Genomic DNA, 55,762 nt, shown 5'->3' with positions numbered 1-55,762 from the left:
CTCGCCGCCGACGGTGTCCAGCACGACGTCCACACCGCCGGGCGCCGCCTCGGCGAGCTGACGCGCGAACGGCCCGGAGCCGCGCAACACGACCGCGTCGTAGCCGAGTTCGGAGCGCAGCCGGTCGGCCTTCCACGGCGAGCCCGTACTGCCGATCACCCGGGCCGCGCCCAGCAGCCTGGCGATCTGCCCGGCCAGTGTGCCGACCGCCCCCGCCGCGCCCGTGACGAAGACGGTGTCGCCCGCCCGCACCTGGGCCAGCCGGGTGAGCGCGCCGTACGCGGAGGAACCCTGGGCGAGATACGCCACCGGGTCGGGCAGCGTGTCGTCCAGCACGGCGCACTGGGCGGCGGGCACCAGCGCGTACTCGCGCCAGCCGAGCAGGTGCAGCACCGTGTCACCGGGACGCGGCCCGTCGCCGTCGGGCGCGGCGACCACCTCGCCGACGGCGGGCCCGAAGAGCGTGTCGCCGTGGCGCAGCGGCGGCAGCGGGACGCCGTCGGTCTCACCGCCGAGCAGGGTGCGCAGGCCGGGGAAGACGAGGAAGTGCCGGTTGCGGACGAGGACTTGGCCGGGGTCCGGCTCCGGGAGCGGCGTCTGCACGACGGCGAAGTCCCCGGGCGAGGGCAGTCCTCGGGGGACGGCGACGATCCGCACTTCGCGGCTGGTGCGGGGCAGGACAGAGGGGCTTGCCTGAGGGGTTACCGGTGGCGTTGCGGACATGGACGGGTCTCCTGAGGACGCGCGGATTCGGGGCGGCGGTGTGGTGCGGTGCCGTCGGCCGGGGCGCGGTGACGTTAATCCCTGACCCGCGCGTCAGGGTCAAGCGGTGTGCCCTTTTAGGGGAGTTACTAATGAATTACAGGGTCTTACACCAGTTTCCTGGCTTTTCGGCGACCTGATCACCGATCTCCACCGCCTGCCGGGCGGCGACCTTCTACACTCCATGACCACCGCCGGTGAGCCACGGCGCACGGGCCGCGAGCCCGGATGAGAAGATCGCAGCGGTACGGATCGGGCGCCGGCAGCGGCGCGGCACAGGTGCCCGCGGAAGTCAGTTGAAGTCGTCTGACGCCCGCGGGAGTCGAGGAACGGCGAGGGTGAGCGTGCGGGTCGGAGCGGTCGCGTGAGATTTCTGCACACCTCGGACTGGCACCTGGGACGCTCCTTCCACCGCGTCAGCCTGCTCGACGCCCAGCGCGCCTTCCTCGACCACCTCGTGGACACCGTCCGCGCCGAACGCGTGGACGCCGTCCTCGTCGCCGGGGACGTCTACGACCGCGCGGTCCCGCCGCTGTCCGCCGTCGAACTCTTCGACGACGTACTGCACCGGCTCGCCGACCTGGACGTGCCCACCGTCATGATCTCCGGCAACCACGACTCGGCCCGGCGGCTCGGCGTCGGCGCCCGCGTCATGGGCCGCTCCGGCATCCACCTGCGCACCGACCCGGCGAGCTGCCACCGGCCCGTCGTGCTCACCGACGAACACGGCGACGTCGCCGTCTACGGGCTGCCGTACCTCGAACCGGCCCTGGCCCGCGAGGAGTTCGCCGCCGACAGGGCCGACCACACGGCGGTGCTCGGCGCCGCCATGGACCGGATCCGCGCCGACCTCGCCGAGCGCCCCGCGGGCACGCGCAGCGTCGTGCTCGCGCACGCCTTCGTCACCGGCGCCGCGCCCTGCGCCAGCGAGCGCGACATCACCGCGGGCGGCGTCGAGGCCGTACCCGCCGAGGTCTTCGACGGCGTCGACTACGTGGCACTCGGCCACCTGCACGGCTGCCAGACCCTCACCGAGCGCGACGCGACGGGCGAGCCCCTGGCCGAAGGCCAGGGGAGGATCCGCTACTCCGGCTCGCCGCTCGCGTACTCCTTCTCCGAGGAGCACCACCGCAAGAGCATGTGGCTGGTCGGCCTCGGCCCCGAAGGCGCCATCGACGCCGAACGGGTCGACACGCCCGTGCCGCGCGCGCTCGCCCGGATCCGCGGACGTCTCGACGACCTGATCGCCGACCCGGCGCTCGACCGGCACGAGGACGCCTGGGTGGAGGCCACCCTCACCGACCCCTTCCGCCCGCACGAGCCGATGGCCGCGCTCGCGAAACGCTTCCCGCACGTCCTCAGCCTCGCCTTCGAGCCCGAGACCGGTGACGACGACCCGCTCGCCTCGTACGCCAGGCGGCTGCGCGGGCGCAGCGACCAGCAGATCGCCGAGGACTTCGTCGCCCACGTCCGCGGCTCCGCGCCCGCCGCGCACGAGAGCGCCACGCTGAGCGCGGCCTTCGACGCGGTACGGGCGGACACCGTACGGACGGAACGCGCCTGATGCGACTGCACCGCCTCGAACTCACCGCCTTCGGCCCCTTCGCGGCCACCCAGCGCGTCGACTTCGACGAACTCTCCGCCGCCGGGCTCTTCCTCCTGCACGGCCCCACCGGCTCCGGCAAGACCTCCGTCCTGGACGGCGTCTGTTACGCCCTCTACGGCCAGGTGCCCGGCGCCCGGCCGGTGACGCGGCTGCGCAGCGACCACGCGGCGGCGGGCACCGCCACCGAGGTCGTCCTCGAACTGACCGTCGGGACACGGCGGTTGGAGATCACCCGGCGGCCCGAGCAGCCGCGGGCGAAGAAGCGCGGCACCGGCACCACCATGGACAAGGCCGTCACGCTGCTGCGCGAGCACAAGGACGGCGGATGGCAGGCGCTGTCCAAGTCGCACCAGGAGATCGGCGAGGAGATCAAGCAGCTCGTCGGCATGAGCTGCGAGCAGTTCTGCCAGGTCGTGCTGCTGCCGCAGGGCGAATTCGCCACCTTCCTGCGCGCGAGCGCCACCGAAAGGACCGCACTGCTCGGACGGCTCTTCGACACGCGCCGTTTCAAGGCCGTCGAGCACTGGCTGCGCGACCGCAAGCAGGACGCGGCCGGGCGGCTCGCCGCCGGTGACAAGGGGCTGGTCCACCTCGCCGAGCGGATGCGCCAGGCCGCGGGCGGCCTGGCGGCCGGGGCCGTTGCTGACGGAGCGCCGGACGAAGGCCCCTTGCCCGAAGGGCTGTTGGAGTGGGCCGCGGTCCTGCGCTGCGACGCCCGCGAGGCCGCCACGATCGCCGCGCAGGCCCTGCGGCACGCCGAGGCCGCCCACCACGCCGCCGCCACCGGCTTCGACGCCGCCCGCGACCTCGCCGCCCTCCAGTCCCGGCACGCCGAGGCCCGCCGCCGCGCCGCCGCCCTCGACGGTGAGCGCGCCCACCGCGCCGCCGCCCGCGACCGCCTGGCCCGCGCCCACCGCGCCGCGACCGTCGAACCCGCCCTCGCCCTGCGTGACAAGGCCGCCCTCCAACACCGTGAAGCCGTCGCCCTCGAAGGCCGCGTCCTCACGGAACTGACGGCCGCGGGCGAACAGCCCCCGACGCCCGCCGTACCGCACCACCGATCCCCGGTGGAGGCGCCCGCCCGGCAGGCGGCCGGTCCACTGGCGGCCGACGCGCCGGGCCTCCGACCGGCTTCCGGCCCGGCCGAGCCCGGCCGGTCCTCGGACGGCCAAGACGCGGGGCCCGGTGGCCAGTTGCCGCTCGGCGGGCCCGGCGAGCAGCGGTCGGCCGGTGGGCCCGCCGATCGGGCGTCGATCGGGTACGGCGAAGAGCGGACCGTCAGCCCGACCGAGGTCAGGTCCGTGGACCGTCAGGACGTCAGGCTCGGCGAGCAACGGAAGGCCAGCCGGGACGAGAGGGCACCCGAATCCGCCTCTGTGTCGCTCAACAGTCCGGCGGAGCACGGGTCTTGGCGCGCCGAGGCGCTGGCGGGACGCGCGGGGGAGCTGCGGGAGGAGCTGGGCGGCCTCGCCCGCGCCGGAGAGGCCGAGCAGCGCGTGCGGGAGATCGCCGAGCGGCGCGCGGCGCTCGACCGGGAGGAGCGCGCGGACGAGGGAGCCGTACGCGAGGCCGACGGATGGCTGGAGGAGTGGCCGACGCTGCGCACCGCCTTGCAGACCAGGGCGGACGGCGCGGCCGAGGCCGCGACCAGGGCTGCGGGCCTGGCGGCAGAGCTGGAGACCGCACGCCGCCGCAGGGACGCGGCCGACCAACGCGACCGGCTGGCGCAGGAGTTGACGCGGGCTCAGGATCGGGCGCGGGACGCGCGGGACACGGCGGCACGGGCCAGGGAGACGTGGCAGGACCTGCGGGAGGCCAGGATCGACGGCATCGCCGCCGAATTGGCCGAGCAGTTGGCGGACGGCGAGCCCTGCCGGGTGTGCGGCTCGCCGGAACACCCCGCCCCCGCGCGGCCCGCCGCGCAGCAGGTCACCCGCGCCGACGAGGACGCGGCGGGCGCGGCCTACGAACGCGCCGCGGCCGGGCACGAGTCGGCGCGTACCGAAGCCGACCGGATCGGGGCCGCGTGGGAGGCCGCCGCCGCCACGGCGGGGGACGAGCCGCTGGCCCGGCTGACCGCCGCCTGCGCCGTACTGGAGGCCGAACACTCCACCGCCGCAGGCGCGGCGGCCGACGTGTCCGAGGCGCGCCGGGCGCTGGAGCGCGCGGAACAGGAGCGCGACCGCCGCACGGCGCAGCGGCACGAGGCACAGAGCAGGACCGACGTACGCACCTCGCGGCGGGAGGAACTGGACGCGCAGCAGCGCCGGTTGAGCGCCGAGTTGGACCAGGCGCGGGCCGGGTACGCGAGCGTCGCGGACCGGCGGGCCCGGCTGTCGGCGCGGATCGCGCTGCTCGACCGGGCGGCGCACGCCGTACGCGACCGGAGCGACAGCCGGCAGCGGCTCGCGGAGGCTGACACGGCGCTTGCGGAGGCCGCGACGCGCGCCGGTTTCGCGGCGCCCGCCGACGCCGAGGCCGCGCTGCTCGACCCGGAACGGCTGTGGCGCGCCGAGCGCGAGGCCGAGGCGTGGGCCAAGGAGGAGGCCGCCGTCGAAGCGGACCTCGCCGCGCCCGAACCCGCCGCGGCGGCCCAACTGCCGCCCGCGGACCCGGCAGCCGCGCAGGCCGCACTCGCCGCCGCGACCGACCGGCTGCGCGCCGCATCGGCCGCCGAGTCCGCCGCCGCGACCCGCCGCGCCGAACTCGACCGGCTGTCCGCGCAGGCCGCCACCCGTACCAGGGAACTCGCCCCGGCCCGCGCGGAGTTCGACGCCATCGCCCGGCTCTCCGACCTCGCCTCCGCCACCACCGCGGAGAACCGCTACCGGATGGAGCTGGAGACGTACGTGCTGGCGGCGCGGCTGGAACAGGTCGCCGCCGCGGCGGCCGTACGCCTCCAGCGCATGTCCTCGGGCCGCTACACCCTCGTGCACACCGACGCGCGCGGCGGCGGCCGGGCCAAGTCGGGGCTCGGCCTGATGGTGGTCGACGCCTGGACCGGCACCGAACGCGACACCGCGACGCTCTCCGGCGGCGAGACCTTCTTCGCGTCACTGGCCCTCGCGCTCGGCCTCGCCGATGTCGTGACCGACGAGGCGGGCGGCGCCCGCCTCGACACCCTCTTCATCGACGAGGGCTTCGGCAGCCTCGACGACCAGACCCTCGACGAAGTGCTCGACGTCCTCGACGGCCTGCGGGAACGCGACCGCGCGGTGGGCATCGTCAGCCACGTCGCCGACCTGCGGCACCGCATTCCGGCCCAACTGCGGGTCGTCAAGGGCAGGGACGGATCGAGCGTGCGGATGCGGACCGGGGCACCGGCCGCCGCCGGAGGCGGGCCGGTCAGAGCGTGAGGGGGCGCCGCTCCAGCGGTGAGGAGTAGACGATGCTGGTCGTGACCGCGCCGAGCCCGGCGATCCGCCCGGTGGTCTCCTCCAGATGCCGCATGGACCGCGCCGCGACCTTCATCACGAAGCAGTCGTCCCCCGTCACGTGATGCGCCTCGAGCACCTCGGGGGTGGTCGCCAGCATGTCGTGGAACGGCCGGTAATTGCCGGTCGGATAGCGCAGCCGGACCATCGCGAGGATCGGCAGCCCGATCCGGTCGTGGTCGATCACCGCCGAATATCCGGTGATCACCCCGGCCTCCTCCAGGCGCCGGACCCGCTCCGTGACGGCGCTCGGCGACATCGAGACGGTACGGGCCAGCTCGGCGTAACTGGCCCGGCCGTCGCGTTGCAGGGCCTCCAGCAGCCGCCAGTCGGTCGGGTCGAGGGAATAAGCGGTCATGCACGAGGGATAGCAGGGGAAAGCCCGGCCGATCAAGGCATTTGCGGGGGAAGCGCACTTCCGGCAAGCCGGGCGCGACCGTAGATTCTGCGCCATGACACAGCGGACATCCCAGCTCAGCGCCACCCCTGCCACCGCCGTCGGCCCGGTCCTGCGGGTGCCGCCGGCAGCCCCCGCTGACGCCGCCGCGTACTTCGCGGCCTCCCTGGCCTTCCACACCGACGTCTCCGATGTCGCCGCGGCACTGGAGGCGGCCCGCGCCACGGGCGGCGACCCCGGCTTCGTCGTGCTCGACTCCCGCTCCACCGAGTCCTGGGACCAGGGCCACATCCCCGGCGCCGTCCACCTGCCGACCGCGCGCGTCCCCGAACTCGCCGCCGTATTCCTCGACCGCGACGTCCCGGTCGTCGTCCACTGCTGGGGCCCCGCCTGCAACGGCGCCACCCGCGCCGCCCTCGCCCTGGCCGGCCTCGGCTACCGGGTCAAGGAAATGCTCGGCGGCATGGAGTACTGGATCCGCGAGGGCTTCGCGTACGAGACGGCCGACGGCCCCGCCCGGCGCACGGCCGACCCCCTGACCGCGCCGGTCGGCGCCGACGACTGCGGCTGCTGACCCCGACGTCCGCCTGTTCGGCCGGTCAGTCCGGCAGCGACGTCAGCTCGTACGCCCACAGCTCGCCGCGGTCCGCGACCCGCACGAAGCCGACGCGCTCCAGAACGGCCTGCGACGGGCGGTTCGCCGGTTCCGTGGTGGCGAGCACCACCAGCACACCCGGCTGCGCGAGCGCCCACTGGCACAGCACCCGCGCCGCGTCCGTGGCCCAGCCCGCGCCCCGCCCCGACTCCGACAGGTCGTACCCGATCTCCACCGCGCCGCCGTCCGGCGGCCCGTGGAACCCGGCGCCGCCCAGCGCCACCAGGTCGTCACTGCGCTGTATCGCGAAGACGCCCCAGCCCGGCCGGTAGACGCCCGCCGCGGCGGCGGCCACCGTCATCGAGGCCGCGCCCACCGTGCCGTCCCCCGGCACGCCGTCGACCCACACCAACCCGGCGGGCTTGCCGTCCGCCAACAGCGCCGCGTCCTCCGGAAGCTGCTCACGCAGGGTCAACCGGCCCTGCGTCAGCACCAGCCGTCCACCGTCATGGGAAGCGTGCAACGTCATCGAGCCGTACCGCCTTCTGCGAGCTGTCGTCCCGGCGTCGAACCGGAAGGCAGCAGCGTAACCGCCCCGCGCGGCGACTCCGTGCCGAGGGCCGCGCCCGGCTTTTCCGCGGGCGGGGGGAACCGCGCGACCGGCCCACACGGGGCCGCGGGCACAGGGTCGCCCCGGTGGGGCAGACGCTGTTTCGCGACCACCGGACCGGTGGGGGCCGAGCGCGCGGTTCCCCCCGGCGCGCCTTCGGGGCACAGGTCTCCCCGGGCGGCGAGGCGGGGCTCGCGTCACCGGGAAATGCCCCGACCGGAGGTCAGAGCGCCGAGATCTCCGCCACCAGGTCGTCGAGTCCCAGCGACCCGAGCGACAGGGCCGCCATGTGCCACGCCTTGGCGTCGAAGGCGTCGCCGTGCGCCGCGCGAGCGGTCTCGCGGCCGGTGAGCCAGGCACGCTCGCCGAGCTTGTAGCCGATGGCCTGGCCGGGCATGCCGAGGTAGCGGATGAGCTCGCTGTCGACGAAGTCGGCGGGCCGGCCGCTGTGGAGGCCGAAGAACTCGCGGGCCAGCTCGGGCGTCCAGCGCTCGCCCGGGTGGAAGGGCGAGTCGGCGGGGATGTCCAGTTCGAGGTGCATGCCGATGTCGACGATGACGCGGTTGGCCCGCATCATCTGGGCGTCCAGGTACCCCAGGCGCCGCTCGGGGTCGGTGAGGAAGCCCAGCTCGTCCATGAGGCGCTCGGCGTACAGCGCCCAGCCCTCCGCGTTGGCGCTGACCATGCCGACGGTGGCCTGGTAGCGGGACAGGCTCTCGGCGACGTGCACCCACTGCGCGATCTGGAGGTGATGGCCCGGCACACCCTCGTGGTACCAGGTGGAGACCAGGTCGAAGATCGGGAAACGGGTCTTGCCCATCGTCGGCAGCCATGTACGGCCGGGACGGCTGAAGTCCTCCGAAGGACCGGTGTAGTACGGGGCCGCCGCGCCGCCGGGGGGCGCGATCCGGGACTCGACGCGCTTGACCCGGTCGGCCAGCTCGAAGTGCGTACCGTCCAGCGCCTGGATCGCCTCGTCCATCAGGCCCTGGAGCCAGTCGCGTACCTCGTCCACGCCCTCGATGGCGGTGCCGTGCTGGTCCAGGTGGGCCAGCACCTCCCAGGGGGACTTGTCGGGCAGGATCTTCGCGGCCTCGGCGACCATCTCGGCGTGGATGCGGTGGTATTCGGACCAGCCGTACGCGTACGCCTCGTCCAGGTCGAGGTCCGTACCGTTCCACAGCCGGCACCAGCGGGCGTAGCGCTCGCGGCCCACGGTGTCGGACGTGCCCTCGGCGGCGGGGGCGTACGTGTCGCGCAGCCAGTCGCGCAGGGCCGCGTAGGCGGCGGTGGTCTCGGCGGCGGCGGCGTCCAGCTCGGCGCGCAGCTCCTGCGGCCCCTCGGCGACGAGCGCGGTGAACCAGCTCTCCCCGCCGTCGTCGCCGATCCACTCACCGATCTGGCCGATGACCGTCGACACCTGGCGCGGGCCCGCGTACAGCTTGCGGGACATGCCCTCGGCGAGCGCGGCGCGGTAACTGTCGAGCGCGGCCGGGACGGCGCGCAGCCGGGCGGCGAGATCGGCGTAGTCCGCCGCGGAGTCGGTCGGCATGAGGGTGAACGCGTCCCGGACGCTGTGCGCGGGGGAGCTGAGGTTGCTCACCGCGCGCAGGTGCTCGTCGGCCGCGTGCACGGCGAGTTCCGCGCTCAGCCGCTCGCGCAGCAGCCGCGCGCACCGCCGCTCGGCGTCGCTCTCGCCACCGGGCCGCGCCTCCGCCTCGGTCAACCGGTCCAGCGTGGCACGGGCCAGCGCGGCCAGCGCGTCGGCGCCGGCCGGTGAGAAGTCCGGCAGGCGGCGGGCGCTGCCGGGGGCGCCGAGGTAGGTGCCGAGGACCGGGTCGAGAGCGAGGAGATCGTCGACGTAGGTGTCGGCGACCTGGCGGGGCAGAGGGCTGCTGGTGATATTGGACATGGCGCCATCCTGGTACGAGACCGGCCCTCGCGTCACCACCATTGTGTGCGTGGTGCCTTACGCCTGGGGCGTACGCCGCAGCTGGGGGCGTGTTCCCCGGCCCTCGCGCCCCGCGGAACAGCCCCGCCGGGCCCGTACGGATCGGACCGTCCGGGTCACGGCGTGGGCGGCAGCAGCGGGCCGCACGCCCACTGCTGGAAGATCAGCCGCGTCTCGACCCGCGCGACCTCCCGCCGTGAGGTGAACTCGTCGATCACCAGCCGCTGGAGATCGGTGGCACCGGTCACCGCGACATGCACCAGATAGTCGTCGGGCCCGGTGAGGTGGAACAGGGCGCGGGACTCCGGCAGCGCGCGGACGCGGTCCACGAACGGTGTGATCAACTCCCTGCGGTGCGGCCGTACCTGCACCAGAAGAAGCGCCTCCAGACCGCGGCCCAGCTTCGCCGGGTCCAGCCGCAGCTCGTGCCCGAGGATCACGCCGCCGCGCCGCAGCCGGGCCACCCGGTCGAGGCAGGTCGACGGCGCCACACCGACGGCCGCCGCGAGGTCGCGGTACGTGGTCCGGGCATCGTTCTGCAGCAGCCGGAGAATCTCCAGATCCACCGGATCCAGCGCGACGGAATCAGACATCGGGCGAACGTAGCACGGGCGTTCTCCCACGACGCCCGGCGAGCGTTCAGCCTGGAGCACATGGAGACGACAGCAGCAACGACACCGTCCCGGCCCCGCCTGACCCTGGCCACCGAGGCCGTGCACGCCGGGCGCGAAGACCTCGCGGCCCTCGGCGTGCACGCCGTGCCGCTCGACCTGTCCACCACCTACCCGTCGTACGACAGCCGCGCCGAGGCCCGGCGGATCGACACCTTCGCCGCCACCGGTGAACAGCTCGAAGGCCCGCCCGTCTACGCCCGGCTGGACAATCCCACCACCGCCCGCTTCGAGACCGCGCTGGCCCGGCTGGAGGGCACCGAGGCCGCGGTGGCCTTCGCCAGCGGGATGGCCGCGCTGACCGCCTGCCTGCTGGCGCGCGCCGCCGACGGGCTGCGCCATGTCGTCGCCGTCCGGCCGCTGTACGGATGCAGCGACCACCTGCTGACGGCCGGACTTCTCGGTACCGAGGTGACCTGGACCGACCCGGCGGGCATCGCGGACGCGATGCGGCCCGACACCGGTCTCGTCATCGTCGAGACGCCCGCCAACCCGACGCTCGCGGAGGTCGATCTGCGGGCCGTCGCCCACTCCTGCGGCACCGTGCCGCTGCTGGTCGACAACACCTTCGCCACGCCCGTACTCCAGCGGCCCGCCGAATCCGGCGCCCGGATCGTGCTGCACAGCGCGACCAAGTACCTGGGCGGCCACGGCGACGTGCTCGGCGGCGCCGTGGCCTGCGACGAGGACTTCGCGCGGCGGCTGCGCAAGGTGCGGTTCGCCACCGGAGGCGTCCTGCACCCGCTTGCCGGCTACCTCCTGCTGCGCGGGCTCTCCACGCTTCCGGTACGCATGCGGGCGGCCTCCGCGACCGCCGCGGAACTGGCCCGGCGCCTCACCGCCGATTCCCGCGTGGGCGCCGTCCACTACCCGCGGATCGGCGGCGCCATGATCGCCTTCGAAGTCCTCGGCGACCCCCACGCCGTCATCGGCGCCGTCCGCCTCATCACCCCGGCCGTCAGCCTCGGCAGCGTCGACACCCTCATCCAGCACCCCGCCTCCATCAGCCACCGCATCGTCCCCGAGGCCGATCGCTCCCGCTCCGGCGTCAGCGAACGGCTCCTCCGCCTTTCGGTCGGCCTCGAAGACGTCGACGACCTCTGGTCCGACCTGACGCTCGCGCTCGCGTCCTCCACCACCTCGGCCGCACCCGGCGTACGTCGCATCGACGTCTGACCGCGGTCTCCGCTGACGCAGGAGGGTAGGCCGTGTTTTTAGGGGCGCGGGGAACTGCGCGCTCAGCCACGATACTGGCGGGCCTTGAAAGACCGGCCCCGGAGGGGCAGTTGCTGTCGTTCTCGGGCTGACAGCCCGGTGGGGGCGGGCCGCGCAGTTCCCCGCGCCCCTGGAGAGCAGGCCCTGCGCGACGGCAGTGCACCCTTCCCGCGCCCCTTCGGGGCGTGACCCGAGGCGTCAGGTGCGGTCCTGGGTGGTGCGGGGGAGGGGGGAAGGGGCGTCGGCAGACGCCAGGGTGGCGGTGATGACGAGGGTGCCGTCCTCGACCTGGTAGTCGAGCGGCAGCGCAAGCTCGCGCATGGCGGCGACCATGCCGGTGTTGGTCGACTGCGTGACAGCGTAAACGCTGTCACGCCCGGCCTCGGCGGCCATGGCGACCAGCTTGCGCAGCATGGCCGCACCGATGCCGCGCCGCTGCCAGCCGTCCTCGACGAGGAGGGCGACCTCGTTCTCGTCGCCGTCCCAGAGAAGGTGGCCGAGGGCGACCAGGCGGCCGGAGGCGGTCTCGACGGCGAGGGACTGGCCGAAGCGGGGGCTGAGCAGGTGGGCGAGGTAGCGGTCGGCGTCGCCCACGGGGCCGTGGTAGCGCAGGGCGAGAGTGCCGGGGGAGCAGCGCTCGTGCATCGCCAGGGCGGCTTCGCGGTCCTCGGGCCCGGCGCGGCGGATCGTGATCTCGTTGCCCTCGGGGAGCGTCAGGACGTCCTTGGTGTCGGGCGTCCTGGCCCCGAGGCGCGCGCCGAGCCGCGCGTCGAGTTCCAGCAGGGCCCGCGCCCTGGCGAACTCGGTGGGCGTGAAGGGGAGATGGTCGCGCTGGACGGTGATCGTGCCGCCCGACGGGTCGCGCAGCCGCATCACGGTTCCGTCGAGCGCGTCCTCGGCGTGAGCGGTGGCGTCGGCGGGCGCGGGCGTCGAGCGGATGGTGCAGCGGCCGAACAACTGCCGCAGCGCGAGCGGCAGTTCCGCCGCGTCGAGCGCCGTACGGGTGGCCAGGGTGAGCATGCGGGTCGGGGTGTCCACCAGGTCGTGGGCGTCCGCCCGCTCCGTCCATGTGTCGGTGCCGCCCGCGGCGGTGACGGTCCGGGCGAGCGCCGTGGCGGGCAGCGCCGCAGGGGCCCGTAGCAGGAACTCGTCCACCGTGCCGTCGGCCAGCGGGTGCGTCTGAAGGGTGACGATGTCGACGCGGCTGCCCGCGAGCGCCGTGCACACCGCGCCCAGGCTGCCGGGGGCGTCGCGCACGGTCGTCCGCAGCCGCCACAGCGTCGTCTCGCCGTCGGTACGGTCGCCCGCGCGCTCGGCGCCTGCCTCGTCGGCGGATGCGTCGGCGCGTCCGTCCTCGCCCGACCGCGGCGCGGCGGCCGGTGGCGCGTGGCCGCGCCCGCGTGCCCACCAGGTGTGGAAGCCCGCGACCGCGAGCAGCGCCGCCGCCGACATGACCAGCAGCACCCGGCCGTCGGGTCCGTGCCCCACCGTCTCGGCGATCAGGTCGGCGGTGGCCATCGCCGTGAACAGCGCGGCCACTTCGACGAATTCGCGGCGCCAGTGATGCTGACGGGATCCGGGATGGGCAGGAGTCGACTGAGACATACGTCTACCATGCCTAAGGTGTGTTGCGTGATCACGAACGTTCCGTGACCGGCCGGTAAAGGACGGATCTTTTCGGTTAACTTACGTTTTCAACGTTTTTGCCGAATGCGCCCCTCTCGCGCCGGAGTGCGGCATCCATGGCCCCATGGTCAACGAGCCCCCGCGCCGCCTACGATGGCCCGACTTCACCCCGCCGCGGACCACCCGAGCCGCCCTACCCGCGCCGAAGCAGCTACCCCCACCGGCGCAGCGACGATGACTGCAGAACAGACACCGCACACCTTCCAGGTCGATCTGCGTGGCCTGGTGGATCTCCTCTCCCACCACCTCTACTCCAGCCCGAAGGTCTACCTGCGGGAACTTCTGCAGAACGGCGTCGACGCGATCACCGCCCGCCGCGCGCAGGACCAGGACGCGCCCGCCCGCGTCCTGCTGCACACCGAACCCGGCGCGCTGCGCGTCGAGGACAGCGGAATCGGCCTCACCGAGGCCGACGTGCACAATCTGCTGGCCACTATCGGACGCAGCTCCAAGCGCGACGCGCTGGAGAACGGCATCGCCTCCGCCCGCACCGAATTCCTCGGCCAGTTCGGCATCGGCCTGCTGGCCTGCTTCGTCGTCGCCGACACCATCCGCGTGGTCAGCCGCTCCGCCCGGACCCCGGACGCGCCGCCGGTCGAATGGTCCGCGCGCGACGACGGCTCGTACACCGTACGCACGCTGCCGGATGACGCCAGGACCGAACCCGGCACCACCGTGCACCTCACCGCGCGGCCCGGCGCCGCCGACTGGTTCACACCCGAGCGGGTCACCGCCGTCACCCGCGACTTCGGCTCGCTGCTGCCGTACGACATCCGGGTGGACGACACGCCCGTCACCGACCGGCCGCCGGTCTGGGAGCGCCGGCACGCCAGCGCCGGGGCCCGCCGGGTGGAGTTGGCCAGGCACTGCCAGGAGCAGTTCGGCTTCCTGCCGCTGGACGCCATCGACCTCGACGTGCCGGTCGCCGGAGTGCGCGGCATCGCGTACGTCCTGCCCTCGGCCGTCAGCCCGGCCCAGCGCGCGGGCCACCGCGTGCACCTCAAGGGCATGCTGCTCACCGACCGCGCCGACGAACTCCTCCCGGACTGGGCCTTCTTCGTCCGCTGCGTCATCGACACCGACAGCCTGCGGCCGACCGCGTCCCGCGAACACCTCTACGCCGACGAGACGCTCGCCGCCGTCCGCGACGCGCTGGGCGAGCGGATCAAGGAGTGGCTGACGACGCTGGCCGCGGGCGAGCCGGAACGCCTCGGACACTTCCTGTCCGTGCACCACCTCGGCGTGAAGACGCTCGCCCGGCACGACCCCGACCTGCTGCGGGTGATGCTGCCCTGGCTGCCGTTCGAGACCACTGACGGGCAGCAGTCGCTCGACGAATTCGCCCGCCGCCACCCGACCGTGCACTTCACCCGTACCGTCGAGGAATTCCGCCAGGTCGCCGCCATCGCCGCCGCCCAGGGCATGGGCGTGGTCAACGGCGGTTACACGTACGACGCCGACCTGGTCGGGATGCTCCCGCGGGTACGGCCGGGCACCCCGGTCGTGGAACTGGACGCCGACACCGTCACCGCCCACCTCGACACGGTCGACCCGGCCGAGGAACTGGCCCTGTCGGGCTTCCTCACCGTCGCCCGCGCCGCACTCGACCCGCTGGGGTGCGACGTCGTCCTGCGCACGTTCCACCCGCTGACCGTCCCCGCGCTGCACCTCGATGACCGGTCGGCCCGGCACGAGCGCGCCCGCGAGGAGGAAGAGGAACAGGCCGACGACCTGTGGGCGGGCATCCTCGGATCGCTGCGCGGCACCGCGCCCAGGGCCCGGCTGGTCCTCAACCACCTCAACCCGCTGGTGCGCAGGATCGGCGCGCTCGGCGCCCGCGACCTGGTGGCCAGCTCCGTCGAAGCGCTGTACGGGCAGGCGCTGTTGATGGCGCAGCGGCCGTTGCGGCCCGCCGACACCGCGCTGCTCAACCGGGCCTTCCTCGACCTGCTCCAGTGGGCCACCGACCACCCGGCCGGGCAGGAGGAGGGCCGATGAGGACGACGTGTCCGACCGGGCCACGGCGCGGCGTCCCGGGGAGCCCACGATGACCGGCGAGCCCACGACCGCGGCGGATCTGCGCCGGGCCATCCAGGAGAACGCGGCGGAGCCGGAGGGCGCGGCCCGCAACGCCCGCGCCGAGCGCATCGCCGAGGAGGCCGACCGCACCGGTGACCGGCCGCTGATCATCGAGGCGCTGTTCAATCTGCTCACCGCGTACAACTACAGCTCCGAGTCCGACAAGAGATTCGTGCCCTTCGCGAAGGCGCTGCGGATGTGGGACGAACAGCCGGGCGACTTCGACGAGTTCAGCGCCAAGAGCCTGCACTGGTACTTCAAGTGGGTCTCCAGCGGCATGCTCGATCAGCCGCACATCCCGCTGGCCGCCATCGAGAAGTGGCAGGCCGAGATGGAACACCGCTACCGGCTCGCCGGATACTCCGAACGCGCCGTACGGCAGGGCCAGTTCAGGATCGCCCGGCACATCGGCGACCTGCCGCGCGCCGAGGCCGCCTTCGCCGCGTGGCTGGCCGCCGACCGCGACGTGATGAGCGACTGCCACGCCTGCGAACTGCACGCCCAGGGCGGCTGGCGGGTGCGCCTCGGCGACGACCGGCGGGCGCTGGAGAGCTGGCAGCCGGTACTGGCGGGCGAGTTGACGTGTGCGCACGAGCCGCACGGGGTGCTGGCCTCCTCGTTGCTGCCGCTGCTCAGGACCGGCAGCGCCGACCTGGCCCGCGCCAACCACCTGCGCGGCTACCGGATGGTCCGGTCGATGGAGAGCATGCGGTCCGCCGTCGCCCAGCACATCGAATTCTGCGCGCTCACCGGCAACGAGGCGCGCGGCCTGGAGATCCTGGCCGCACACCCCGCGCACTTCACCGCCGCGGGCGACCCCGACAGCCTCATGGACCACCACGCCGTCACCGCGCTGCTCACCGCCCGGCTCACCGCGCTCGGCCACGCCGACCGCCCGGTGCCGGGACCGGCGGGACGCGACTGGACCGCCGCCGACCTGCACACCCATGCCCGCACCCGCGCCCTGGAGTTGGCGCACAGCTTCGACGCCCGCAACGGCACACGGGCCGTCTCCGAGGCCGTACGGGAGCGGATGGCGCGCCAACCCCTGCTGGAGCGGCTGCCGTTGGGAATTCGGGCGGCGCGGCTCGGCGAGGCGGCTGGCACGGAGGCGGGACCGGCCCTTCCCCCGCCGCGGGCCGACTCCGTACCGGCAGAACCCGGCGCCGACGACCTGCCGGACATGGTCGCCGAGGCGCGGCGGCTCAGCGGCGGCGGCGACCCGCGGGCCCACCAGGCGTGGGCGGACGTGGCCGCCGCCGTGGAACGGACCGGCGCCGAAGTGGACGCCGCGGCGCGCGCGGAGATCACCGACAACGCCGCGATGGCCGCGATCGGCGAACCCGTACGGTCCCGCGAGCTGTTCCTGCGCGCCGCTCGGCAGTTCGAGGACGCGCGGGAGCCGGGGGAGGCCGCGGCGAGCCGGGCCCGCGCCGCCTACGCGCTCGCGCTCACCGGCGAGGCGGACGAGGCGCTGCGGGCGGTCGAGGAGCAGTGCGCGGTGCTGCGCGACCTGCACGGTGGGGAGCGGGCCACCGCCCGCCAGGTCAGCGGCGCGGGGCTGCTGCGCTGCCGCGTCCTGCTGGCCGCCGCGGCGGGCGGCGACGACGAGGCCCGGCAGGCCGCGCTCGCGGAGGCCGCCCAACAGGCCGCCGACGTGGCCGAGTTCAGCGACGAGCACCAGGCCGAGCCGGGGATGACCGGACGCCTCGCGGACGCCACCGTCATGCTCGGACGGCTCGCCGCGGGCCGCGGCGACGGCGAGCGGGCCGTCCGACTCCTCACCCGAGGAGCCGAGTTGCACCACGCGGCGGAACAGCCCTGGTACGCCGCCGAGCCCGAGGCGGCCCTCGCCGACCTGACACTGCGCGGCGGCGACCCCGAGACCGCGGCCGACTGCGCGCGCGCCGCGCTCGACCACGGCGCCGACGTACTCGAACCGCCGCACCGCGCCCATCTGCACCTGCTCATCGCCCAGGCGCGCGCCGCGCTCGGCGACGACGAACAGGCCGCGGCCGAGGCGCTGGAGGCCGCGACCTGGGCCGACGAGGCCGGCCACGGCGACGACATGGGCGCCACCGCCCGGCTGCTGTTCGGCGGCGCGCTGCGGCGGCTCGGCCGGGCCGAGGAGGGCGCCTGCGTCCTGGAGTCCGTGCTTCCCGACCTGGAACGCGGCGGCAACGAGGCCCAGATCGTCCAGGCCCGCTGGTGGCTCGCCGAGTGCCAACTCGACCTCGGCGAGGCCCGCGAGGCCGCCGAGCAGTTCCTGCGCGCCGCCCGGGTCGCCGAGGGCTGGGACGACCCCTGCGACCACGCCATGCTCGCCAATCTCGCCGCCGACGCGCTCAACCGCGCCGGTCTGCACGACGAGGCCGTACGCGCCTACGCCCGCGCCGAGGACCTCTGGCGCGCCGTGGGCGACCCGCACGCCCTCATCCGCACCCTGCGCGCCCGCGCCTGGATCGAAGTCGGTGAAGGCCGCGGCGGCATCACCGTGGCCCGCTCCCTCATGACCGCCGCCGCCGACACCGTGCGTCAGGCACTCGAAGCCGCCGACCCCGACGACGGGACGGCCACCGGCCACCTGCGCGTGGACCTCGCCGACACCTACCGCCAGACCGCCGAGATCGTCCTACGCGCGGCGGGCGGGACCGACGGCTCCGACGACGGTCCGGGCGACACGGACGCCGTCCACGAGGAGGCCCTGGCACTGGCCGACCTCGCCATCGCCACCCTCACCCCGCTGGGCGCCACCGCCCGCGACGACCGCACCGCCGCCACCCTCATGGCCGCCTGGCTGGAAGCCGACCTCGCCCGCCCAACCGCCGCCGCCACCCGCGCCCGTACCGTCACCGCCGAATACGCCGACGCCCAGGGCCCCACGGCCGACGCCCGCCGCGCCGAGGCCGCCTCGATCCTGGACTACACCAGCGCCGACCGGGCGGACGACGAGAGCTGAGGCCGGGCTCAGGACCGCTCGTCTCAGCGCGGTGCGGCCGACTCCGCCCTGGCCAGCAGCTCGACCGCGCGAGTGATCGACTCCGGGGACAGGTGCGCGTACCCGATGACCAACCGGACGCCGGGCACCCGCGTCGGCGCGTGCTCGTAGTCGGACAGAGGGCGGAGGGTGATTCCGGCGGAGGTCGCGGCGGCCAGCAGACGGGACGGGGGTCCGCAGCGCGGTGGGAGGGTGACGATGGCGTGCAGACCGGCGGCGATGCCGCTGGTCGTGGCGCCGGGGAAGTGCGCGGCGAGCGCGGTGGTGAGGGTGTCGCGGCGGCGGCGGTAGAGGCGCTGGCAGCGGCGGAGGTGGCGGTCGTACTGCCCGGAGGTGAGGAAGTCGGCCAGGACGGCCTGCTCGGTGACCGGGTTGCCGAGGTCCATCGTGCGCTTGCGCGCGGCGGCGTCGGCGATGATGTCCGGCGGCGCGACGAGCCAGCCGAGCCGCAGCCCCGGGGCGAGGGTCTTGCTCACCGAGCCGGTATAGGCGACATGGCCGGGCGCCAGGCCCTGGAGGGCGCCGACCGGCGCGCGGTCGTAGCGGAAGTCGCCGTCGTAGTCGTCCTCGATGACGAGACCGTCGACCGTACGGGCCCAGTCGGTGAGTTGGGCGCGCCGCCGCGCCGAGTACGCGACCCCGGTCGGGAACTGGTGGCAGGGCGTGACGATGGCGGACCGTACTCCGGCGGCGGCCAGCGCCGTCACCGACAGGCCCTCCTCGTCGACGGGCACCGGCACCGCCGTCAGCCCCGTCGCGCCGAGCAGCCCGCTCTGCTCGGGGCTGCCCGGGTCCTCGACGGCCGTCGCGCGCTCGCCGCGCCCGCGCAGGACGAAGCCGAGCAGGGTGTGTGCCTGGGCCACGCCGGAGCAGACCATCACCTGGTCGGGGTCCGCGGCCACCCCGCGCCGCCTGGCCAGCAACTCCGCGAGCGCCTCGCGCAGTTCGGGCAGGCCGCGCGGATCCGGGTAGCCGAAAGCGCGGTGCGGGAGCCGGGCGATCACCCGCCGGTGGGCCGCCGACCACGCGGCCCTCGGGAACAGGGAGAGGTCCGGCAGACCCGGCCTGAGGTCCGCGGGACCGCCCCGGTCGTCCACGGCGGGCATGGCCGTCGCGGCCGGTACGGGTTCGGCGCCCGCGCCCGTCACCCACGTGCCGGAGCCCTGCCGCCCGCTGAGATACCCCTCGGCCGTGAGCTGCGCGTACGCGTCGGTGACCAGGCCCCTCGACACGCCGAGGTCGGCGGCCAGTTCGCGGCTGGCGGGCAGTTGCGTGCCGGGCGCGAGCCGTCCCGAGCGCACGGCGTCCCGCAGCGCCGCCTGGAGCGCCCGCCCCCGACCCCGCGGCGACGCCCCCGCGGAGGGCAGCAACAGCTCCCACGCGGCGGTCCATCCCTCGGGCTGAGCGCCGTGCCGCCCGTCGGCCGGCGGGCCCGCCGGGACCGCCGTCCGGAGTACGTCCGACCCGGCCGCCGAGGTCGGCGCGCCGCCCGCCCCCTCCGGGACCGCACCGGCACCATCCGAATTGGTCCTCTTAACTCCCATGAGAATGGACCTTAAACCGGACCGCTTGTCTCCATACCGTCGTCGTATGAACTCATCCCCACGCGCCGGCTTCCTCTTCGCCACTGTCGCCTGTGTCCTGGTCGGCGCGTCCTTCACCGCGGGCGGCGCGCTCGTGGACTATCCGCACGCGGGCGGCCAGGCGCTGCGTTACGGCTCGGCCTGTCTGCTGCTCCTGTGGCCCGCGCGCAAAGGCGCCGTGCGGAGACTGCGGGCGCTGACCGTACGCCAGTGGGCGCTGGCGGCGGGCGTGGCGGCGATCGGCATGGTCGGCTTCAACCTCGCGATCCTCGCGGCGGAGCGCACCGCGGAACCGGCGGTGCCGGGCGTGCTGGTCGGGTGCGCCCCGGTCGTGGTCGCGGTGCTCGTACCGCTCGGGGCGGGGCGGCGGCCGACGCGGACGGTCGCCGCGGGGGCCGTGCTCGTGGCGTCCGGCGCCTTCGTGGTGCAGGGCTGGGGCGGCACGGACGGCGTGGGGCTGTTCTGGTCGGTGATGGCGCTGGTGGGGGAGTGCGGATTCGCTCTGCTCGCGGCGCCGTTGGTGAAGCCGCTGGGGCCGCCGCTGCTGTCGGCGTGCGTGTGCGCGCTGGCCGCCGTGGAGGCGGGGACGCTGGGGCTGGTGACCGAGGGCCGGGCGGCGGTGCGCGTACCCACCGGATCCGAGGCGCTGGCGCTCGGCTGGCAGTCGCTGGTGGCCACCGTGATCGGATTCCTGTGCTGGTACGCGGGCGTGCAGCGGATCGGCACCGAGCGCGCCACCCTCTTCTCCGGGCTGATCCCGGTGTCCGCCGCGGTGACCGCGCCCTTGGTTGCGGTCGGCACCTTCGGGGCGGGTCAACTCGCGGGCAGCGTCCTGGTCGCGGTCGGCGTCGCCGTCGGCTCGGGAGCGCTGCGGTCGCGCCGACGGCCGCTCGCGAAGGTACCTTCCGCGAACCGCCCTCTCGCGAACCGGCCTCCCGCGAAGCCGCTTCCCACGAAGCCGCTTCCCGAGCACCGGCCTCCCGAGCACGTACCCGACCGCGATCGGCGGACCGTTCCGGCGGCGGCGGACGCCCCATAGCCGGATGGCAAAATTCCGCGCGGCCGGGAACTCCCGCTGGGGTGGGCGAGTTGTGACAGTACGGGCCGGTGCGCGACACCGGTCCGGCCAGCAGCCCCGACCGGGCGCCCCCGTCCCGGTCGGGGCGTCGTCCGCCCGGTGCCGCCGCGCGCGGCGGCACCCGCACGGTCCCTCGGCGCCGCCGAGGGACCGTGCGGCGCGTCATCAGAGCTCCGTGAGTGCTTACTTGGCGCCGAGCACCTGCTGGAGCGGATCGATCGCGAAGTACGCCAGGAAGCACACCGACACACCCCACACCAGCGGATGCACCTCCCGCGCCTTGCCCAGCACGATCTTGATCACGACGAAGGACAGGAAGCCCGCGCCGATCCCGTTGGTGATGCTGTACGTGAAGGGCATCACGGCGATGGTGAGGAAGGCCGGGATGCCGATGTCGTACTGCGTCCAGTCGATGGTGCGGACCTGCGCCATGAGCAGGAAGCCGACCGCGACCAGGGCGGGGGCGGCGGCCTGGGACGGGACGACGCCGGCGAGCGGGGTCAGGAAGAGCGCCACCACGAAGAGCGCGCCGGTGACGACGCTGGCCAGACCCGTACGGGCGCCCTCGCCGACACCCGCGGCGGATTCCACATAGGCGGTGTTGGAGGAGGCGGAGGCCGCGCCGCCCGCGACGGCGGCGGCGCCGTCGATGAACAGCACGCGGCCGATGTTCGGCACCCGGCCCTGCTCGTCCAGCAGACCGGCCTCGTTGGAGATGCCGACGATCGTGCCCATCGCGTCGAAGAAGTCCGACAACACGAGGGTGAAGACGAAGAGCGCGGCCGTGACGATGCCCGCCTCGCGGAAGCCGCCGAAGAGGCTGAAGTGACCGATCAGCCCGAAGTCGGGCGTGGACGTCACATGGTGCGGCACCTTGGGTACGGTCAGGCCCCACGCCGAGTCCGGCAGGTCGGCGATCTTGTTGACGACGATCGCCACGATCGTCATGACCACGATGCTGATCAGGATCGCGCCCTTGATCCGCCGCGCGACCAGCGCGACCGTCAGCAGCACACCGAGGCAGAAGACCAGCACCGGCCAGCCGGTGAGCGTCCCGGTCGCGCCGAGCTGCACCGGGACCGTCGTCTTCGCCGCGTCGGGGATGCGGCTGGCGAATCCGGCGTCCACGAAGCCGATGAAGGCGATGAACAGGCCGATGCCCACGCTGATCGCCTGTTTGATCGGCTGCGGGATCGCGTTCATGGTCGCCTCGCGCAGGCCGGTCGCGACGAGCACGCAGATCAGCAGGCCCTCCAGGACGACCAGGCCCATCGCGTCGGGCCAGCTCATCTTGGGCGCGAGCTGGAAGGCCACCACGGCGTTCAGGCCGAGACCGGCCGCGATCGCCAGCGGGAGGTTGCCGCCGACGCCCATGATCGCGGTCATCACGGCCGCCACCAGCGCGGTGGCGGTGGTGAGTTGGGCGACCGAGAGGTGGTGCCCGAACTTGTCCGTGGCGCTGCCCAGGATGATCGGGTTGAGCACGAGGATGTACGCCATCGTGAAGAAGGTGGCGAGACCGCCGCGTATCTCCCGGCCGGGCGTGGATCCGCGCTCCGATATCCGGAAGTAGCGGTCCAGCGGACTGGCCGCGGGTGGTGGTCCGGACGACGGCTTCTCCGCGTCCACGACGGGTCCTGACATGGTGCTCCTCTGGATTCAACAAACGGTGGAACGAGGGCGGGGCACACGGATTGTGCTCCCCGGTCGGCCGCGGCGGGTTTCCGTGGCGTTACCCCGTATCACCGTCGGGTTTCAGTCATGCCCAGGTCAACACCCGCGTCGTTTCCCACGGACATCACGAACGGCGTCTCAGCACACCGTCAACAACTCATGAACGTCTCGCGCGCCCGCCCCATAGCAGGCCGTCGCGTTCGAGGATTGGTCTTGACCAAGTTCACGAGGCGGCTCTATCTTCGAGACGTAGTAGTGCAAGGACCTTTAATAAATAGTGGTTCGGAAACAAGGCTGAACAAGCCGAGGGCGTGGCCGACAAGCCAGAGCCCGTCGCGGACCCGGTGATTGCGAGGACAGGGTGGGGACCACGCAGCTCGAATCGGTGCAGGAGCCGAAGTACTGGCACCTGAAGACCGTGCTGAACGACGCCCTCGACTCGGAGTTCGAGGTCGGTGAGATCCTGCCGAACGAGCGGGACCTGGCCGCCCGCTTCGGTGTCGCGCGCGCGACGCTCCGGCAGGCGCTCGAACAGTTGGAACTCGAAGGGCGCCTCCAGCGGCGCCGGGGGGTCGGCACCACCGTGGCACCGCCGCGGATGGGCGTGTCCGTGGGACCGGTCGCCGAGGCGTGGCCCGGCTCCGGCCGTGACTCCTGGAACACGGTGGGCTGCGTCGAGGCCGCCGCGCCCGGCCCGATCGCCGCGCTCCTCGGCACCGGCGGCGACGAGGCGGTGCACACCATCCGCCGCGAGCGCGTGATGCGCGGCCAGCACGTCGCGACCGAGCTGCTGTACGTGCCCCCGGCCTCGGTGCCCGAGCTGTCGACGATGCTCACGCCCGCCAACCACGGCCCCGCCGTCCTGCGCGAGCTGCACACGCTGGAGCTGGAGGGCGAGGACCGCTCCGTCGAGCTGGGCTCGGCCAGCGCCCAGGACGCCAAGCAGCTCGACCGGCTGCCCGGCGCGCCCGTCCTGGTCGTCACCACCCGCTACTTCTCCGAGGGCCGGGTCGCCGCCGCGTCGGTGGCCACGTACCGCGCCGACACCTGCCGGCTGACCTTCGGCGACTCGGGTGCTCTTGAGGTCACCCACCACCAGGACGACAGCCGCCAGGCTTCCTGAACCGGGCCGGCTGCCCCGGCGGCGAGCGCCCACCGGTCGAGACGACCGGAGGCGCCGAGCCCGGCGGCCGTACGCCGACCCGACGTCACCATGGCGCGGTACTGATACGTCAGTGCCGCGCCAGTGACGTCTGCTCCACCGCGAAGAGCTGCTCCTCGACATGGTCCAGGGCCAGCCGCAGGGCGCCGGTCGCGATGGCCTCCTGTCCGAGCGCGGACAGCGTCACCTTCGGGGGCCGCAGACAGTAGCGCGCCAGCTCGGAACGGAGCGGCTCCAGGACCCCGTCGAGGCCCGCCGCCCAGCCGCCGACGACCACCAGCTCCGGGTCGATCGCCAGCACCAGCGCGGCGACGTCGTGCACCAGGCGGCGAAGGAAGCGTTCGACGGCGTCCTTGGCCTGTACGTCGCCCTTCTTCGCCAGCGCGAAGACCCGCGCGACCGCCGGTTCGTCGAGCGGGTGCAGCGGGGTGCCGGTGGTCGACAGCAGGTGCTCGGGCGTGACCTCGCGGCCCAGCAGGTGCAGGGCGCCGATCTCGCCCGCCGCGCCGCCGAAGCCGCGGTGCAGCCGCCCGCCGATCAGCGAACCCGCGCCGGGGCTCAGCCCGGCCAGGACGAAGACCACGTCGTCGGTGTCGACCGCGACACCCTTCCAGTGCTCGGCGACCGCCGCGACATTCGCGTCGTTCTCCACCAGCACCGGACAGCGGAAGGAGCGCTGCAACCGCTCGCCCAGCGGCAGCCCCGTCCAGCCGGGCAGCGCCGTGCTCAGCCGGACCTCGCCGTGCGCCTCCACGATGCCGGGGCTGCCCACGCCGACCGCCCACAGGGTGCTGCGGGCCACCCCGGCCTTGCGCAGCAGCTCGGCGACCGTGCCGCGGACCCGCTCCAGCCGGTCGTCGGCGGACGCGGCCTCGTCGACCTCGCGGCCGTGCGAGCCCAGCACCTGGCCGCTGAGGTCCGACAGCACCACCCGTACCTGGTGCGCGCCGATCTCGATGCCCAGCAGATGCCCGGCCTCGGCGTGGAAACGGAACCTGCGGGCGGGACGGCCCTGTTTGCGCGCGTCGGCGCCCTCGGGGGCCACCTCGACCACCAGGTCCGACTCGGCCAGGCCCTCGATGACGCCCTCGACGGTGGGCCGCGACAGTCCCGTGCTGTGCACCAGCTCGGTCAGCGTCGGGGCCTGCGCCCCGCGCAGCGCATGGAGGACGACCGCGGAATTGATCCGCCGGAGCAGGGATGGGTCCCCGCCGGTGAGCCGCCCCAACGTATGTCCTCCCAGCCTGTACCTGTGTGTGGCGGATCGTACCGGGCGCGGGCCGTCGCGGCGAGTGGTCGCCCGTACCCGCCAAGACGCGTGGCGTCCCGTAAGCGCTGACGGGACGCCAAATGTCCTACCGGGACGGTGCGCGGGACGGGTGGAGTGCCGGTGCCGCGCGTGGCCGTCCCGCCGGCCCAGGCGGAACGGCAGGGCGGGGGGCTACGGCTTCGGCTCGTGACCCGCGGCGATGCGCAGCCGGGCGAACTCCTCCGCGAGAGCGGCCGGCGACCAGTGCGCGTTGAGGCCGCTGGGGCTCGGCAGCGCCCAGATCCGGGTCGCGCCGATCGTCCGCTCCTGCGGGCCGACCTGGGCGTGCTTGTCCGCGAAGGCCACCCGGTAGGCGGTGACGCCCAGCACGGCGAGCCAGCCGGGCCGGTACTCCTCGACCTTCGCGGTCAGCAGCTTCCCGCCCTCGACCAGCTCCCGCGCCGTCAGCTCGTCGGCCCGCGCGGTCGCCCGCCCGGCCACGTTGGTGATCCCGAGGCCGAGCGCGAGCATGTCCTCCTGCTCGGCCGGGGCGAACCGGCGCGGGGTGAAACCGGAGGCGTGCAGCGCGGGCCAGAAGCGGTTGCCCGGCCGGGCGAAGTGCTGCCCGAGATGCGCGGACATCAGCCCCGGATTGATCCCGCAGAACAGCACCCGCAGACCGCCCCCGATGACATCGTCCAGGGTGCGGTCGCGGGCCGCCGTGAGCTGTTCCGGAGTCATACGGGCTGCCGCCTGCTCGTCCTGCTCGTACCGGTGGTCAGAGGATCGCGCCGGGGCGGTACGCGGCGGCCCGCGGGTGCGCCTTGGTGACGTCCTCGATCCGCCGGACGACCTCGGCGACCTGTCCGGCCGCCGCGCCCGTGAACGACAGCCGGTCGGCCATCAGCGCGTCGAGACCCGCCCGGTCCAGCGGGATCCGCGCGTCGGCGGCGAGCCGGTCGAGCAGTTCGTTGCGCTCGGTGCCCTGCTCGCGCATGGCCAGCGCGGACGCCACCGCGTTCTCCTTGATCGCCTCGTGCGCGACCTCGCGGCCGACGCCCGCGCGCACCGCGCCCATCAGCACCTTCGTGGTGGCCAGGAACGGCAGGTAGCGGTCCAGTTCGCGGGCGACGACGGCCGGGAAGGCGCCGAATTCGTCCAGCACCGTCAGGAACGTCTCCAGCAGCCCGTCGAAGGCGAAGAAGGCGTCGGGCAGCGCGACCCGGCGCACCACCGAGCACGACACATCGCCCTCGTTCCACTGGTCGCCCGCCAGCTCACCGGTCATCGACGCGTAACCGCGCAGGATCACCATCAGGCCGTTGACGCGTTCGCAGGAACGGGTGTTCATCTTGTGCGGCATCGCCGACGAGCCGACCTGGCCCGGCTTGAAGCCCTCGGTGACCAGCTCGTGCCCGGCCATCAGCCGGATCGTCTTGGCCAGCGACGAGGGACCGGCGGCGAGCTGCACCAGCGCCGTCACCGCGTCGTAGTCCAGCGACCGCGGGTACACCTGGCCGACCGAGGTGAAGGCCCGCGAGAAGCCGAGGTGGTCGGCGATCCGCTGCTCCAGATCCGCCAGCTTCGCGCTGTCGCCGCCCAGCAGGTCCAGCATGTCCTGCGCGGTGCCGACCGGACCCTTGATGCCGCGCAGCGGATAGCGGCCGATCAGGTCCTCGACCCGCTCGAAGGCCACCAGCAGTTCGTCCGCGGTCGTCGCGAAGCGCTTGCCCAACGTCGTCGCCTGCGCCGCCACATTGTGCGAGCGGCCCGCCATCACCAGCTCCGCGTACTCACCCGCGAGCTGCCCCAGCCGCGCGAGCACCGCGACCGTACGGTCCCTGACGTGCTCCAGCGACAGCCGGATCTGAAGCTGCTCCACATTCTCCGTCAGGTCCCGTGACGTCATGCCCTTGTGGACCTGCTCGTGCCCGGCCAGCGCGTTGAACTCCTCGATGCGCGCCTTCACATCGTGCCGGGTGACCTTCTCGCGCTCCGCGATCGAGCCGAGGTCGACCTGCTCGACCACCCGCTCGTAATCCGCGATGGCCTGCTCCGGCACCTCGATCCCCAGGTCCTTCTGCGCCCGCAGCACGGCCAGCCACAGCCTGCGCTCCAGCACCACCTTCTGCTCGGGAGACCACAAGGTGGCCAGCTCCGCCGAGGCGTAGCGGCCTGCGAGGACATTGGGGATGCGCGGCTTAGCAGTCACGTGCGGAGAGTTTACCGGGTATCCGGGCGGCCGGATTCCGCCGGTCACACGCGCCGGAGCCCTGGTCAGCGGTCCGGGGACGGGGCCGTGACCGCCGCGCGCCGCAGGTGCCCCCGGCGCCGTACCACTGCCGAGTCGACCCGGGTCTGTCGTAGGTCTGCGCCGGGCGTACGCGGCCGCCCGGACGCTTCCGCGCGTCGGTTCGCGCCCTGTCCCCGGTGATCGGCGAGGTCCCACGATCGAGGTGTGGCGATTCGCACGATTTCTGCCACATGTTCTGCTACCCGGTCACCCGGCTGTCCGGGACCGAGACGGAAGGAACACGCTCATGAGCACGTCATCAGGGGACGGACCTCCGCAGGACGAGGTCCGCGCGGTCACCACCGCCCAACTGACCCAGGTCGCCGACAACGGCATCTGGGGCACGGGCGCGAGCGTCAATCCCGACGCGGCCAACCTGGGCGAGGCGCTGGTCGCCGCGTTGCAGGGCAACACCACCCAGAACCTGCTGCCGCGCGACCTGCGCCGGCTCACCGACGACGTGCTGCGGGTCGCCACCGTCGGCTTCCCGTGGATCCGGGCCCAGGACGGGACCCGGCTGGCGGCGCACACCATCAGGCTCAACTCCGCGGAGCCGCGCCCGCTGGTCATCCTCCCCGCGGGCTGGACCCCGGTCGGCTGGCCGCTGTTCGAGTACGCGCACCTGACGCTGGCCCTCAAGGGCTACCACGTGCTGGCGTACACCCCGCGCGGGATCGGCCTGACCGTGAACATCCCCGGCCACGGGTACGTGGACGGCCCGTTCACCTCGGGCGGCTTCATCGACGTCGGCGGACCCAACGACTGGGCCGACGGGTCCTCGGTGATCGACTACGCGCAGGAGCACTTCGCGCCGAGCAGGATCGGATTCCTGGGCGAGTCCTACGGGTCCGGGATCAGCCAGCTCGTCGCGGCGAACGACGACCGGGTGGACGCGGTCGTGGCGCTGAGCACCTGGGGCAATCTGGCCACCAGCCTCTACCACCACGACACCCGGCACCTCCAGGCCGTGGCCGTCCTGCTCGCCCTGACCGGCGGACCCGTGGAGCGCAAATTCGACGAGGCCACCCAGCAGATCCTGGCGGACTTCCACGCGAATCAGAACATGGACAGGGTCGTGGCGTGGGGCACGGAGCGCGCGCCGGAGGCGTACACCGACGCCACCAACGACCGCGGTGTGCCGACCTTCATCTCCAACACCTGGCACGAGGGCCTGTTCCCGGTCAACCAGGTGCTGGCCACCTTCAACCGCCTCACCGTCCCCAAGCGGCTGAACATGTGGATCGGTGACCACGCGGTGCCGGAGGGTCCCGGACTCACCGGACCGCTGGCCGGGCCGACCGGCCCCAACCTCGCGATGGCCGAGGCGTACGCCTGGCTCGACCACCACCTGCGGGGCGAGGCGAACGACGTGCCCGACTGGCCCCAGGTCAACAACCAGATCATGTTCACCTACGAGACCCGGCCGGGCTCCGGCACCGGAGACGACACCGTCGTCACCCCGGCGCGGCGCGAACCCCGGCAGACCTGGGGCGACGTCACCGTCTCCACCGAACGCTGGTATCTGGCCAACACCGGGGCCGGGCGCCGGGACGGGTCACTGACCGAGGAGCCCGCGCCCGGCTGGTCGCGCGGGTTCATCGCCGGGCACCTGACCGAGGCCACGGCGGTGGACGGGATCGTGGCGACCGGCAAGGCCGAGTGGAACGGCAATCCGAAGACCTACGAGACGGAGAAGTTCGACCGGCAGCACCTGGCGCTGTGGGCCACCGATCCGCTCCCCGCGGGCGCGGACCCGCACGTGGCGCGCCGGATTCGCGGCATCCCCGAGGTCCGGCTGACCGTGCGCAGCTCCGCCGCGTCCACGACCCTGGTCGCGTACCTCTTCGACATCGCCGAGGACCGGACGGCGCGGATCGTCACGCACGAGCCGTACACCCTGTCCGACCTCGTGCCCGGCCAGGACACCACCGTCACCTGGCAGCTCCAGGCCGCCGCCTACGACGTGCCCGTCGGCCACCGGCTGGCCCTGGTCGTCAACAGCAAGGACAAGCTCTACTCCGACGCCGACGTCGAGGGCAGCACGACCACCGTCAGCTCCCCGCCGGGAGAGGAGTCCCACCTGGACCTGCCGCTGGGCTGACGGGCGACCCCGTCGTACGGCGGATCAGTCGTCGTACGACGGACCGGCCGCCCACGGCAGCAGGTCGGGGCGCTTGGCGGGGCGGCCGTCGCCGGAGGAGCGGCCGGTGAGGCGGCGGCCGATCCACGGGACGAGGTGTCGGCGGGTGAAGCGCAGGTCGGCCGTGCGGCGGGCGGTCCAGCCGGGGCGGACCGCCGCGGGGAGACCGACCGTCCAGTCGGACTCCGCGGGATGGCCGAGGGTCTGCCAGACGGCCTCGGCGACGCGCCGGTGGCCGTCCGCCGTGAGGTGGAGCCGGTCGTCGGCCCACATGCGCTGGTCGCCCAGGACCTCGGCGCCGTACAGGTCGACGACCAGGGCGCCGTGGCGGGCCGCGAGGTCGTCGAGGAAGGCGAAGAGCTGTTCCATCCGGGGCAGGAAGCGGGCGGCGACCGGCCCGCGCCGGGCGGGGCTGCGCATCAGGACGAGCTGGCCGCAGGCCGGCGCGAGCCGTTCGACACAGCTCTCCAGGACCGCGCAGACCTCCTCCACGTCGCACTTGGGCCGCAGCACGTCGTTGAGGCCGCCGACCAGGGTGATCAGGTCGGCGCCCATCGCGGCGGCCACGTCGACCTGGTCCTCGGAGATCTGCCGGATCAGCTTGCCGCGCACTGCGAGATTCGCGTACCGGAAGCCTGGACCGTCCCCCGGCTCCGGCTGCTGACCGGTCCTGGTCGCGGTTCCGTCCCCGTCCCCGGTGGCGGTGCGGGAAGCGGCGGCGAGGCGGGCGGCGAGCAGGTCCGCCCAGCCCCGGTAGGACCCGTCGGGCAGCAGGTCGGACATGCCCTCGGTGAAGGAGTCGCCGACCGCGACGAAGCTGCTGTACGCGGCCGGCGTCCGCGCGCCCGCCTCCGCGCCCGCCTGTGTGTCTGTCTGTGCGTCATTCTGCATGGCGCCGGAGATCCTATGCGACCGCTCAGGCGCAGCGGCAACGAGGTCGGGACCCGTACCGGTCGCCCCGGCCGTTCAGGGGCGTCCGGGACCGACCAGCTCCTTGAGCACGTCCTCCATCGTCACCAGCCCGATGCCGCGCCCCGCGTCGTCCACGACCGCCGCCAGGTGGGCGCTGCCCGCCCGCATCGCGGTGAGGACGTCGTCCAGCGGGGTGGCGGCGCCGACGCGGGTGATGTGCCGCAGGGCGGTGCGCCGGAAGGGCGCGTCCCGCGGATCGGCGTCCAGCGCGTCCTTGACGTGCAGGTAGCCCAGGACCCGGCCGTCGGGGTCGGCGACCGGGAATCGGGAGTAACCGGAGTCGGCGGCGAGCGCTTCCAGGCCCTCGGGCGTGATGCCCAGCGGCGCGCGTACCACCCGCTCGGGCGGCACCACGATCTCGCCGATCGGCCGCCTGCCCAGCTCCAGGGCGTCCCGCAGCCGCTCGGCGGCCCGCTCGTCGAGCAGCCCCGCCGCCCCGGCGTCCACCACCATCCGGGACAGCTCGTCGTCGGAGAAGACGGCCGCCACCTCGGAGCGCGGCTCCACCCGCAGCAGCCGCAGCAGCGTGTTGGCGAACGCGTTGATCGCGAAGATCACCGGCCGCAGCGCCCTGGTCAGCCCCACCAGCGGCGGGCCGAGGACCAGCGCGGACCGTACCGGATCGGCCAGCGCGATGTTCTTCGGCACCATCTCGCCGAACAGCATGTGCAGATACGTGGCCACGGCCAGCGCGATCACGAACGCGATGACGTGGATCGCGCCCTCCGGCACGTGCACGGCGTGGAACACCGGCTCCAGCAGGTGCGCGATGGCGGGCTCGGCGACGATACCGAGCACCAGCGTGCACACGGTGATGCCGAGCTGCGCCGCGGCCAGCAGCGGCGAGAGGTGTTCCAGACCCCACACCACGCTGCGGGCGCGGCGGTCGCCGCTCTCGGCGAGGGTTTCCACCTGGCCGCGGCGTACCGAGATCATGGCGAATTCGGCGCCGACGAAGAACGCGTTCACCACGAGGGTGAGCGCGCCGATGAGCAACTGGACGACGGTCATCGGTCACGTCTCCGCTCGGCCGTGCCCGCGGTGTCGCCGGGCGCGTTGCCGGGCGGGTTGCCCGCCGTGGCGCCGGGCGTGCCGCCCGCCGCCCTGTCCGCGGCGGCGGGGGCCCGGGCCGCCCGCGCGGGGGAGATCAGCCGGGCCCGCGACGCCCGGTGCCCGCTCGCGTCGGTGACCTCGATCCGCCAGCCGTCCAGCTCGAAGGCGTCGCCGCGGGCCGGGATACGGCCGAGGCGCTGGGCCACCAGACCGGCCAGCGTCTCGTACGGCCCGTCGGGGGCGTGCAGCCCGATCCGCTCCAACTGGTCCTCGGTACGGGTCGCGCCGTCCGCGTCGTAGATCCGCCGCCCGTCCGGCGCCTCCCGCAGGAAGAGCAGGTCGGGAAGCTCGTGCGGGTCGTGCTCGTCGCGGACCTCGCCGACGACCTCCTCCACGATGTCCTCCATGGTCACCACGCCCGCCGTGCCCCCGTACTCGTCGATCACCACGGCCATCGAGCGCCGTCCGCCCAGCCGGTCGAGCAGCCGGTCGACCGTCAGCGTCTCCGGGACCAGCAGCGGTTCGCGCAGCAGCTCGGTGACCGGCACGCGCGGGCGCCGGTCGGCGGGGACAGCGAGGACGTCCTTGATGTGGGCGGTGCCGATCACCGCGTCCAGGCTGCCGCGGTAGACGGGGAACCGGGACAGGCCGGTCGCGCGGGTCGCGTTCGCCACGTCCTCGGCGGTGGCCTGCGCTTCGAGCGCGGTGACCTGGACGCGCGGCGTCATCACGTTCTCCGCGGTGAGCTCGGCGAGGTTGAGGGTACGGACGAACAGCTCCGCGGTGTCCGCCTCCAGCACACCCTCCTTGGCCGAGTGCCGGGCCAGCGCGGCCAGCTCCTGCGGGCCGCGCGCCGACGCCAGCTCCTCCGCGGGTTCGAGGCCCATCGCGCGCAGCACCCGGTTCGCGGTGTTGTTGAGGTGGTGGATCAGCGGGTGGAAGGCGGCGGTGAAGGCGCGCTGCGGCGCCGCCACGGCCTTGGCAACCGGCAGCGGAGTGGAGATCGCCCAGTTCTTCGGCACCAGCTCGCCGACCACCATCAGCGCCACCGTGGACAGGGCGGTGCCCAGCACCAGGGCGACGGAGGACGACGCCGAGTCCGGCAGCCCCGCGGCCCGCAGCGGCCCGCGCAGCAGCTCCGCGATCGAGCTCTTGGCGAGCATGCCGATGACCAGCCCCGTCACGGTGATGCCGAGCTGCGCGCCGGAGAGCTGCACGGTCAGTGTGCGGACGGCCGCCAGCGCCGCCGCGGCGCCGCGCTCGCCGTCCCGCGCCGCGCGCTCCAGCTCACCGCGCTCGATCGTGGTCAGGGAGAATTCGGCCGCGACGAAGACGCCGCAGGCGAGGGTGAGCAGTACGGCCACCAACAGCAGAAGTGTTTCAGTCATCCGGTCACCTCGGTCCCATGATCGGCCACGACCGGGCCGACCGCTCGGTATTGGCGGTCCGGGGCCGGCCCGGTCGTCGCTCGGTGGACCGTCATGAGGTGAGCGGTTTGGTCCACCGGCGCCAGCGGGACTCGCGGGTGTACCCGGCCGCTCTCCAGGCGTGCTGCGCCCGCTCGTTGCGTTCGAGCACCATCGCGTCGCCGCGCCTGCCGCCGAGCGCGGTGAACCGGCGTTCGGCGGCGTCGAGGAGCGCGGTCGCTACGCCCTGACGCCGGGCGTCCGGGTGGACGGCGAGGCGGTAGAGGTGGCAGCGCCAGCCGTCGAAACCGGCGATGACCGTACCGACGAGGTCGCCGTCCCGCTCGGCGAGGAGCAGGGCGCCGGGGTCGCGGGCGATCAGTCGTTCCACTCCCGCCCGGTCGTCGCTGATGCTGGTGCCCTCGGCCGCGACCCGCCAGAAGGCGAGGACGGGCAGGGCGTCGGAGGGGGTGGCGGTCCGAAGGTGAAGATCGCTCATCACCGCAGCCAATCACCGCACCGATTTCCGGGTGGGGAATTCCGGCATGCGAGATGAATGTCGTTCATGCCCTGCCAACGGTCGAAGGCCCCGATCCGTCCCCGGGGGGCGCGGGAGGTTCCCGGCGTTGCCGCGGAAGGCGCCCTTGCCGCTACTAGCGCCACGGCGCTAGCGTGGACGCATGTCGAAGACCCAGTTGAACGTTCGGGTGGACGAAGCCACGGCCGAGACGGCCCGGCAGCGCGCGTCGCAGCGCGGTATCAGTGTGAACCGCTATATCGAGGAACTCGTCCAGCAGGACGAGGGCGAGAACGGCAAGGCATTCGTCGAGGCCGCCGCCGACTTCATGAAGCGTTACGAAGAGGTCTTCGCCGAGGAGTTCGGCACCCGGGCGGCCGCCCGGGGTGAAGGCGCGCGTTGACCCTCCGTATCGACCTCGCATGGCTGCTGATGGTCGCCGAGCACTACACGCCGGGCGACCCGCAGGTGACCGACTGGGGCGCGCTCGTCGCGGCCGTCAGCAGGCACGACGCGGAGATCTTCGGCACGCCCGTCTACACCGACACCCACACCCGCGCCGCCGCCATGCTCCAGTTGCTCGTGCACGTCCCGGCGCTGGAGGAGACGAACGCGCTGTTCGCCTCGGCCGTGGCCTACGCCTACCTCGTCGCCAGCCGCCTCAAGCCCTCCATGACGCCGGAACAGGTACGTGACCTGGCCCGGCTGGTGAAGGACGGCTCGGCGCCGCTGGACCGGATAGCCGACGAGCTGCGCACCTGGACGACGGAGGCGGAGCTGGGCCCGGCCGGACAGGTCGGGTAGCGGCGCGCTCGCGGTCGCCCGTACGTACGGCTGCGCCCGCTCGCGGTCGCCCGTACGTACGGCTGCGCCCTGTACGGCGATGCCCCGCGCGCCTACGCCTTGTACGGCGCCGGGGCGAAGACCTCCGCGAAGGCGGCCGCGTCCCAGGTGCCGCCGAGCTGCGGGGCCAGCCAGTCGGGGGCGGCGGTGCGGAAGGCGGCGGGGGACAGGGCGCCGGCGGCTTCCGGCAGCGCGCCGAGCAGCGGCGCCTGCGCGACCTCGGGCAGGTCCGCGATGTTGCAGCGCTCGGCCAGCTCCGGCTCGGCCCGCCAGCTTCCGATGATCACACCGATGCAGTCGACCTTGCGGGCGCTGAGCGCTTCGACGGTCAGCGCCGTGCTGTTGAGGGTGCCGAGCCCGGCCGGGGCGACCAGCAGCACACGCGCCCGCAGCAGCGCCGCCGCGTCGGCGAGGGTCGAGCCCTGCTCGTCGTAGCGGACCAGCAGCCCGCCCGCGCCCTCGACCAGCACGACGTCGTGCACCGCGGACAGTTTGGCCGCCGCCTCCGCGATGTCCTCGGGGCCCACCGGCCGCAGTCCGGCGCGGCGGGCCGCCGTCGCGGGCGCCAACGGCTCGGGGTAGCGGGCCAGTTCGGCCGCCGTCACCGGACCCGCGAGCCTGGCCACCTCCGCGGCGTCCCCCTGCTCGCCGTCCGCCACGCCCGTCTGGGCGGGCTTGAGCACGGCCACGCTCAGCCCCTGCGCGAGCGACGCGGCGGCCACGGCGGCGGTGGCCACCGTCTTGCCGACCTCGGTACCCGTTCCGGTGATGACCACGATGGCCATGGTGTCGCTCCGTTCCTCGTTGCCGTGCCATGTCATGTCGCCGTGCCGCTCCGGGCGCCGCGCGTGTGCCCGGAGCGTACGGTCCCGGCGCGCCTCGTACCCGTGCCGGGACCGCTCATTCCGCCCAATTGGTGACGAGCGCGGTCAGCTCGTACGACGTATGCCGTACGGCGCGCGGTATGTCGGATGCCGTGCGCCTGCCGCCAAGGACGCGGCCCGGTCAGCCCGCGACGGCCGCGTCCCGTACCGCCGCGCAGATCCGCGCCACGTCGTCGTCGCCCGTCACATAGGGCGGCATCGTGTAGACGAGGTCGCGGAAGGGCCGCAGCCACACCCCGGCGCGCACCGCGGCGGCGGTGGCCGCCGCCATGTCGACCGGGTGGTCGAGCTGGACGACGCCGATCGCGCCGAGCACCCGCACATCGCGGACACCGGGCAGCGCGGCGACCCCGTCCAGGCCCTCGCGCAGCCCGGACTCGATGCGCTTGACCTCCAACGCCCAGTCGTGGTCGAGCAGCAGGTCGACGGAGGCGCAGGCGACGGCGGCGGCCAGCGGATTGCCCATGAAGGTCGGGCCGTGCGCCAGCACCGGCACCTCGCCGCGCGAGATGCCCTCGGCGACCTCGCCGGTGCACAGCGCCGCCGCCATCGTGAGATAGCCGCCGGTCAACGCCTTGCCGACGCACATCACATCGGGGCAGACCCCGGCGTGCTCGGCCGCGAAGAGTGTGCCGGTGCGGCCGAAACCGGTGGCGATCTCGTCGAAGACCAGCAGGACGTCGTGTTCGTCGCACGCCTCCCGCAGCACCCGCAGGTACTCGGGGGAGTGGAAGGACATGCCGCCCGCGCCCTGCACCACCGGCTCGACGATGACGGCGGCCAGCTCGTCGGCGTGCCGTCCGATCAACTCCCGCAGATGCGCGGTGTACACGGCGTCGGGCGCCGCGTCGAAGCCGGGCGGCGGGGCGTCGGCGAAGATCTGCCGGGGCAGCACGCCCGACCACAGCTCGTGCATGCCGCCGTCCGGATCGCACACCGACATCGGCTGCCAGGTGTCCCCGTGGTAGCCGCCGCGCCAGGTCAGCAGCCGCTGTTTGCCCGGCCTGCCCAGCGAACGCCAGTACTGGAGGCACATCTTGATCGCGACCTCGACCGACACGGAACCCGAGTCGGCGAGGAAGACATGCCGCAGCGGCTCCGGCGTGATCTCCACCAGCTTGGCCGCGAGACGTACGGCGGGCTCGTGCGTGAGCCCGCCGAACATCACATGACTCATCCGGTCGAGCTGGGCGTGCGCCGCGTCGTCCAGCACGGGGTGCCGGTAGCCGTGGATCGCCGACCACCACGACGACATGCCGTCGACCAGTTCGGTACGGCCCTCGGCGGGCGCCGCGAGCCGCAGCCGTACGCCGGAGGCGGACGCGACGACAAGCGGCTCCTGACGGCCGGGCATCGGGCCGTACGGATGCCAGACGTGCTCCCGGTCCAGCGCCAGCAGCGTGTCCGGGTCGAGCGGCGCGTCGGGCGAGGGGCAGGGCTCAGGCATTGGGCGGCAGGTCCGTCCCCGCGCCGCGTCGCCGTACCGCCACCAGATCGGGGCGCGGGCCCTCGGCGCGTACCGGTTCCGTCCGCACCGTCTCGGTCCGCACGGGCGCCGCGCTCGCGGCGGGTGCCGCGTCCTCGGCGTGGCCGCAGGGGCCGCAGCCGCCTTCGTGCGAGCCGCACACGGAGCCGGAAGCGTGGGAACCGCAGCCGGTCGCCGCCTCCGCGACGTCGGCGCGGTGCACGGGCAGCGTGGACGTCCCCGCGCCCTCCACCTCGAAGCCCGCGTCGGCGATCATGTCGAGGTCGGCCTGGCCCGCCTGGCCCTCGCTGGTCAGATAGTCGCCCAGGAAGATCGAGTTGACCAGGTGCAGGGCGAGCGGCTGCATCGTGCGCAGGTGCACCTCACGGCCGCCCGCGAGCCGTACCTCGACGTCCGGGCAGACGAACCGCGTCATCGCCAGGATGCGCAGGCAGCGCTGCGGGGTGAGATTCCACTCCTTGGCCAGCGGCGTGCCCTCGAACGGGATCAGGAAGTTCACCGGCACCGAGTCCGGGTCGAGCGCGCGCAGCGAGAACACCACGTCCACCAGGTCCGCGTCGCTCTCGCCCATGCCCGCGATCAGCCCCGAGCACGCGGACAGCCCGGCGGCCTGCGCCTGCCGCACGGTGTCCACACGGTCGGCGTAGGTGTGCGTCGTGGTGATGTCGCCGTAGGTGTTCTCGGAGGTGTTGAGGTTGTGGTTGTACGCGTCCGCGCCCGCCGTCCGCAGCCGCTCGGCCTGGCCGCCGGAGAGCAGGCCGAGGCAGGCGCACACCTCGACGTCCTCGTTCTGGTCCTTGATGGCCGCGATGGTCGCCGAGACCCGGTCCACGTCGCGGTCGGTGGGACCGCGCCCGCTCGCCACCAGGCACACCCGCTTGGCGCCGCCCGCCACCCCGGCGCGCGCCGCCGCGGCGGCCTCGTCGGGCTTGAGCCAGGTGTACTTGAGGATCTCGGCCTTCGAGCCGAGCCGCTGCGAACAGTACGAGCAGTCCTCGGGGCACAGCCCGGACTTGAGGTTGACCAGGTAGTTCAGCTTGACCCGGCGTCCGAACCACTGGCGGCGCACCTTGCCCGCGGCGGCCACCACGTCGAGCAGTTCGTCGTCGGAGGTCGCGAGGACGGCAAGCGCCTCGTCCCTGGTGGGCAGCTCGCGCCGCAGCCCCTTGTCCACGAGAGTGGTCAGCAGATCCATAGGGGCGATCCTCGCGCACGACGGCACCCGCGGCCAATGGCGGACCGCACAACTCGGGTGGCTACTGGTGTGTGCATCACCACACCCTGTGCATGTGTGCGGGCCAGTACGTTGCTGATGACGTCCGTGTGAGGGGGCGCGCGGCCCGACCAGAAGTGCCGCTGAACCGAACTGCCACTGAAACGCTGAGCCGAAGAACCGCTGAACCGAAAAGCCGCCGATCCGCCCGACCGGCTCGCGCACCGATCCACCCGATCCACCCGATCCATCGACCCGCCGACCCCAGGGACACCCGTGAAGAGCACCGACCCCGCCGACCCGCACGCCTCCGCCGGGAGCGGCACCGCCGACCCGTCAGGTCCCTTCGGCTGGATCGCCGAACAGGACCGGATCAGGCGCGAGGCCGGGCTCCGGCGGGAGTTGCGCCCCCGCCCGGCGGACTGGGAACTGCTCGACCTCGCGGGCAACGACTACCTCGGCCTGACCCGGCACCCCGAGGTCACGCAGGCGGGCGCCGACGCCTGCCTGCGATGGGGCGCGGGCGCCACCGGCTCCCGGCTGGTCACCGGCAGCACCGCGCTGCACGCGGAACTCGAAGCGGAGATCGCCGACTTCACCGGCTTCGAGGCGGCCCTGGTCCTCGCCTCCGGCTACGCCGCCAACCTCGCCGCCGTCACCGCGCTGACCGGTCCCGACACCCTGCTGGTCTCCGACGCCGCCAACCACGCCTCACTGATCGACGGCTGCCGCCTGTCGCGCGCCACCACCGAAGTGGTGCCGCACGCCGACCCCGAGGCCGTACGCAAGGCGCTCGGCGCGCGGGCCCGGCGGGACGCCGACGCGTCCCGGTCCGGGGGAGCGCCCTCCGTCGTCGTCAGTGACTCGGTGTTCTCGGTGGACGGCGACGCGGCGCCGCTGCCCGCGCTCGCCGCGGCCTGCCGCGAGTACGGCGCCGCGCTGCTCGTCGACGACGCGCACGGCTTCGGCGTGCTGGGCGAGGGCGGGCGCGGCGCGCTCGCGGCGGCCGGACTCGCCGGGGCCCCCGACGTGGTGAGCACGGCGACGCTGTCGAAGGCGTTCGGCGCGCAGGGCGGTGTGGTAGTCGGCCCCGCGGCCGTCATCGAGCACTTGGTCAACGCCGCCCGCACCTTCATCTTCGACACCGGTCTCGCCCCGGCCGCGGCGGGCGCCGCCCTCGGCGCGCTGCGGCTGCTGCGGCGCGAGCCGGAGCGCGCCGACCGCGCGTTGCACGTGGCCCGCGCCTTCCACCGGATGCTGACCGCCGCGGAGTTGGACGCGACCGCGCCCGACGCCTGTGTGGTGTCGGTGCGCGCGCCCTCGCCCGAGGCGGCCGTCGAGTGGGCGGCCCGGTGCCGGGCCGCGGGTCTGGCCGTCGGCTGCTTCCGGCCGCCGTCCGTCCCCGACGGGGTGTCCCGGCTGCGGCTGACCGCGCGCTGCGACCTGACGGACGCGCAGGTCGCGGGCGCGGTGGACGTCATCGTCCGTACGGCGCCGCGCGGTTGAGGGCGCGGCCCGCCGCCGTCCGTCCGCCGCAGGAACCGACCCGGTCCTACGCGGGGCCTAGGTCGTCCCGGCGCAGCGCCCCGACGAAGTGCGACCAGGCACCCGGTGGGAAGAGCAGCGCGGGCCCCTCCTGGTCCTTGGAATCGCGGACGGCGAGCAGCCCCGAGGCCAGTCTCGCGGTCTCCACGCAGTTGTTCGCGGCGGTGCTGTGACTGCTCCTCCGCCATGTCACGCCGGAAATCGACGCGCTCGAGGAAACGTACCCGGACTGTGCCGCCATGGTGGCCTCCTTTATGCGCCTGCGAATCGCGACATCTCCCCGGCGATCTTACTGATCAACGCGACGGACTCGTCGCGAGGAAGGGCAATGTTGCTCAATCGGGTGAAAGCGGCGCCGTAAGCGGTGATGTCTTCTTTTCGATCGACGTAGAGACTACTCGTCAAATGATCGATAACAACCACGTCGAGATCAGCGATGCGCGGAAATGAGAAGATAACGAACGAACCCGTAACTCCTATGTGGCCCCCGGCGCCGAAGGGCAGCACCTGGAGCCGGATCTGCGGCAGCGCGGCGGCGCGTTCCAGTGACCGCAACTGATCGGACATGACCGCGGGGCCGCCGACCACGCGGCGCAGCACGGCCTCGTCCAGCACGGCCCACAGCTCCAGCGGCTCGTCCTGGCGCAGCACCGCCTGCCGGGCGATCCGCACGTCGACCAGTGCGCCGGCCTCGCTCCGGGTCAGATGCGGCATGACGTCGCGGGTGAGCGCCCGGGCGTAGGCGGGGGTCTGGAGCAGGCCGGGCACCACGCTGTTCTCCATCGAGCGGGCCCGGCTGGCACCCGCCTCCAGGCTGATGAAGTCGCGGTACTCCACGGGCAGTACGTCGCGGAAGTCCTGCCACCAGCCGCGCTGTCTGCCCTGACCTGCCAGCGTGCCCAGCAGGTCGCGCAGATCGCGGTCGCGCACCTCGTAGACGTCGAGCAGCACATCGACGTCCTCGGCGCTGACGCTGCTGCGGCCGGTCTCGATACGGCTGACTTTCGACTGGTGCCAGCCGGCCGCCTCGGCGACCTGCTCGCTGGTCATTCCGGACAGGTCGCGGAGTCGGCGCAGTTCGCCGCCGAGCTTGCGTCGTCGTACGGCGGGGACCCGTTCCATGGCCTCTCGCACCTCCTGAAGTGAGGGATGCCGGTAGTCGGGCGGTCATTACGACAGTGTGCCGACCAAATGCGTATCCACGTAGCAGAGTTCACCGATTTGAGCGACAGATATATGCATTGCGCGGTGGACCGTCCGAAACGGCGGCACGATTAGTGGCAGTCTGGCGCGAACCAGCCACTTCCGGGCGTGGCCCGGAGAGCCCGCGCCGATACCCCGGTCCGCGGTGGGATGGGAAAGGAACGATGTCGCCATGGCAGATCTGCAGGAAGCTTCCGTCACTCTGCCGAGCGACCCTGCCTCGGTACCGGCGGCCCGGCGCTATGTCTGCGCCCGACTCGCCGAATGGGGACTGCCGTCGGACGCCCCCTCGGTCGACGCCGTGCGCCTGATCGTCTCCGAGCTGGCCACCAACGCGGTGCTGCACACCTCGGGAATGTCGCCGACCTTCACCGTGGACGTGCGTCTCGAACGGCAGGAGCAGTTGCTGATCGGCGTGACCGACAGCCACCCGCGCTGGCCCCAGCGGCTGCCCGCGGCGGTCCAGCAGGACAACGGGCGCGGGATGGTGATCATTCGGCATCTGGCGGCGGAGTCCGGCGGCAGGCTGCGGATCACGCCGACCGACGAGGGCGGCAAGACGGTCTGGATCACGATCCCCTGGGCGGTCCCGGTGGCCTGAGCGACGGGCGCTGTTCACGGGCGCGTCGGCGGCACCAGCAGCGCCTCGGCTCCGACCGGTGCGAAACCGGCGGCGAGGAAGGCCCGCACGCTGGCCGCGTTGCCCGGGGCGATCTGGGCCCACAACGGCGCGCCGTCCGGGACCAGATGACGGGCCGCGAGGGCGAGAAGGCGGCCGAGGCCCTTGCCGCGGGCGTCCGGGTCCACCTCGACGGCGGTCTCCCAACGGCCCGCCACACCGCGGCCGATGAGGACGGTGCCGCCGGGCGCGGTCCAGGCCCGCACGTCGTCGCGGTGCTGGAGCGCCCGCACGATCCGCGGATGGGAGCGGTCGGTGGTCTCGGTGAGGGGGAGCGGGGGCGGGCCCGGCAGCCGGGCGGCCAGGGCCAGCAGGTCGAGGTTGTTGACCACACGGCCGGTGCGGGCGCAAAGAGCGGTCAGGAAAGGCGGGTTGAGCGGAGCGGACAGGTCGTCGGGCGGGAGCAGGGCACGGAGACCGGCACCGGTGTCTTCGGGCGCCGGGCATTCGGCCGTACCCGCCGTACTCCCCGTACTCCCCGTACCCGCCGTCCCCGACGCGTCGGCGATGTCGGCGAAGACCACGGTGTGGGCGGTGAAGGCGATGACTCCGGCGTCGCGGGCCGACGGCTGGGCGACGAAGGTGACGGTCCCGTCGGCGGGCGGGAAGTCGCCTCGCGCGGCGGCGTCCAGCAGGGACCGCAGGGAGGGCCCGGCGCGGTGCGCCGCGGTGGTCGGCGAGCTCATCCGACCATCCTCTCAGCCGTCCCGTACGTGGCCGGACGCGCCTACGATCGGGTGACATGCGGCCGATCGCGGGGCCGGTCCCGCGAGTCTGTGCGTCATGATCAAGAACCGAGTCCGGTCGCTTCTCACGACCGGCGCGCTTACCCTGACCGCCGTACTCGCCGCGCAGACCGCGGCCACGTCGGAGACCGCGTCGGCCGTCGCCTCCGGACCCCTGTCCCCCGCGGCGCCCACCGCCCTGTCCGCGCCCTCCACGTCCCTCGTGCCCCGTCCCGCCCCCGCGGGCGACGACGGCTGGTGCCCGGTGGTCCACGACCCGCTGTTCGCCGCCGCCGACCGCAGCGTCGACGTCGAGCGCATCACCCCCGAGCCGTCCTACCGCCGCACGTGCGGGGAGCTGTTCCGCTCGGACGGCCGCGCCCCCGCCGTGGTCTTCCAGGAGGGCTTCCAGCCCAAGGCCGCGCAGGACGGGCAGTACGACCTCGCGGCGTACGTGCTGAAGAACCAGCCGTCGCCGTTCGTGAGCACCACCTACGACCACGACCTCTACAAGCAGTGGAAGCCCGGCTTCAACTACTACGTGGACGCGCCCGGCGGCATCGACGTCAACGCCACGATCGGTGACACCCACAAGTGGGCCGACCAGCACGAGGTCGCCTTCCCCGGCGGCCTCGCCCGGCGCTTCATCGTCGGCGCCTGTCCCGTCGACAAGGCGACCAAGGACGAGGACCTGGCCGGCTGCGTACGCAACCCGTACTACGTGCCGTGGCGCGGGATTCCGGCGCCGCGTCCGCTCGCGCCGGTGCTGCTCCCGGCGGGCTGACCGTCCCCGATCCGGCCGGGGGAGCGGTACCCCCGGCCGGACCGGCTGTCCACGCCGCTGAAGGGGGTGCGGCGGGTCGCCCCCGTCGCACCCGAGCCGCCGGCCCGCACTGTCCTACGGCTCCGGGCCGCTGTTCGGGCCGGACGACGGCCGGGCCGCGCGGCGGCGAGTGCCCACCGCTCCCCGGACCGTATACGCCGTACGGGCGCGATACGCGGCGCGGCCGGAATCGGCCGTCCGGGTCACGCCACCCGCCCGTACCAGACGGCGCTGGTCCAGATCCTTTCCAGCCGGACCCTGGCGCCGGTCTTGGGGGCGTGCCAGATCCGGCCGCTCCCGGCGTAGATCCCGACGTGGTAAATGGACCGGCCGGTGTGGAAGAACACCAGGTCACCGACGCGGCGGGCACCCGACGAGATGTGCCGGGTGCTGTTGTACTGGGCGGCCGCGGTACGCGGCAGCTTCTTGCCCGCGCGCTTGAACGAGTACAGCGTCAGCCCCGAGCAGTCGAAGCGGTTCGGGCCGGTGGCGCCCCACTGGTAGGGCGAGCCCTTCTTCGACGCCGCCACGTTCAGGGCCTTCACGCCCATCGTCGCGGCCTCGGCCTGCTGGGCGGTGCCCGGCAGCAGCGCGGGCAGTGCGACCGCTGTGGCGGTGAGCACGGAGGCCGTCCCGAGCCGGGACAGCCGTCCGGAGATGCACTTGAGCGCGAACATGCGCAACCCTTCGTCATCAGCCTCCGAAGGATGACCTGTCGGGTTCGGGCTGGCGAAGATGCCCGGCCGCGTGGTGCGGCTTCACCCCAAGGGACGGCTCCGGCGCTGTGCCGTGACCGACCCGTCGTACCTGGGTCCTCCGCTCCCGCCGGTGCACTCATGTCGACCTGACGTCCACGCGGCGGCGGGACTGGGCGTCCGCGTGGACCGCCCCGCCACGGCGGCGAGGGCTTGTCGTCACTACGGATGGTGACGCACAGAACCGGCCACAGCCGGGCGGGAAACGCGCGGTGTGAGTCAGGTCACGACTCACCTATTCGGGTGGACACCGGGGCGAATCACCCGGTCCGCGCCTCCGGTCGCATCATCTGACCTGCGGATATGTGACGGAGGATGGGCGGTTTTGGCCGGTGCGCGCAATTCGGCCGGAGAGCATGAATCGGCGGTGAATACGCCGATGGGATGAGCCCCTTTGGTGCAGTGCCGACGGTTTCGAGCGCGCAGAGTGACCGCGCTCACACCTGGCCTGCGTCGGCGTGCCGCGCGAGCTCCCCGTCGGCGGACCGCGCGAGGCTCACACCAACGTCCGCACGGACCGCACGGGCCGCGCTGTCCGCACCAGCCTCACGCGGGCGGCGGTCCCGCGGCCGGATCGGGCGCCAGCGCCACCAGCCCCGACCGCCGCTCGCCGTCCAGCACCCGCAGGGCGCGGGCCAGCGTGGCGTGGTGCAGTTCGGTCTCGCCCCGCATGTGCATCACGGTCAGCGCGTCGCGCAGCGCGGTCGCCCGGCCCACTAGCGCCTGGGCGGCCCGCAGGGCGCTGTAGGTGTCGGCGGTGCGGGACGGATTGATCCGGCCGAGCAGATCGACGACCTCCAGGTAGGAGTCGATCAGCTCACCCTCGGAGCGGGTGAGCGCCGGAAGCGGCGGCAGTTCCGGGACCACCGCGGGTCACCGCAGGCCGTACGCGGGGCCGTTGGTCTTGCGGCTGGTGGTCAGCTTGTCCACCAGCCCGTAGGCGACGGCCTCTTCGCCGTCGAGGACCTTGTCCCGCTCGATGTCGGTACGGATCCGCTCGATGTCCTGGCCGGTGTGCCGGGCCAGCAGCGTCTCCAACTGCTCGCGGGTGCGCAGCAGTTCGTTGGCCTGGATCTCCAGGTCCGAGATGGGCCCCTGGACCACCTCGCCGAGCGACGGCTGGTGGATCAGCACCCGCGCGCCCGGAGTGATCATGCGCTTGCCCGGCGCGCCCGCCGCCAGCAGCACGGCCGCGGCCGAGGCGGCCTGCCCGATGCAGACCGTCGCCACGTCGCAGGTGACGAACTGCATCGTGTCGTAGATGGCGGTCATCGCCGAGAACGAGCCGCCGGGCGAGTTGATGTAGAGGTTGATGTCCTGCTCGGGGGCGGCGTTCTCCAGGTGGATGAGCTGGGCCATCACGTCGTTCGCCGAGGTGTCGTCGACCTGGGTGCCCAGGAAGATGATCCGCTCCTGGAGCAGCTTGGAGTACGGGTCCATCGTGCGGACGCCGTTGCTGCTGCGTTCGGTGAACTCGGGCAGGACGTAGCGGGCGGTGGGACGGAACACGGCGTGCACCTCCGGGCGGATCTGGGCGCAGGAACTGGCCACAGGCCAAAATGTACAGGACGTACATCTCGTTATGATGGGGAGCATGACCCATGACGTCCCGGTGACACAAGCGCGTGCCGAGCTCGCGGAACTGATCAACCGCGTGGTCTACGGCGGCGAACAGGTGGTGCTGACCCGCCACGGCAAGCCCCTCGTCGCCCTGGTGTCCGCCGCTGACCTGCAACGACTGCGTGATCTCGACGAGCAGGCCGAGGAGCAGGTGATCAGTACGGTCTCCGCCGTCGGCTCCCGTACGTCCGCCACGGGCGAACGCCGACGGTTCGGCATCGCGGCCGAGCACCGGGGTCACCAGACCGGCGACCGTCGTCCGTAACAGCGACCGCCGCCCGTAACAGGGGTTAACGCAGTCGAAACCGCGTCGAACTAATCTCGCGGGTTCTGACGACTGTGAGGTGTGGCTGTGCAGTTGACCCCCCACGAGCAGGAACGCCTGCTCATCCATGTCGCCGCGGACGTGGCGGCCAAGCGGCGCGCCCGCGGGCTGCGGCTCAACCACCCCGAGGCGGTCGCGCTCATCACCGCGCATCTGCTCGAAGGGGCCCGCGACGGCCGCGGCGTCTCGGAACTGATGGAGTCCGGGCGCACCGTGCTGACCCGCGCCGACGTCATGGACGGCATCCCCGAGATGATCCACGACGTGCAGGTCGAGGCCACGTTCCCCGACGGCACCAAGCTCGTCACCGTCCACCAGCCGATCGTCTGACGGGCAGGAGCGCCATGATCCCCGGAGAGATCCTCAGCGCGGACGCGCCCGTGCCGCTCAACGCGGGCCGTCCGGTGACCCGCCTCACCGTTCTCAACGCGGCCGACCGGCCCGTCCAGGTCGGCTCGCACTACCACTTCGCCGAGGCCAACCCCGGTCTGGAGTTCGACCGCGCCGCCGCCCGCGGCCTGCGGCTGAACATCGCCGCGGGCACCGCCGTACGCTTCGAGCCCGGCATCCCCGCCGAGGTCGAACTCGTGCCGATCGCCGGACAGCGCGTCGTGGCCGGGCTGCGCGGCGAGACCGCGGGGGCGCTCGATGGCTGACCTCTCGAGGGCCGTATACGCCGACCTCTACGGCCCCACCACCGGGGACCGGGTCCGGCTGGCCGACACCGACCTGCTGATCGAGGTCGAACGCGACCTGGCGGGCGGGCCGGGACTCGCGGGCGACGAAGCCGTCTTCGGCGGCGGCAAGGTGATCCGCGAGTCGATGGGCCAGGCGCGCACCAGCCGCGCGGAGGGCGCGCCCGACACCGTCATCACCGGCGCCGTCGTCCTCGACCACTGGGGCGTGGTCAAGGCGGACATCGGCATCCGCGACGGCCGGATCACCGCGCTGGGCAAGGCGGGCAACCCCGAGACGATGGACGGCGTCCACCCCGACCTCGTCATCGGCCCCGAGACCGAGATCATCGCGGGCAACGGCAAGATCCTCACCGCGGGCACCATCGACGCGCACGTCCACTTCATCTCGCCGACGCTGCTGCCGCAGGCCCTGTCGGCGGGCGTCACCACCGTCATCGGCGGGGGCACGGGACCGGCCGAGGGCACCAAGGCGACCACCGTCACGCCCGGCGGCTGGCACCTGGCGCGGATGTTCGCGGGCCTGGAGGCGTACCCGGTCAACGTAGGGCTGCTCGGCAAGGGCAACACCGTCAACCAGCGGTCCATGCACGACCAACTGCGCGCCGGAGCCGTCGGGTTCAAGATCCACGAGGACTGGGGCGCCACCCCCGCCGCCATCGACGCCTGCCTGACGGTCTGTGAGCGGACCGGCGCCCAACTGGCCATCCACACCGACACGTTGAACGAGGCCGGATTCGTCGAGGACACCCTGGCCGCCATCGCGGGCCGGGGCATCCACGCCTACCACACCGAAGGCGCGGGCGGCGGGCACGCGCCCGACATCATCACCGTGGTCTCGCAGCCGCACGTGCTGCCGTCCTCGACCAACCCGACCCGGCCGCACACCGTCAACACCGTCGAGGAGCACCTCGACATGCTGATGGTCTGCCACCACCTCAACCCGTCGGTCCCCGAGGACCTCGCCTTCGCCGAGTCCCGGATCCGCCCGTCGACCATCGCCGCCGAGGACGTCCTGCACGACCTCGGCGCGATCAGCATCATCAGCTCCGATTCACAGGCCATGGGCCGGATCGGCGAAGTCGCCCTGCGCACCTGGCAGACCGCGCACGTGATGAAGCGACGGCGCGGCGCGCTCCCCGGCGACGGCGCGGCCGACAACCACCGCGCCCGGCGCTATGTCGCCAAATACACCATCAACCCCGCGGTCGCGCAGGGTCTCGACCACGAGATCGGCTCCGTCGAGGCCGGGAAGCTCGCGGACCTGGTGCTGTGGGAACCGGCGTTCTTCGGGGTCAAGCCGCAACTCGTCATCAAGGGCGGGCAGATCGCCTACGCCCAGATGGGCGACGCCAACGCGTCCATCCCCACCCCCCAACCCGTGCTTCCCCGGCCGATGTTCGGCGCGGTCGGCGCCGCGCCCGCCGCCAACTCCGTCAACTTCGTCAACGAGGCGGCGCTGGAGGACGGCCTGCCCGAACGCCTCGGCCTCGGCAAGGAGTTCGTGCCGATCCGCAGTACACGCGCCCTGACCAAGGCCGACATGCGGGAGAACGACGCGCTGCCGAGAGTCGAGGTCGAACCCGACACGTTCACCGTACGGATCGACGGCGAGGTCGTGGAGCCCGCGCCCGCGCCGGAACTCCCCATGTCCCAGCGGTACTTCCTCTTCTGAGACCATGACCCCGACGACACCGCCCCCTACGACCACGACACCGGCCGCGCGCGCCGCCCTGCTGCTGCTCGCCGACGGCCGCTTTCCGGCCGGCGGCCACGCGCACTCCGGCGGCGCGGAGGCCGCGGTCGCGGACGGCCGGGTGCGGGACGCGGCGACCCTGGCGGACTTCTGCCGGGGCCGTCTGCACACCACTGGACTGGTCGCCGCCGCACTGGCCGCGGCGGCGACCTTCGGCCTCGACCCGCTCGTCCTGGACGCGGCGGCCGACGCCCGCACCCCCTCGCCCGCCCTGCGCACCACCTCCCGCAAGCTCGGCCGCCAGCTCCTGCGCGCCGCCCGCGCCGCCTGGCCCGCACCCGCGCTCGACCAGCTCGCCGCCGCCCGCCCGCGCGGCGCCCACCAGCCCGTCGTCCTCGGCGTCACCGCCCGCGCCGCCGGCCTGCTCCCGCAGGACGCGGCACACGTCGCCGCCTACGAGTCCGTCAGCGGGCCCGCGACCGCCGCCGTACGGCTGCTGAGCCTCGACCCCTTCCACGCCGCGGCCGTACTCGCCCGGCTGGCACCGTGCGTCGACGAGGCGGCCGCCGCGGCGGCGCTCGCCGCCGAACGCGCCCTCGCCGAAGGCCCGGACGTGCTGCCCGCCGCGTCCGCGCCGCTGCTCGACCTTGCCGCACAGGACCACGCCGCCTGGCCCGTACGCCTCTTCGCCTCCTGACCCGCCTCCTGACCCGCCTCCCGATCCGCCTCCCGATCCGCAGCCTCATCCGCCGCCCGGTTCCGAACGCCGTCCGCACCAACGGAGTTGACCATGCATCTCGACCACCCCGAGACCTTCCCCGAGCGGTACGCGCACTCCTCGCCCGCCGTCCGCGCCGACGGAAGGCGGCGCGCGCTGCGGATCGGGCTCGGCGGCCCGGTCGGGTCCGGCAAGACCGCGACCGTCGCGGCGCTGTGCCGCAGACTGCGCGACGACCTGTCGATCGCCGTGGTCACCAATGACATCTACACGCGCGAGGACGCCGAATTCCTGCTGCGCAACGCGGTGCTGCCCGCCGAACGGATCGCCGCCGTGGAGACCGGCGCGTGCCCGCACACCGCGATCCGGGACGACATCTCCGCGAATCTCGAAGCCGTCGAGGACCTGGAGGACGCGGTCGGCCCGCTCGACCTCATCCTCGTCGAGTCCGGCGGCGACAATCTGACCGCCACCTTCTCCAAGGGACTGGTGGACGCGCAGATCTTCGTCATCGACGTGGCGGGCGGCGACGACATCCCCCGCAAGGGCGGCCCCGGCGTCACCACCGCCGACCTCCTCGTGATCAACAAGACCGACCTCGCCCCCTACGTCGGCGCCGACCTCACCCGCATGTCCCGCGACGCCGCCGCCCAGCGCGGCGGCCTGCCGGTCGTCCTCACCTCCGTCGCCGCCCCCGACGGCGTCGCCCCGGTCGCCGCCTGGGTGGGCGACCGCCTGGCCGCCTGGGCCGCCGTCCCCGCGACGACGGCGTGAACGACGTGGCGGTCCGCGACACCGCGCGCGGTGTCGTCGCCACGGCGCGGATCGTCGCCGCCCCCGACGGGCACGGCGGTACGGCGCTGCCCGTGCTGGCCGGTGACGGACCGCTGGCGCTGCGGCGCAGCCGGGTCGTCGGCGGCACCGACGGCGAAGGGGCCGGAGTGATGGTGGTCGGCGCGATGAGCGCGCCGCTCGGCGGCGACCGGCTGCGGATCGAGGCGGAGGTGGGGCAGGGCGCACGGCTCGCGGTGGGGTCCGCCGCGGCCACGGTGTCCCTGCCGGGGCGGGACGGCGGGCGGGCGACGTACGACGTGCGGCTGACCGTACGGGCCGGTGGCGCGCTGCGCTGGCTGCCCGAGCCGGTGATCGCCGCCCACCGCAGCGACCTGCGGATGACCACCCGCGTGGACCTCGCCCCCGGCGCGCGCCTCCTGCTGCGGGACGAACAGATCCTCGGCCGCCACGCGGAACCCCCCGGCCGCCTCAGCACCCGGCTGACCGCCCACCTCGACGGCCGCCCGCTCCTGGACCAGGAACTCCGCTTCGGCCCCGGCGCCCCCACCGGCTGGGACGGACCGGCCGTCCTCGGCCGCTACCGGGCAGTCGGCCAACTCCTGCTGATCGAACCCGGCTTCGCCGACCTCCCGGCCGTCGCCCGCACGCTGCCCGCCGACCCCGCCGAAGGCCGGGCGGCCGTCACCCCGCTCGCGGGCCCCGCCGCGTTGATCACCGCGGTGGCCGCGGACGGCCTGCGCCTGCGCCGTCTGCTGGACGCCGGTCTGGCGGCCGTCCGGGCCGCGAGCGCCCCGGCCGATTAGGGCGTGTCCGGGTAAACGGCCGTCACCCGTGCGGCGGCAGCCACCTCACGCCCAACTCGTCCGCAGAATCACACTTTGATGAAGAATCACCCGCCTGGCCTGTTCACAGGCGACTCACAGGGGAAAGGATTCGCTCCGCAGCATCTGTGACCACCGTGGCCACAAGCCACGGACCAGGAGGGGAGTTTCCGCCTTGAGACGCACGATCGTGCTCGTCTCCACCGGCGCCCTGATCGCGGGCGCCATCGCAGCCGCCCCGGCGGCCACCGCACAGTCGCACGACCAGCCGTCGAGATCGGCGCGGTCCGTCACCGTACCCGAGTCCGTCGGCGTGGTGATCGCCGCCGCGAACGCCGCCCGCAAGGGCATCGACTGGGCTGCCTGCCCGGCGAGTTGGAACATTCCGTCGCCGATCACCTGCGGCTATGTGACCGTGCCCGTCGACTACGGCAAGCCGTTCGGTGCGACCGTCAAGCTGGCCGTGGACCGGGCGGGCAACACCGGTACCCCGGCCGAACGGCAGGGCGCGCTGATCTACAACCCGGGCGGTCCCGGCGGTTCGGGACTGCGCTTCCCGGTCCGGGTCACCACCTCCTCCGCGCTGTGGGTCAAGACGGCGAAGGCGTACGACTTCGTGGGCTTCGACCCGCGCGGCGTCGGCCACTCCGCCCCGATCTCCTGCGAGGACCCGCAGGAGTACGTGAAAGCCCCCAAGGCCGACCCGGTGCCGGACAGCGAGGCCGACAAGCTCGCACAGCGCAAGCTCGCCGCCGAGTACGCCGACGGCTGCCTGGAGCGCACCGGCGCGCGGACGCTCTCCCAGATGACCACGCAGAACACCGCCCGCGACCTGGACGTCATCCGCGCCGCGCTGCACGAGAAGAAGCTCAACTACCTGGGCGTCTCCTACGGCACGTACCTCGGCGCGGTCTACGCGACGCTCTTCCCGACGCACGTGCGCCGGTTGATCGTGGACAGCGTCGTCAACCCGGCGCAGGACCAGATCTGGTACCGGAACAACCTGGACCAGGACGTGGCCTTCCAGGGCCGCTGGGACGACTGGGAGGCGTGGGTCGCGACGTACGACTCCGTCTACCACCTCGGCGACACGCCCGCGAAGGTCGAGCAGAAGTGGCTCGCGCTGCGCGCCGCCGCCAAGAGCCACCCGATCGGCGGCGTCGTCGGGCCGAACGAACTCCTCGGCTTCTTCCAAAACGCGCCCTACTACGACTCGACGTGGGCCACGGTCGCGGGCGTCTGGAGCCGCTACGAGGCGGGTGACACCCAGGCGCTGCTCGACGCGGCGGCGCCCGACCTGTCCGACACCGCGGGCAACATCTCGGCCGAGAACAGCAACGCCGTGTACACCGCGGTGGAGTGCACCGACGCCAAGTGGCCCACGAATTGGCGCACATGGGACCGGGACAACACCGCGCTGCACGCCAAGTACCCCTTCCTGACGTGGGAGAACGCCTGGCTGAACCTGCCGTGCGCCACCTGGGGCGTCAAGCAGCAGCGCCCGGTGGACGTCCGCTCGCACCACGGGCTGCCCGCCGTGCTGATCGTGCAGAGCACCAGGGACGCGGCGACCCCCTACACCGGGGCGCTCGAACTCCACCGCCGCCTGGCGGGCTCCCGCTTGATCACCGAGAAGGACGCGGGCTCGCACGGCGTCACCAACCTGGTGAACCCGTGCATCAACTCCCGTGTCGAGAGCTATCTGTTGACGGGCACGGTCGACGCCCACGACGTGGTGTGCGGACCCCACGCCGCACCCGTACCCGCCGCGTCTTAGCGCGAGGAACGGCGAGACCGCGTACGGGCGGTCCACCCACCTTCACGGTGCGGTGGGCCGCCCGCCGCGCGTCCGGCGTGACGGCCGCGCCGACACGGGGCGACGACGACCGCGGTACGGCTACGGCCGCTTCGCGGCGGTGTCGGTGAAGGCGGCGGCGAAGGCCGCACGGGTGGGGGAGGCCCCGCGCCGGTCCAGGACCGCGAAGACGGCCTGGTCGAAGGCGCCCACGAAGCGGCCGTCGCCGGTCAGCAGCCGGGCGAAGGCGGCGGCCACCCGCGCCGGGTCGTTCATGAAGACCCCGCAGCCCCAGGCGCCCAGCACCAGCCGCCGGTAGCCGTGTACGGCGGCCACCTCCAGGACCCGCTCGGCGCGCGCGTCGAGGGCCGCTCCGACGAGGGGCACGCGCTCGGGCGTCGTGCGCGCGATGACCCCGGCGTTCGGCGCGGGCGAGGTGAGGAAGCCGACGGTGTACGGCACGTCGAGCAGCGTGCCGCTGTCGTCGCGGAAGACCGGCACGGCGGGGGAGTGGATGACGCGGTCGCTGTAGAAGACATCGGTGTCCGCCCGGTGGTGGGCGTAGAACTCGGGCGCGCGCAGCAGACAGGTGTAGAGCGCGGAGGAACGACACAGCGCCTCCTCCTGCGCCTGCGCTCCCTTGACGTAACCGCCGCCGGGGTTGCGTGCGGAGGCGAAGTTGAGCACGGCCACCGCGCCGCCCGCGGCGTCTGCCGCGACCAGCCTGGCCGCCGCCTCCATGCTGCTCTCCGGCGTCACCTCGCAGCGCACGGGCCCGTCGCCCCACGCTCCCTCGCCGGGGACCGCGACCGGCGCGGGACCGTACATCCGGGTCCCGTCGGCCGCCGCCGCGACGGCCTCGCCGAGCGGGACGTACCGTCCGGCCGGGGAGTCGTACCCGCCCTCCGCCGCGATCCGCTGATTCTCCGTGGCGATGTTCCGCAGACGAGCACTCATGCCCAGGACGGTAGGGCGTGTACGGGCTCCGGCGCGAGTGAATTCGGGCGGTCGCGGCGGCCGTCGGGCCGATCCGTACGGGCTGATCCCGGACGTCGTACGGCTTCGTCCGGCCTTCCGGCCGGCTTCTTGCGGGCGGCAGTAGACGCGATATAGCGTGAGTCGCGTTCCGTTTCCCTGGGAGGTAGTGCCGTGTCCGAGCTGTCCCCGAAGGCGCGTTCCGGCGAGCCGAGGATGCGGGCGTCCGACGACGAGCGCGACCGTACGGCGGCGCTGCTGGCGGAGGCCTTCGCCGCGGGCCGGCTGACCGCCGAGGAGCACGCCGAGCGGATGGAGGCGGCCTACGCCGCCAGGACCCGCGGCGACTTGGCGCCGCTCACCGCCGACCTGCCCGCCCCCGCGCCCGGCGCCCCGCTCGCCTCGCCCGCCGACAACGAGGCGGTGCGGGCGCTGTTCAGCAAGGTCCGCCGCTCGGGCCAGTGGCCGGTGCCGCCGCACACCGTCGTACGGGCCAGCTTCGGCGCCGTCGTGATCGACCTGCGGCAGGCGGTGTTCACCCGCCGCGAGGTGGTCATCCAGGCCGACTCCTTCTTCGGCAAGGTCGAGGTCATCGTCCCCGACCACGCGCAGGTCTACGACGTCGGCACGGCGCTGTTCGGCAAGCGCTCCCAGCACGGCCGCCGCAGCGACAAGAGCGGCGTGGACGGACCGGTCGTACGGATCACCGGACGCTCCGTCTTCGGCCACGTCCGGGTGATGCGCCGCTTCAAGTGGCCCTGGCGGGACGGCCGCTGACGCCGCGGCGCCGACCGGGCGTCACGCCCCGCGCCCGGCCAGCCAGCGGTCCTCGGCCGCGTAGTCGAACCAGTCGCCGTGCTCCGACAGCCGCGCCGGCAGCGGGAACACCTCGCGCCAGTCCGCCTTGTCCAGCTCCGCCGCCAGCCAGGCCACCGTCCCCGGCAGCGACTCCTCGTACGAGGTGACCGCGCGGTAGCCCAGTTCCCGCTCGGCCGCCGACATGTCCAGCACCATCGGGTACGGCATGCCCCACGGAGTGTCGCCCACGGTCGGCTCCGGCGGCGGCCCGTCCACCAGCACGGTCTCGCTGGTCACGCCGAGCGCGCGGTCCACCGCGGCGGAGATCTCCGCGACCGTCGGCACCTGCGGATCACCGGCGTTGAGCGCGCGGGAGCCCGGCTTCGCCGCCGCCAGCCGGACCAGCTCGGCGATGTTCGACGCGTGCACCGGATGGAACCGGCTCCTGCCCCCGTACGCCAGCACCCGCACCGGACGGCCGTCCAGCGCGCGTTTGACGAAGTACATCTCACGCGGCAGCGGACTGTGCGGGCCGTGGATCGCCCCGGCGCGCAGCAGCGTCGACGGCAGCCGGTCGCCCGCCTCCAGCAGCGTCCGCTCCAACTCGACCTTGCGGGTGCCGTACGTCGCGGGGCCCGGCGCGACCGTCGCGCAGGTCTCCGGGAGCGGCACAGGAAAGCGCGGGGAGCCGTCCGGCTCGGCCTGCGTGTCGAAATTGCGGCCCGCCTCGTCCTCGTACACCGCCGCGCTGGAGATCACCACCGCGGAACCGATCCGGTCGGACAGCGACAGCAACTGCCGTGCGTCGGCGCCGTCGTAGGCCACACAGTCCAGCAGGACGTCGCAGCCGTCGCCGAGCGCCGCGGCCAGCGCGGCGCTGTCCGAGCGGTCGACCCGGACCGTACGCACGCCCGGCGGCCACCCCTCGTCCGAGCCGCCGCCGCGCGAGGCGGCCGTCACCTGCCAGCCGTCCGCGGCCAGGGCGCGTACGGCCTGCCGCCCGATCTGTCCAGAAGCGCCGATCACGAACGCGGTTCCCGTCATGGTGAGGACGCTATGCGGGCGGGCACCGCGCGGACCAGAGGGGTTCGCCCTGCGCGGATTCGCCCTCGGCGCAACCCCGACAGCGCGAGGCGGAGCCCCGGCAGCGCGAGGCGGAGCCCCGGCAGCGCGTGGCGGGGTCCCGGCGGGGCGCGGCGCAATCCCGGCGGGGCGGGAACAGGCCCCGGATCAGGACGACTTGCGGCGCAGCCGCCCCCCGGTGCCGCCCTGCGCGAGCGCCGCCTGCTCGGCCTTCACCTCGCCCGCGTACCGGTCCACGTACTCCTGCCCGGACATCGCCATGATCGCGTACATGATCTCGTCGGTCACCGACCGCACCACGTACCGCTCTTCCTCCATGCCGAAGAAGCGGCTGAAGTCCAGCGGCTCGCCGAAGCGGATGGTGACCCGGCCGATCCGCGGGAACTTCCGTCCCGGCGGTTGGAGTTCGAAGGTGCCGAGCACCGCGCAGGGGATCACGGGGGCCTGGGCGCGCAGCGCCATCAGCGCGACGCCGGTCCTGCCGCGGTACAGCCGGCCGTCGTGCGAGCGGGTGCCCTCCGGGTAGATGCCCAGCAGCTCGTCACGCTCCAGGACCTCGATCGCCGCGGTGACGGCCGCCTGCGACGCCTTGCCGCCCGACCGGTCGACCGGGATCTGTCCGACGCTGCGGAAGAACGCCGCCGTCAGCCGCCCCTTCAGACCGGGACCGGTGAAGTACTCGGCCTTGGCCAGGAAGGTGATGCGGCGCGGCAGGATCGCGGGCATCACGAAATGGTCGGTGAACGACAGGTGATTGCCCGCGATGATCGCCCGGCCGCTCTCGGGGATGTTCTCCATCCCCTCGATCCGGGGCCGGAACATCAGCCGCAACAGCGGCCCGAGGACCACGTACTTGAGCAGTCGGTAGAACACGGTGGCTGCCTCCCCTGACCCGTCCCGGTGCGCCCGGAGAGCGGTGCCCCGATCCTCGGTGCCCCGGCAGAGTAGTGCCCGCGCCCCCGCCGCGCGAGCCCGGAGCACGCCCGCGACCCGCGCCTTTGCCCGGCCCGGGGCGTACGCACGGTTCTCCGGTCAGTGCCCGGCCGGCTCCGACTCCTCGCCCTGCCCGGCGTGTTGGGCCGCGCGCGGCATCAGGAAGGCCACCAGGAAGGCAGCGGCGAGCCCGCCCGCCGCCATCAGCAAGGTGGCCACGG

Annotated in this window: 51 protein-coding genes and 1 riboswitch (2 of these 52 cut by a window edge); of the genes, 23 read left to right on the top strand and 28 right to left on the bottom strand. The window is 73.5% G+C overall.

All coding sequences use genetic code 11. The features are described from left to right. Window positions 1-723, bottom strand: partial view of an NADP-dependent oxidoreductase gene (locus tag ABZX65_RS19975; RefSeq protein ID WP_355341283.1) — the 5' portion only. 339 nt of this gene lie to the left of the window's left edge; only the first 723 of its 1,062 coding nucleotides appear in the window; the start codon lies at window positions 721-723; its stop codon lies off the left edge, out of view. Between the two features lie 403 nt (window positions 724-1,126). Between ABZX65_RS19975 and ABZX65_RS19970 the strand changes: the two genes are divergently transcribed. Then, complete coding sequence (locus tag ABZX65_RS19970; protein ID WP_355341280.1) at window positions 1,127-2,326, top strand: exonuclease SbcCD subunit D; 1,200 nt, start codon at window positions 1,127-1,129, stop codon at window positions 2,324-2,326. Beyond that, window positions 2,326-5,724, top strand: coding sequence for an SMC family ATPase (locus tag ABZX65_RS19965; RefSeq protein ID WP_355341277.1), 3,399 nt, complete (start codon window positions 2,326-2,328; stop codon window positions 5,722-5,724). Before ABZX65_RS19970 ends, ABZX65_RS19965 begins: the two co-directional genes overlap by 1 nt. On the opposite strand, the gene ABZX65_RS19960 is transcribed toward ABZX65_RS19965, so the two are convergent. Then, window positions 5,714-6,160: an Lrp/AsnC family transcriptional regulator gene (locus ABZX65_RS19960; protein WP_355341274.1), complete on the bottom strand. Its 447-nt coding sequence runs from the start codon at window positions 6,158-6,160 to the stop codon at window positions 5,714-5,716. The two genes, ABZX65_RS19965 and ABZX65_RS19960, sit on opposite strands and share 11 nt — an antisense overlap. Window positions 6,161-6,254: 94 nt before the next feature. Between ABZX65_RS19960 and ABZX65_RS19955 the strand changes: the two genes are divergently transcribed. Continuing rightward, complete coding sequence (locus ABZX65_RS19955) at window positions 6,255-6,773, top strand: rhodanese-like domain-containing protein (protein ID WP_355341271.1); 519 nt, start codon at window positions 6,255-6,257, stop codon at window positions 6,771-6,773. Between the two features lie 25 nt (window positions 6,774-6,798). On the opposite strand, the gene ABZX65_RS19950 is transcribed toward ABZX65_RS19955, so the two are convergent. From ABZX65_RS19950 to ABZX65_RS19940, 3 genes are all read right to left on the bottom strand, one after another. Further along, window positions 6,799-7,323, bottom strand: coding sequence for a GNAT family protein (locus tag ABZX65_RS19950; RefSeq protein ID WP_355341268.1), 525 nt, complete (start codon window positions 7,321-7,323; stop codon window positions 6,799-6,801). Between the two features lie 304 nt (window positions 7,324-7,627). Continuing rightward, window positions 7,628-9,316, bottom strand: coding sequence for a DUF885 domain-containing protein (locus tag ABZX65_RS19945; RefSeq protein ID WP_355341265.1), 1,689 nt, complete (start codon window positions 9,314-9,316; stop codon window positions 7,628-7,630). A gap of 155 nt (window positions 9,317-9,471) precedes the next feature. After that, the gene (locus ABZX65_RS19940) at window positions 9,472-9,948 is read right to left on the bottom strand and encodes an Lrp/AsnC family transcriptional regulator (protein WP_355341262.1); all 477 of its coding nucleotides are present in this window, start codon (window positions 9,946-9,948) and stop codon (window positions 9,472-9,474) included. Between the two features lie 60 nt (window positions 9,949-10,008). On the opposite strand from ABZX65_RS19940, the gene ABZX65_RS19935 reads away from it, so the two are divergent. Beyond that, window positions 10,009-11,202: a PLP-dependent transferase gene (locus tag ABZX65_RS19935; RefSeq protein WP_355341259.1), complete on the top strand. Its 1,194-nt coding sequence runs from the start codon at window positions 10,009-10,011 to the stop codon at window positions 11,200-11,202. 237 nt (window positions 11,203-11,439) lie between these two features. On the opposite strand, the gene ABZX65_RS19930 is transcribed toward ABZX65_RS19935, so the two are convergent. Next, window positions 11,440-12,846, bottom strand: coding sequence for a GNAT family N-acetyltransferase (locus ABZX65_RS19930; protein ID WP_355341256.1), 1,407 nt, complete (start codon window positions 12,844-12,846; stop codon window positions 11,440-11,442). Between the two features lie 255 nt (window positions 12,847-13,101). On the opposite strand from ABZX65_RS19930, the gene ABZX65_RS19925 reads away from it, so the two are divergent. Continuing rightward, the gene (locus tag ABZX65_RS19925; RefSeq protein ID WP_355341253.1) at window positions 13,102-14,925 is read left to right on the top strand and encodes an HSP90 family protein; all 1,824 of its coding nucleotides are present in this window, start codon (window positions 13,102-13,104) and stop codon (window positions 14,923-14,925) included. A gap of 49 nt (window positions 14,926-14,974) precedes the next feature. Continuing rightward, the gene (locus tag ABZX65_RS19920; RefSeq protein WP_355341250.1) at window positions 14,975-17,965 is read left to right on the top strand and encodes a tetratricopeptide repeat protein; all 2,991 of its coding nucleotides are present in this window, start codon (window positions 14,975-14,977) and stop codon (window positions 17,963-17,965) included. A 23-nt stretch (window positions 17,966-17,988) separates the two neighbouring features. Here the strand turns inward: ABZX65_RS19920 and ABZX65_RS19915 are convergent, their stop codons facing one another. Beyond that, window positions 17,989-19,548 carry a PLP-dependent aminotransferase family protein gene (locus tag ABZX65_RS19915; RefSeq protein ID WP_355341247.1) on the bottom strand — a complete coding sequence of 520 codons (1,560 nt, stop codon included), beginning with the start codon at window positions 19,546-19,548 and terminating at the stop codon, window positions 17,989-17,991. 46 nt (window positions 19,549-19,594) lie between these two features. On the opposite strand from ABZX65_RS19915, the gene ABZX65_RS19910 reads away from it, so the two are divergent. Next, window positions 19,595-20,626, top strand: coding sequence for a DMT family transporter (locus ABZX65_RS19910; RefSeq protein WP_355341244.1), 1,032 nt, complete (start codon window positions 19,595-19,597; stop codon window positions 20,624-20,626). Between the two features lie 222 nt (window positions 20,627-20,848). Here the strand turns inward: ABZX65_RS19910 and ABZX65_RS19905 are convergent, their stop codons facing one another. Next, the gene (locus ABZX65_RS19905; RefSeq protein ID WP_355341241.1) at window positions 20,849-22,309 is read right to left on the bottom strand and encodes an NCS2 family permease; all 1,461 of its coding nucleotides are present in this window, start codon (window positions 22,307-22,309) and stop codon (window positions 20,849-20,851) included. Window positions 22,310-22,700: 391 nt separating this feature from the next. Here ABZX65_RS19905 and ABZX65_RS19900 point away from each other — a divergent pair, with 391 nt between their 5' ends. Continuing rightward, on the top strand, window positions 22,701-23,462 hold the full coding sequence (locus ABZX65_RS19900; protein ID WP_355341238.1) for a GntR family transcriptional regulator: 762 nt from the start codon (window positions 22,701-22,703) through the stop codon (window positions 23,460-23,462). Window positions 23,463-23,571: 109 nt separating this feature from the next. Here the strand turns inward: ABZX65_RS19900 and ABZX65_RS19895 are convergent, their stop codons facing one another. The 3 genes from ABZX65_RS19895 to purB form a co-directional block, all read right to left on the bottom strand. Continuing rightward, window positions 23,572-24,729 (bottom strand): ROK family protein, encoded by a 1,158-nt coding sequence (locus ABZX65_RS19895; protein ID WP_355341235.1) that lies wholly within the window; start codon window positions 24,727-24,729, stop codon window positions 23,572-23,574. A gap of 213 nt (window positions 24,730-24,942) precedes the next feature. Continuing rightward, entirely contained in the window at window positions 24,943-25,491 is a 549-nt protein-coding gene (gene mug, locus ABZX65_RS19890; RefSeq protein WP_355341232.1) for a G/U mismatch-specific DNA glycosylase, read from the bottom strand. Window positions 25,492-25,528: 37 nt separating this feature from the next. Then, window positions 25,529-26,962 carry an adenylosuccinate lyase gene (purB, locus tag ABZX65_RS19885; RefSeq protein ID WP_355341229.1) on the bottom strand — a complete coding sequence of 478 codons (1,434 nt, stop codon included), beginning with the start codon at window positions 26,960-26,962 and terminating at the stop codon, window positions 25,529-25,531. A 328-nt stretch (window positions 26,963-27,290) separates the two neighbouring features. Here purB and ABZX65_RS19880 point away from each other — a divergent pair, with 328 nt between their 5' ends. Continuing rightward, window positions 27,291-29,144 (top strand): CocE/NonD family hydrolase C-terminal non-catalytic domain-containing protein, encoded by a 1,854-nt coding sequence (locus ABZX65_RS19880; protein ID WP_355341226.1) that lies wholly within the window; start codon window positions 27,291-27,293, stop codon window positions 29,142-29,144. Window positions 29,145-29,168: 24 nt separating this feature from the next. Here ABZX65_RS19880 and ABZX65_RS19875 read toward each other — a convergent pair whose 3' ends face one another. From ABZX65_RS19875 to ABZX65_RS19860, 4 genes are all read right to left on the bottom strand, one after another. Further along, window positions 29,169-30,074 (bottom strand): SGNH/GDSL hydrolase family protein, encoded by a 906-nt coding sequence (locus ABZX65_RS19875; protein ID WP_355341223.1) that lies wholly within the window; start codon window positions 30,072-30,074, stop codon window positions 29,169-29,171. Between the two features lie 75 nt (window positions 30,075-30,149). Then, window positions 30,150-31,166, bottom strand: coding sequence for a hemolysin family protein (locus ABZX65_RS19870; protein ID WP_355341220.1), 1,017 nt, complete (start codon window positions 31,164-31,166; stop codon window positions 30,150-30,152). Next, entirely contained in the window at window positions 31,163-32,596 is a 1,434-nt protein-coding gene (locus ABZX65_RS19865) for a hemolysin family protein (RefSeq protein WP_355341217.1), read from the bottom strand. The genes ABZX65_RS19870 and ABZX65_RS19865 overlap by 4 nt, the downstream gene beginning before the upstream one ends. A 91-nt stretch (window positions 32,597-32,687) precedes the next feature. Then, window positions 32,688-33,113 carry a GNAT family N-acetyltransferase gene (locus ABZX65_RS19860; protein WP_355341214.1) on the bottom strand — a complete coding sequence of 142 codons (426 nt, stop codon included), beginning with the start codon at window positions 33,111-33,113 and terminating at the stop codon, window positions 32,688-32,690. A gap of 181 nt (window positions 33,114-33,294) precedes the next feature. On the opposite strand from ABZX65_RS19860, the gene ABZX65_RS19855 reads away from it, so the two are divergent. Then, the gene (locus ABZX65_RS19855; protein WP_355341211.1) at window positions 33,295-33,534 is read left to right on the top strand and encodes an antitoxin; all 240 of its coding nucleotides are present in this window, start codon (window positions 33,295-33,297) and stop codon (window positions 33,532-33,534) included. Further along, window positions 33,531-33,935 (top strand): fic family toxin-antitoxin system, toxin component, encoded by a 405-nt coding sequence (locus ABZX65_RS19850; RefSeq protein ID WP_355341208.1) that lies wholly within the window; start codon window positions 33,531-33,533, stop codon window positions 33,933-33,935. The genes ABZX65_RS19855 and ABZX65_RS19850 overlap by 4 nt, the downstream gene beginning before the upstream one ends. Before the next feature lie 92 nt (window positions 33,936-34,027). Here the strand turns inward: ABZX65_RS19850 and bioD are convergent, their stop codons facing one another. The 3 genes from bioD to bioB all read right to left on the bottom strand — a co-directional run bounded on the left by bioD (window position 34,028) and on the right by bioB (window position 37,539). Continuing rightward, complete coding sequence (gene bioD / locus ABZX65_RS19845; RefSeq protein ID WP_355341205.1) at window positions 34,028-34,759, bottom strand: dethiobiotin synthase; 732 nt, start codon at window positions 34,757-34,759, stop codon at window positions 34,028-34,030. 220 nt (window positions 34,760-34,979) lie between these two features. Beyond that, a complete protein-coding gene (locus ABZX65_RS19840) occupies window positions 34,980-36,305 on the bottom strand; it encodes an adenosylmethionine--8-amino-7-oxononanoate transaminase (RefSeq protein ID WP_355341202.1) in 1,326 nt (441 codons plus the stop codon). Continuing rightward, window positions 36,298-37,539 (bottom strand): biotin synthase BioB, encoded by a 1,242-nt coding sequence (gene bioB, locus ABZX65_RS19835; protein WP_355341199.1) that lies wholly within the window; start codon window positions 37,537-37,539, stop codon window positions 36,298-36,300. Before bioB ends, ABZX65_RS19840 begins: the two co-directional genes overlap by 8 nt. A gap of 372 nt (window positions 37,540-37,911) precedes the next feature. Here bioB and ABZX65_RS19830 point away from each other — a divergent pair, with 372 nt between their 5' ends. Further along, entirely contained in the window at window positions 37,912-39,063 is a 1,152-nt protein-coding gene (locus ABZX65_RS19830; protein WP_355341363.1) for an 8-amino-7-oxononanoate synthase, read from the top strand. Window positions 39,064-39,109: 46 nt separating this feature from the next. On the opposite strand, the gene ABZX65_RS19825 is transcribed toward ABZX65_RS19830, so the two are convergent. After that, window positions 39,110-39,343 carry a DUF397 domain-containing protein gene (locus ABZX65_RS19825; protein WP_355341196.1) on the bottom strand — a complete coding sequence of 78 codons (234 nt, stop codon included), beginning with the start codon at window positions 39,341-39,343 and terminating at the stop codon, window positions 39,110-39,112. 11 nt (window positions 39,344-39,354) lie between these two features. Further along, window positions 39,355-40,224: a helix-turn-helix transcriptional regulator gene (locus ABZX65_RS19820; RefSeq protein WP_355341193.1), complete on the bottom strand. Its 870-nt coding sequence runs from the start codon at window positions 40,222-40,224 to the stop codon at window positions 39,355-39,357. 253 nt (window positions 40,225-40,477) lie between these two features. Between ABZX65_RS19820 and ABZX65_RS19815 the strand changes: the two genes are divergently transcribed. Continuing rightward, complete coding sequence (locus ABZX65_RS19815; protein ID WP_355341190.1) at window positions 40,478-40,906, top strand: ATP-binding protein; 429 nt, start codon at window positions 40,478-40,480, stop codon at window positions 40,904-40,906. Window positions 40,907-40,920: 14 nt separating this feature from the next. On the opposite strand, the gene ABZX65_RS19810 is transcribed toward ABZX65_RS19815, so the two are convergent. Then, window positions 40,921-41,670: a GNAT family N-acetyltransferase gene (locus ABZX65_RS19810; RefSeq protein ID WP_355341187.1), complete on the bottom strand. Its 750-nt coding sequence runs from the start codon at window positions 41,668-41,670 to the stop codon at window positions 40,921-40,923. Window positions 41,671-41,767: 97 nt separating this feature from the next. Between ABZX65_RS19810 and ABZX65_RS19805 the strand changes: the two genes are divergently transcribed. Then, entirely contained in the window at window positions 41,768-42,493 is a 726-nt protein-coding gene (locus ABZX65_RS19805) for an ADP-ribosyltransferase (protein WP_355341184.1), read from the top strand. A 242-nt stretch (window positions 42,494-42,735) separates the two neighbouring features. On the opposite strand, the gene ABZX65_RS19800 is transcribed toward ABZX65_RS19805, so the two are convergent. The 3 genes from ABZX65_RS19800 to ABZX65_RS19790 all read right to left on the bottom strand — a co-directional run bounded on the left by ABZX65_RS19800 (window position 42,736) and on the right by ABZX65_RS19790 (window position 44,796). Next, window positions 42,736-43,209, bottom strand: coding sequence for a C40 family peptidase (locus tag ABZX65_RS19800; RefSeq protein WP_355341181.1), 474 nt, complete (start codon window positions 43,207-43,209; stop codon window positions 42,736-42,738). A 3-nt stretch (window positions 43,210-43,212) separates the two neighbouring features. After that, window positions 43,213-43,341: riboswitch (cyclic di-AMP (ydaO/yuaA leader) on the bottom strand. Window positions 43,342-43,833: 492 nt separating this feature from the next. After that, entirely contained in the window at window positions 43,834-44,154 is a 321-nt protein-coding gene (locus tag ABZX65_RS19795) for a hypothetical protein (RefSeq protein WP_188285530.1), read from the bottom strand. Window positions 44,155-44,160: 6 nt separating this feature from the next. Continuing rightward, complete coding sequence (locus ABZX65_RS19790) at window positions 44,161-44,796, bottom strand: ATP-dependent Clp protease proteolytic subunit (protein WP_355341360.1); 636 nt, start codon at window positions 44,794-44,796, stop codon at window positions 44,161-44,163. An 85-nt stretch (window positions 44,797-44,881) separates the two neighbouring features. Here ABZX65_RS19790 and ABZX65_RS19785 point away from each other — a divergent pair, with 85 nt between their 5' ends. From ABZX65_RS19785 to ABZX65_RS19750, 8 genes are all read left to right on the top strand, one after another. Beyond that, window positions 44,882-45,172 carry a type II toxin-antitoxin system Phd/YefM family antitoxin gene (locus tag ABZX65_RS19785; protein WP_188285531.1) on the top strand — a complete coding sequence of 97 codons (291 nt, stop codon included), beginning with the start codon at window positions 44,882-44,884 and terminating at the stop codon, window positions 45,170-45,172. 87 nt (window positions 45,173-45,259) lie between these two features. Further along, window positions 45,260-45,562 (top strand): urease subunit gamma, encoded by a 303-nt coding sequence (locus ABZX65_RS19780; protein WP_355341177.1) that lies wholly within the window; start codon window positions 45,260-45,262, stop codon window positions 45,560-45,562. Between the two features lie 14 nt (window positions 45,563-45,576). After that, on the top strand, window positions 45,577-45,888 hold the full coding sequence (locus tag ABZX65_RS19775; RefSeq protein WP_355341174.1) for an urease subunit beta: 312 nt from the start codon (window positions 45,577-45,579) through the stop codon (window positions 45,886-45,888). After that, complete coding sequence (locus ABZX65_RS19770; protein WP_355341171.1) at window positions 45,881-47,602, top strand: urease subunit alpha; 1,722 nt, start codon at window positions 45,881-45,883, stop codon at window positions 47,600-47,602. The genes ABZX65_RS19775 and ABZX65_RS19770 overlap by 8 nt, the downstream gene beginning before the upstream one ends. A gap of 4 nt (window positions 47,603-47,606) precedes the next feature. Further along, window positions 47,607-48,320: an urease accessory UreF family protein gene (locus tag ABZX65_RS19765; protein ID WP_355341168.1), complete on the top strand. Its 714-nt coding sequence runs from the start codon at window positions 47,607-47,609 to the stop codon at window positions 48,318-48,320. A gap of 93 nt (window positions 48,321-48,413) precedes the next feature. Continuing rightward, window positions 48,414-49,115, top strand: coding sequence for an urease accessory protein UreG (gene ureG / locus ABZX65_RS19760; protein WP_355341165.1), 702 nt, complete (start codon window positions 48,414-48,416; stop codon window positions 49,113-49,115). Beyond that, window positions 49,112-49,939 (top strand): urease accessory protein UreD, encoded by an 828-nt coding sequence (locus tag ABZX65_RS19755; RefSeq protein ID WP_355341162.1) that lies wholly within the window; start codon window positions 49,112-49,114, stop codon window positions 49,937-49,939. Before ureG ends, ABZX65_RS19755 begins: the two co-directional genes overlap by 4 nt. Window positions 49,940-50,132: 193 nt before the next feature. After that, the gene (locus tag ABZX65_RS19750; protein WP_355341159.1) at window positions 50,133-51,734 is read left to right on the top strand and encodes an alpha/beta hydrolase; all 1,602 of its coding nucleotides are present in this window, start codon (window positions 50,133-50,135) and stop codon (window positions 51,732-51,734) included. A 120-nt stretch (window positions 51,735-51,854) separates the two neighbouring features. On the opposite strand, the gene ABZX65_RS19745 is transcribed toward ABZX65_RS19750, so the two are convergent. Continuing rightward, window positions 51,855-52,709, bottom strand: coding sequence for a TIGR02452 family protein (locus tag ABZX65_RS19745; RefSeq protein ID WP_355341156.1), 855 nt, complete (start codon window positions 52,707-52,709; stop codon window positions 51,855-51,857). A gap of 192 nt (window positions 52,710-52,901) precedes the next feature. On the opposite strand from ABZX65_RS19745, the gene ABZX65_RS19740 reads away from it, so the two are divergent. After that, on the top strand, window positions 52,902-53,504 hold the full coding sequence (locus tag ABZX65_RS19740) for a DUF1707 domain-containing protein (RefSeq protein WP_355341153.1): 603 nt from the start codon (window positions 52,902-52,904) through the stop codon (window positions 53,502-53,504). Window positions 53,505-53,525: 21 nt separating this feature from the next. Here ABZX65_RS19740 and ABZX65_RS19735 read toward each other — a convergent pair whose 3' ends face one another. The 3 genes from ABZX65_RS19735 to ABZX65_RS19725 all read right to left on the bottom strand — a co-directional run. After that, window positions 53,526-54,569 (bottom strand): NAD-dependent epimerase/dehydratase family protein, encoded by a 1,044-nt coding sequence (locus ABZX65_RS19735; protein ID WP_355341150.1) that lies wholly within the window; start codon window positions 54,567-54,569, stop codon window positions 53,526-53,528. Window positions 54,570-54,755: 186 nt separating this feature from the next. Beyond that, window positions 54,756-55,481 (bottom strand): lysophospholipid acyltransferase family protein, encoded by a 726-nt coding sequence (locus tag ABZX65_RS19730; protein WP_355341148.1) that lies wholly within the window; start codon window positions 55,479-55,481, stop codon window positions 54,756-54,758. Window positions 55,482-55,640: 159 nt separating this feature from the next. Next, a protein-coding gene (locus tag ABZX65_RS19725; RefSeq protein WP_355341145.1) for an MFS transporter crosses the window boundary here: on the bottom strand, window positions 55,641-55,762 show its final stretch. 1,366 nt of this gene lie beyond the right edge of the window; 122 of the gene's 1,488 nt are visible here — the last part of the coding sequence; its start codon lies beyond the right edge, outside the window; its stop codon occupies window positions 55,641-55,643.

The sequence above is a fragment of the Streptomyces sp. NPDC003300 genome, from assembly GCF_040610915.1.
GTDB lineage: Bacteria > Actinomycetota > Actinomycetes > Streptomycetales > Streptomycetaceae > Actinacidiphila.
The sequence above is the reverse complement of the archived record's forward strand: the minus strand, read 5'-3'. Positions and strand labels throughout refer to the sequence as shown.

Coding starts and splice junctions, on each gene's coding strand:
- ABZX65_RS19965 (WP_355341277.1), top strand. CDS start 2,326: ATGCGACTGCACCGCCTCGAACTCACCGCCTTCGGCCCCTTCGCGGCC.
- ABZX65_RS19960 (WP_355341274.1), bottom strand. CDS start 6,160: ATGACCGCTTATTCCCTCGACCCGACCGACTGGCGGCTGCTGGAGGCC.
- ABZX65_RS19955 (WP_355341271.1), top strand. CDS start 6,255: ATGACACAGCGGACATCCCAGCTCAGCGCCACCCCTGCCACCGCCGTC.
- ABZX65_RS19950 (WP_355341268.1), bottom strand. CDS start 7,323: ATGACGTTGCACGCTTCCCATGACGGTGGACGGCTGGTGCTGACGCAG.
- ABZX65_RS19945 (WP_355341265.1), bottom strand. CDS start 9,316: ATGTCCAATATCACCAGCAGCCCTCTGCCCCGCCAGGTCGCCGACACC.
- ABZX65_RS19940 (WP_355341262.1), bottom strand. CDS start 9,948: ATGTCTGATTCCGTCGCGCTGGATCCGGTGGATCTGGAGATTCTCCGG.
- ABZX65_RS19935 (WP_355341259.1), top strand. CDS start 10,009: ATGGAGACGACAGCAGCAACGACACCGTCCCGGCCCCGCCTGACCCTG.
- ABZX65_RS19930 (WP_355341256.1), bottom strand. CDS start 12,846: ATGTCTCAGTCGACTCCTGCCCATCCCGGATCCCGTCAGCATCACTGG.
- ABZX65_RS19925 (WP_355341253.1), top strand. CDS start 13,102: ATGACTGCAGAACAGACACCGCACACCTTCCAGGTCGATCTGCGTGGC.
- ABZX65_RS19920 (WP_355341250.1), top strand. CDS start 14,975: ATGACCGGCGAGCCCACGACCGCGGCGGATCTGCGCCGGGCCATCCAG.
- ABZX65_RS19915 (WP_355341247.1), bottom strand. CDS start 19,548: ATGGGAGTTAAGAGGACCAATTCGGATGGTGCCGGTGCGGTCCCGGAG.
- ABZX65_RS19910 (WP_355341244.1), top strand. CDS start 19,595: ATGAACTCATCCCCACGCGCCGGCTTCCTCTTCGCCACTGTCGCCTGT.
- ABZX65_RS19905 (WP_355341241.1), bottom strand. CDS start 22,309: ATGTCAGGACCCGTCGTGGACGCGGAGAAGCCGTCGTCCGGACCACCA.
- mug (WP_355341232.1), bottom strand. CDS start 25,491: ATGACTCCGGAACAGCTCACGGCGGCCCGCGACCGCACCCTGGACGAT.
- ABZX65_RS19880 (WP_355341226.1), top strand. CDS start 27,291: ATGAGCACGTCATCAGGGGACGGACCTCCGCAGGACGAGGTCCGCGCG.
- ABZX65_RS19875 (WP_355341223.1), bottom strand. CDS start 30,074: ATGCAGAATGACGCACAGACAGACACACAGGCGGGCGCGGAGGCGGGC.
- ABZX65_RS19870 (WP_355341220.1), bottom strand. CDS start 31,166: ATGACCGTCGTCCAGTTGCTCATCGGCGCGCTCACCCTCGTGGTGAAC.
- ABZX65_RS19865 (WP_355341217.1), bottom strand. CDS start 32,596: ATGACTGAAACACTTCTGCTGTTGGTGGCCGTACTGCTCACCCTCGCC.
- ABZX65_RS19860 (WP_355341214.1), bottom strand. CDS start 33,113: ATGAGCGATCTTCACCTTCGGACCGCCACCCCCTCCGACGCCCTGCCC.
- ABZX65_RS19855 (WP_355341211.1), top strand. CDS start 33,295: ATGTCGAAGACCCAGTTGAACGTTCGGGTGGACGAAGCCACGGCCGAG.
- bioD (WP_355341205.1), bottom strand. CDS start 34,759: ATGGCCATCGTGGTCATCACCGGAACGGGTACCGAGGTCGGCAAGACG.
- ABZX65_RS19840 (WP_355341202.1), bottom strand. CDS start 36,305: ATGCCTGAGCCCTGCCCCTCGCCCGACGCGCCGCTCGACCCGGACACG.
- bioB (WP_355341199.1), bottom strand. CDS start 37,539: ATGGATCTGCTGACCACTCTCGTGGACAAGGGGCTGCGGCGCGAGCTG.
- ABZX65_RS19825 (WP_355341196.1), bottom strand. CDS start 39,343: ATGGCGGCACAGTCCGGGTACGTTTCCTCGAGCGCGTCGATTTCCGGC.
- ABZX65_RS19820 (WP_355341193.1), bottom strand. CDS start 40,224: ATGGAACGGGTCCCCGCCGTACGACGACGCAAGCTCGGCGGCGAACTG.
- ABZX65_RS19815 (WP_355341190.1), top strand. CDS start 40,478: ATGGCAGATCTGCAGGAAGCTTCCGTCACTCTGCCGAGCGACCCTGCC.
- ABZX65_RS19810 (WP_355341187.1), bottom strand. CDS start 41,670: ATGAGCTCGCCGACCACCGCGGCGCACCGCGCCGGGCCCTCCCTGCGG.
- ABZX65_RS19805 (WP_355341184.1), top strand. CDS start 41,768: ATGATCAAGAACCGAGTCCGGTCGCTTCTCACGACCGGCGCGCTTACC.
- ABZX65_RS19800 (WP_355341181.1), bottom strand. CDS start 43,209: ATGTTCGCGCTCAAGTGCATCTCCGGACGGCTGTCCCGGCTCGGGACG.
- ABZX65_RS19785 (WP_188285531.1), top strand. CDS start 44,882: ATGACCCATGACGTCCCGGTGACACAAGCGCGTGCCGAGCTCGCGGAA.
- ABZX65_RS19775 (WP_355341174.1), top strand. CDS start 45,577: ATGATCCCCGGAGAGATCCTCAGCGCGGACGCGCCCGTGCCGCTCAAC.
- ABZX65_RS19770 (WP_355341171.1), top strand. CDS start 45,881: ATGGCTGACCTCTCGAGGGCCGTATACGCCGACCTCTACGGCCCCACC.
- ABZX65_RS19765 (WP_355341168.1), top strand. CDS start 47,607: ATGACCCCGACGACACCGCCCCCTACGACCACGACACCGGCCGCGCGC.
- ureG (WP_355341165.1), top strand. CDS start 48,414: ATGCATCTCGACCACCCCGAGACCTTCCCCGAGCGGTACGCGCACTCC.
- ABZX65_RS19745 (WP_355341156.1), bottom strand. CDS start 52,709: ATGAGTGCTCGTCTGCGGAACATCGCCACGGAGAATCAGCGGATCGCG.
- ABZX65_RS19735 (WP_355341150.1), bottom strand. CDS start 54,569: ATGACGGGAACCGCGTTCGTGATCGGCGCTTCTGGACAGATCGGGCGG.